This window comes from Serratia sp. CY29653, assembly GCF_052169255.1.
GTDB classification, from domain to species: Bacteria; Pseudomonadota; Gammaproteobacteria; order Enterobacterales; family Enterobacteriaceae; genus Serratia; species Serratia sarumanii.
This window is the reverse complement of sequence record NZ_JBJNLC010000001.1, coordinates 1799067-1853441: the sequence shown is the minus strand read 5'-3', so window position 1 is coordinate 1853441 and position 54375 is coordinate 1799067. Positions and strand designations below refer to the sequence as shown.

Genomic DNA, 54375 nt, shown 5'->3' with positions numbered 1-54375 from the left:
TGGCGGTAAAGCAAAAACCGACTTTCGCCAGGGTCTTTATCGGCGAGGTTTCTCTCCCCAGCAGTTTGAACGCTTTCCTTATTTCACTGACGGCTACATTGAGGCTGATCGATGAGCCTGAAAAACCATACTCTTCCCATACCTTTTTTATCAATACCTCACGTTTCAATGGGATATTCGGATGAGTCAGCATTTCAATTAACAGGCGCGAGGCCGGATTGGATATCCGTATCGATGACTCATCGTTATCAATGAGTTGGAGACGACACGCATTTGCGTCATAGATCACGCAGAGGTCGATAATATATTTCATGTATTCAGGTTTTTATAATGGTATAGGCTTCCAGGTCGCGGCTAGTATTTAGTGAAACGTCGGTCAGGTCAAGGTTCTGGGTGGGAAACATAAATAATTCAGGGGGATTTTTATTTCTTCGACGAACAGAATGCATGGTGCATTGCTCGTTTTTTTGTGATAAATGGCATTAAATTCTGAAGATATCTAATTTATTAGATTATAATAATTAAAATTTACGTTAATAAAAATAATGTTCCTGTTGTTAATGATTTGATGCAGAATTATCTTAGTGTTTTACGGCGCCTGCTTATGTGCCGGGCGCTTATTGATGGCTCCCAAACGGCAATGCGATTTTTCCAAGAAAACGGCAGGTGTTTAGTGCAAGGCATCGCCGTTGTCTTTAGCCATGGATGGAGGAAGTATGCTCAGTATCGGTATCGTATCTGAAAACATCTTTTTCAGAGAGGCGATAAAAAGGATATTGGCGCCAAGGATTTTTCATAAGGATCACGTTATTGCTTACTACGACGATCTGCCTTTGGCCATGGGGCGAAATTGCCACGATATTCTGATCGTCGATGATGCGATCAAAAGCCTGTTGCGTTTCAGCATGGCGGCAGCGTTATTGTCTGCTATTCATGGCGTGAAAATTTTTTTGACGACAGAAGAGAAGCGTCGTCTGTTATTTCGTTCTGTCACGCGTGATGTGGTGGTGCTCGATAAAAGAGTGCGAGTTCCCGACATGAATAAGGAATTGTCTTTGCTGCTGGCTAATATTGCGCAGCATTCTGCATTAAATGGAAACGTTGAGGGTGGGGCGGCCCGCAATACGAAAAGTTGCCTGACTGAAAGTGAAGTGGAAACGCTTCATTTGCTTTCTTTCGGCTATACGGTGACCCAGGTATCCCGAATGCTTGATAAAAGCGTAAAAACGGTCAGCACGCAGAAATGCAGTGCATTACGCAAAATGGGATTGAAGAATCGGGTGCACAATTTATTGGGAATTTCATCCGGTTTCTCAGCGGTTATCTAGGAGTTCGTTATTTTGTCACTTTAATTATCGGCTGATGAATAACGCTATGGCTTGATTTTATAAAAACAGGAATGTGTTCACCCTTTTGCCTCTGTATTACGGGGAGGGATTGTTTCATCCCGCCAGCAGCGGCTGCTTTTTATTTATTCTCTCAAACCAAACTGTTATGGAGTTTTATCTCATGATGAAGAAAATGCTTTCTGTTGCAATCATGGCGGCCGCGGTCGCTGCGCCGGTGGCTTTTGCTGAAGACAATTCCGCCGGTGGCGTGATTAACTTTACCGGCGCCATTACCGACACCACCTGTACGATTAACGGCGGCAAGAGCGCGGATTTCACCGTAGCACTGAGCCCGATCTCGGTGACCGATGCGGGTAACACCGTCGGGCCAATCACCAAGAACAAGAAGTCCTTCTCGTTGACCTTCTCCGGCTGTTCGCCGGCGGCCGGTACCGCGGGCACCCCGCTGAAAATCTACTTCTCCTCCGCGGATAACATCTCCACCGACGGCAAATATTTGCTGAACAACTCGGTCAACGAGAACGACGCTTCCGTCGCGAAAAACGTAGGCTTCTCTCTGGCGGAAACCGGTTCTTCCACCCCGATCCAACTGAACGTGCCTTATGTCACCGACATCATGGGCGACAAAGAGGCGCCGGATTCAGAAACCCTGACGCTGGACGCGTACTACTACAAAACCAACGCCGAAGCGGCAAAAGTGGGCGCTCTGAGCTCCAACGTGACTTACACCATTTCTTACCTGTAATCGCGCTGACAGCCAGGCCCTTGATAGGGCCTGGCCACCCGGGGGAACGATGAAAAAATACATGATGATAGCGGCGCTGTTGCTGGGTTCCGTTGGTGCGCAGGCCAATGTGGTGGTTAACGGCACGCGGGTGATCTACCCGGCAAACAACAAGGACGTGATTGTCCAATTGCTGAATAACGGTACCGACCCCTCGCTGGTTCAGGCCTGGATCGACGACGGCGATATCAATTCCACCCCGGAAACCGCCAATGTGCCGTTTTTGCTGTCGCCGCCGGTGGTGAAAGTGAACGGCAACAGCGGGCAGCAGCTGCGTATTCAGAAAGTTGGCGCCGCGTTGGCGGCGGATCGTGAATCGGTGTTCTACCTCAACGTGCTGGATATCCCGCCGACGCCGGAAAACCTGCAGGGCACCAATACGCTGCAGCTGGCGATCAAGTCGCGCATCAAACTGTTCTACCGCCCGCAGGCGTTAACCCGCGGCGTGGAAAATGCGTTGGAAGAACTGACGCTGCAAGCCAATGGCAAAGGCTTCAACGTCATCAATAAAAGCCCGTATTTCATTACGGTAGCGAATATAGGCCAAGGTGCGGACAAGCATCTGCTGGTTGATTCGCTGATGGTCGCGCCGTTTTCCACCCAGTTTGCCGCCAGCAAACGAGCGGTCAGCAAAAACGCCCGTTATGACCTGATGTATATCGACGATCTGGGGGCTTACAAGTCTAAAGCCATCACCGCACACTAACCTGAAAGAACAACAATGAAGCTGAATAAAAAAGTCCTCTCGCTGCTGACCGCCTCTTCATTCTTGTTGCCGGATACGGCCTGGGCGGTGACGTTCGATACGTCGCTGTTGGCCGGCGAATCGCGCGATTCCGATCTCTCGCGTTTTTACCTCAATAATGACATGCCTGCCGGCCGGCAGGAGATCGATGTGTATGTCAACCATGACTGGAAAGGGCGCTATGCGCTGCTGTTTGGCACCCAACGCGACGATATCCAAATCGACTACCAGGATGCGCAGCGGCTGGGCATCGATCTGAGTCAATTGCCGACGCCTCAGGCGCCCCAGACGACGCTGTCGATCGCCACGCTGGTGCAGGGCGGCCGGTTCGATATGGACGTCGGCGCGCTGAGCCTGCGGCTGACGGTGCCGCAGGCGCGGGTCAACCGATCGGAGGCGGGATACGTGGATCCGGCCTTCTGGAATCGCGGCATCTCCGCATTGACGCTGGCCTACAACGCGACGTACTACCACGCCGAGGCGCGCGGCGACGGCAATCGCAGCAACAACGACGATTTTTATACCGGGCTGGAATCCGGGATCAATCTGGCCGGTTGGCAATTTCGCGACAGCAGCAGCTTTCGCCACGGCAGCGGGCGGGGGAGCCACTGGCAGAACAACACGCGCTATCTGCAGCGCGGCTTCGCCGACATCAAATCCAACCTGACCGCCGGCGATTTTTATTCGCCGGGGGATCTGTTCGACTCGGTGCGCATCCGCGGGGTGGCGCTGGCGTCGGACATCAGCATGCGCCCCAACTCGCAGCAGGGCTTTTCACCGATCGTGCGGGGCGTGGCGCAAACCAACGCCCTGGTGAAAGTGGTGCAGAACGGCAACGTGATCTACCAGGAAAACGTGCCGCCGGGCGCCTTTACCCTCGACAGTATTCAGCCGACCGGCTCGGCGGGCGATCTGTGGGTGACGGTCAAAGAGGCGGATGGGCGTGAACAGTCGTTCAGCGTGCCGTTTTCCGCCGTACCCAACATGTTGAAACAGGGCGTCAGCCAATACAGCGTGCTGGCCGGCAAGGTGAACGAAAGCAATACCGATTACGATCCCGGCTTTGTGCAGGGCACCCTGCAGTACGGTTTCAACAACCTGGTAACCGGCTATGCCGGCAGCATTTTGAGCGACGACTATCAGGCCTGGCTGCTCGGCAGCGGCTGGAACCTGCCGATAGGGGCGGTGTCCATCGACCTGACGCATGCCGATACCCGCCTGAAAAACCGCCGTGAAAGCGGGCAGAGCTTCCGTATTGCCTACAGTAAATTTCTCGATGCCACCGCGACCAACTTCACGCTGGCGGCCTACCGTTACTCCACCCGCGGTTACTACAGCTTTACCGACGCCATTTACTCTAATGACGGTTACCGCCAGCTGGAACGGCAGTTTGAACGCTGGCGCGACGAGGAGGGTTTGTCCGAACTGGATATGAACACCTGGGATGCGCTGCGGTCCGCCCGGCCGAAAAATACCTTTACGCTTAACCTGAACCAGCGTCTTAACGAAGGGTGGGGCACGCTGTTCTTCTCCGGCTCCCAGCGCGATTACTGGACGGCCAACGCGAAAAGCCGCGAATACCAGTTGGGGTACTCCAACAATCTGGGGCGCGTCAGCTACTCCGTTTCCGCCAGCCGGGTGCGCAACAGCCAGCGTGAGGAAGAGACGCGTTATTACCTGTCGTTCAGCCTGCCGCTGTCGGTGTTCGACAACAACGCCTACCTCAGCACCGGCCTGTCGGCGACGGACTCTCACTATCAGCAAAGCACGGTCAGCCTGAGCGGCAACGCGCTGGAGTCCAACCGTCTGAGCTACTCGCTGAACGGCAGCAATCGCAGCGGCGGCGACAACATGGCCGGCGTCAATGCGGCCTACCGTACCCGTGTCTCGACGCTTGGCGTCTCCTACAGCGAAGGCAACGATTATCGCCAGAGCGGCCTCAGCGCGCGCGGCAGCCTGGTGGCGATCCCCTGGCATGTGCTGGCGTCGAACGAAATCGGCAACACCATGACGGTGGTCGAGGCGCCGCAGGCCGAAGGGCTGATGGTCAACGGCGACGAAAGCATCGTGACCAACGCCCAGGGCCTGGCGCTGGTGCCCTATGCCACGCCATACCGGCAAAACTCGGTCACGCTGTCGGATACCGGCCACAGCAGCGGGGCGGAAATCAGCGGCAACGTCGCCAACCACGTGCCTTACTACGGCGCGGTCAGCTACCTGAAATTCGAAACCGATCAACGTCAGCCATTCCAGCTGCGGGCGCAGCGCGCCGATGGTGCACCGCTGCCGTTCGGCGCCGAAGTGCTGGATGAAAACGGCCGGTCGATAGGCTTTGTCGGCCAGGCCAGCGTGCTGTACCTGCGCGTCGAACAGCCGCCAACGGCGTTGACGGTGCAACTGCGCGACGGCCGTTGCCGTATCGCCAAACCGACTCTGGCGCTCGACGCGTCGCCCGGCGTTTGCCGCTAATACAGGATAACCGAACCTATGATCAGGCTGATTTTTTTGCTGCTGCTGTCCGGGTTGTTCAGCGGCTATAGTTATGCCACCTGTTTTGGCAAAGGGATCTCATTTGCACCGGCTTTGAATGTCGATCTCTCCGATAAGCTGAATGCCAACACCCCGGTGTGGGAGGAGCAATACAGCACCCAATATGTCGGCACTTTTGACTGCAGTTCTTCAAAGAGCAAATTTACCTATACGCTCAAGCTGTCGCCCGATAATAAGAATGCGGCTATTTTTGGTTTTAACAACGGCACGCGGTGGATACGCGCGCAAATCGTCAATAAGATTGGCGATCGTGAACTGTCAAAGCGCGGCGAACATTCCGCCGCCGAGTTAAATACGCCGATGACCGTGCGCTACTCATTAGAATCGAAGCCCAAAAATGGCCGTGTGGTGCCGGGGGATACGTTGATGCTGGATGACGCGCTGATGGTCTCGGACATTACCGGCATAAAGATATGGGAATTGCCGATTTGGCTGTTGCAGCAAGTAGGGAAAATACTCAGTTGGCTCCTGACCGGCAACTGGCCTTATGACGAACGCGATATGTACGGCCAGCCGATGAACATCAAATACGCGCCCAAAACCACCACCTGCCGTTTCGACAACGCCGGCCTGACGGTCAGATTGCCGAAAATGGGCGTGGCGCAGGTGCTGAATAACAACCAACCCGGCTACACGCCGTTCTCGCTGAACATCAGCTGCCAGAACATGCAGCAGGAAGGCATCGCCGATCGCGCCGTCGAGATGTTCCTGTCCAGCAATAACCTGCTGGCCTCCGACGCCAGCGTGCTGACCAATGCCAACGCGGGCGGCACGCAAGGGGTGGGGCTGCGCTTGGTCAAACGCGATATGCCGAGCTCGCCGGTGGTACTGTCGCCCTCCAATGTCGATCGCGGCAGCGCCACCTCATTGTTTCACGTCGCCGCCGGCGGCAGCCTGAACAGTCACTTTATCATCGGCATGGGCGCTTATTATTATCCTTATCAGCGCGATGGCGTGACGCAGGGTGAAATCAACACCTCGGCCACGCTGAACATTATTTATCCCTGATGAATGGGCGGGTGCAAAAAAACCGGCAGCCGCCGCTGCCGGGGTTGGTTATTGATAAGTCATCGCGCTGGCGTGCAGCTTGTTATTGCCTACGATCGCGATGATTTTGTAGTAACGGGCGCCAGCCTTGGCGGTTTTGTCCGCCAACATCTTTTCCGCATCGCTCAGATTCGCGGCACCGCTAACGGTAATCACCTGGCGCGGCGTCAGGGCGTCCGCCTGTTGACTATTGATTTGCGTTGCCGCGACTGTTGCGCCTGAAAAGACAAAAGCCCCTAGCAGCATCGTTTTCAACATGAAGTTCTTCATGATGTTCTCCCCAAGCGCAATACGCTTGTTCTTTGCTATGGTTGAATCTTTTTGTTTCGTTATGCTAAAGGATAAGCAGCGAGGTGCCGGCGCGGTAGTGCCTGAAAGCGTAATGCATCGTTTCCAAACTGGAAACGATAAGGAGGGGGCATGCAGGATTTGAACGATCTTCAACTGTTTGCTTTGGTGGTGCGACATGGTGGTTTCGCCGCAGCCGAGCGGGCGAGCGGCGAAGCCAAATCCAAACTCAGCAAACGCGTGGCTCGTCTGGAGGCGAGTTACGGTGCGCGGTTAATCGAACGTTCGACGCGCAGTTTCCGCGTCACGGATATTGGCCGCGATGTGTATCGGCAGTGTGAGGCGATTATCGAGCGGTTGGAGGCGACCGATGCCATTGTCGCCCGTGCGCGCGACGAAGTGAGCGGCTGCCTGCGCATCAGTTCGCCGCCCGGTTTGATGCAGTATTATAATTCCCATCTGCTGTTGGGGTTTATGGCGCGTTACCCGGACGTGCGCGTACAACTGTTGATCCATGAGCGCCATGTGGATCTGATCAACGAAAAGATCGATGTGGCGTTTCGCATTACGAGTCATTTCGACCAGGATCAATCATTGATAAAGCGCGATCTTGGCGTACGGCAACGCATTTTGGTCGCCGGCGCGCAGCTGGTGGAGAAAGCCGGCGGCTTGCCGCAGTCGTTCGAACAGCTGGCCAGCTTGCCGACGTTGTCGATGGGGGAGTGGCTGGACCGCGATCGATGGGAGTTCGAGGATATTGCAGGCAATCAACGTACTTTCGTACACGTCCCCCGGCTGTGTTGCGGGGATTACAGCACGTTGCATAGTGCGGCGATTGCCGGGATGGGCGTCGCGTTTTTGCCGATCCATTTGTGTGCCAACGAATTGCGAACGGGTCAACTGCTGCGTCTGCTGCCACAGTGGCGTGCGCCGAGCAGCATTGTGCATCTGGTGTTCACCAGCGGCAAAGGCCTGTTGCCGCCGGTGCGGGCGTTTATCGATCACAGCGTCGCGGTATTCGCCGAAGCCAATCGCCGCCTCTCGATGATGCCGGTTGCCTAGTCGCCTGTCACTGCCCATCCGGGTGTTCGAAAATATGCGCGCCGGCTCCTTGCCGGCCCAATATATCGTTCGGGTTGCGCAGCGGGCAGTCGGCGAGCGACAGGCAGCCGCAGCCGATGCAGCTATCGAGATGGTCGCGCAGCACCGTCAGCCGTTGAATACGCTCATCCAGTGTTTTGCGCCAGGCGGAGGACAGCACTCCCCATTGTTCTGAGGTCAGCTTGCTGCCGATGGGGAAACGGCTCAGCGCGGCGCGGATCTCTTCCAGCGGAATGCCCGCGCGCTGTGCGATCTTGATCACCGCGATATAGCGCAATACCACCGACGGATAACGCCGCTGATTGCCGGCGTTGCGCGTCGCCTGAATCAGCCCTTTACTCTCGTAGAAGTGCAGCGCGGATATCGCCACGCCGCTGCGTTTCGCCACTTCCCCGACGGTCAATAGCCGATTGGCGTCAATCGGTTCATTTCTTGCCATTTTATCTTCCTCAACTTGACCTCAAGTTAACCTGAGGTTTTATAGTTCAGCCTGCCGGGCTTGGCAACCGGCATCTCTCGAGACCTGCCCCCGTCTTATTGGGGAGAAGGATGGCTTTGGCTGTAAAATCAGGAAGAAACCGTTATGCAACGCTTTATCAACACCGCTCTGGACAGTTATTGGCTTTGGCTGCTCGCACGTCTGTGCTTGATGGTGATTTTCATCTCGTCGGGGCTCGCCAAGCTGTTCGACATCGAAGGGAGCCTGGCGGAGATGCGCGCCGCCGGTTTGCATCCGGCCTGGCTGTTCAACCTGGCGTCGGCGGCGGTGCTGCTGACAGGTTCGGTATTGATCCTGCTGAACCGGTGGGTGTGGCTGGGCGCCGGCATGCTGTCGGTGTTTCTGATCCTGACTATCGCGATCGTCCACACCTTCTGGAATATGTCCGCTCCCAATATGCAGATTTCTCTCTACTTCGCGCTGGAACACATCACGGTGATCGGCGGGCTGTGGGTGACGGCCATCGCCAGCCGTTTGCGTCAACGTCTGGCCAACACGCGTGAGGCTGCATGATGAAACGATATCTCATTATCGCGGCGCTGCTGGCGGTACTCGTCGTCGCTGCGGTAGCGATGCGTTCCACCGCGCGGCAAAGCGAAGGCGCACCGGCCTATCCGCCGGTGAAAGTGGCGCTGGCGCCCGCACTGCGTGAACAGGCGGCGCGCAGCTACGCCGGCGTGGGCGAGCTGGAGGCGGCCAGCCAGGTGGAGGTGGCGGCGGAAACCAGCGGCCGCATCACGCGCATCCTGTTCGAATCCGGCCAAACGGTGCGGCAGGGGCAGTTGCTGGTGCAGCTCAACGATGCGGTCGAACAGGCTGAGCTGGTGCGTCTGCAGGCGCAATTGCGCAACGCCGATCTGCTGCTGGGGCGCATGCGAAAACTGATGAACCTCAACGCCACTGCGCGGCAACAGTTGGACGATGCGCTGGCCGAGCGGGATATGGCGCTTGGCGCGGTGCGGGAAACGCAGGCCAAAATTGCGCAGAAGGCGATCCGCGCGCCGTTTTCCGGCGTCATCGGCATTCGCCGCGTGCATGAAGGGCAATATCTTAACGCCGCCGAGGCGGTGGCGAACCTGGTGGACGCCGATACGCTGCGCGTCAACTTTTCGCTGGACGAACAAAGCAGCGCCGGGTTGGCGCCAGGCCAGGCGGTGTCGGTGCAGGTTGGGGCGTATCCCGATCGCGCTTTCCCCGCTGTCATTACCGCTATCGACCCGATGATCGGCAAATCCCGCACCGTGCAGGTGCAGGCGACGTTGACCAACCGTGAGGGATTGCTGAAGGCCGGCATGTACGCCGGCATTCGCGTCACGCAGCAGCAGCGCGTGGCGGTGTTGACGGTGCCGGAAACGGCGCTGACTTATACCGCGTACGGCGATACCGTGTTTCTGGCCCAGCAGGGTGAAAAGGGCATGACGGTCAAGCGCGTTTCGGTCACCGTGGGTGAGCGCAACGACGGGCGCGTCGAGATCGTCAATGGCCTGCAGGAAGGCGATCGGGTGGTGACTTCGGGCCAGCTCAAGCTGAGCGACGGCATGGCGGCCGAGCCGGTGGCGCAGGATACCCTGAACGCCGCCCAGGCCGGTTCCTGAGGAGAGACCGATGACATTTACCGATCTGTTCGTGCGCCGGCCGGTGCTGGCGCTGGTGGTCAGCACCCTGATCCTGCTGTTCGGCGCGCTGGCGCTCAGCAAGTTGCCGATCCGCCAATACCCCCTGCTGGAAAACTCGACCATCACCATCAGCACTGAATATCCCGGCGCGTCGTCCGAGCTGATGCAGGGCTTTGTCACGCAGCCGATCGCCCAGGCGGTGTCCTCCGTCGAGGGCGTTGACTACCTTTCTTCCTCTTCGGTGCAGGGGCGCAGCGTGGTGACGGTGCGCATGGCGCTGAACCGCGATTCGACCCAGGCGTTGACCGAAGTGATGGCCAAGGTCAATCAGGTGCGCTACAAGCTGCCGGAGCAGGCTTACGATCCGGTGATTGAACGTTCCGCCGGTGAGGCTACCGCCGTGGCCTATGTCGGCTTTTCCAGTAAAACGCTGTCCACGCCGGCGCTGAGCGAATACCTGACGCGGGTGGTGGAGCCGATGTTCACCACCATCGACGGCGTCGCCAAGGTGGAAGTGTTCGGCGGGCAAAAAATGGCGATGCGCCTGTGGCTGGACAGCGATCGGCTGGCCGGCCGCGGCCTGACCGCCGCCGACGTGGCCGACGCGGTGCGGCGCAACAACTACCAGGCGGCGCCGGGCAAGGTGAAAGGGCAGTATGTGGTTGCCAACGTGCGGGTGAATACCGATCTCACCAGCGTTGAGGAATTTCGCAATCTGGTGGTGCGCAACGACGGCAATGGCCTGGTGCGCTTAAAAGACGTCGGCACCGTGGAGCTGGGCGCCGCGGCCACGGAAACCAGCGCCCTGATGGATGGCGAACCGGCGGTGTTCCTCGGCGTCTTCCCTACGCCGACCGGCAACCCGCTGGTGATTGTCGACGGCATTCGTCACCTGATGCCGGCGATCGACAAGATGCAGCCGCCGGGCGTGAAGATGGCGCTGGCGTTCGAAACCGCGCGCTTTATTCAGGCCTCGATCGATGAAGTGGTGCATACCCTGCTCGAAGCGCTGGTGATCGTGGTGGCGGTGATCTACCTGTGTCTGGGGTCGCTGCGCACCGTGTTGATCCCGGTGGTGACCATTCCGCTGTCGATCCTTGGCGCTGCCGGGCTGATGTTGGCCTTCGGCTTCAGCGTCAATTTGCTGACGCTGCTGGCGATGGTCCTGGCGATCGGCCTGGTGGTGGACGACGCCATCGTGGTGGTGGAGAACGTGCATCGTCATATCGAAGAGGGGAAAACGCCGCTGGCGGCGGCGATGATCGGCGCGCGCGAGGTGGCGGGGCCGGTGATCGCCATGACCCTGACGCTGGCGGCGGTCTATGCGCCGATCGGCCTGATGGGCGGGCTGACCGGCGCGCTGTTTCGCGAGTTTGCGTTGACGCTGGCCGGGGCGGTAGTGGTGTCCGGCGTGGTGGCGCTGACGCTGTCGCCGGTGATGAGCTCGCTCCTGCTGCCGGCCAAACAGAGCGAAGGGCGCGTGGCGCACGCCGCCGAGTGGTTCTTCGGCGGTCTGACGCGGCGCTATGCGCGCGCGCTGGATTTTTCGCTGCGCCACCGTTGGTTGACCGGCGCGCTGGCGTTGCTGGTGATGATCAGCCTGCCGCTATTGTACCTGATGCCGCAGCGCGAGCTGGCGCCGACCGAGGATCAGGCCATCGTACTGACCGCCATCAAGGCACCGCAGCACGCCAACCTGAACTATGTCGAACGCTTTGCCTACAAGCTGGACGAGGTTTACAACCGCATGCCGGAAACCGAAAGCCGCTGGATCATCAACGGCAGCGACGGCACGGCGTCCGGCATCGGCGGCATCAACCTGACGCTGTGGCAGGCGCGTCAGCGCTCGGCGTCGGCGGTGCAGGCCGATCTGCAGCGGGCGGTGAACGACGTCGAAGGCACCAGCATTTTCGCCTTCCAGCTGCCCGCCTTGCCGGGCTCCACCGGCGGGCTGCCGGTGCAGATGGTGCTGCGCACGCCGCAGGACTACCCGCAGCTGTATCGCACCCTGGAAGAGGTGAAGCAGAACGCCAGAAACAGCGGCCTGTTTATGGTGGTGGACAGCGATCTGGACTACAACAACCCGCTGGCGGAGGTGCATATCGATCGCGCCAAGGCCAACAGTCTGGGGATCCGCATGAGCGACATCGGCGAATCGCTGGCGGTGCTGGTGGGGGAAAACTACCTCAACCGCTTCGGCATGGACGGCCGCGCCTATGACGTGATCCCGCAGAGCCTGCGCGAACAGCGGCTGACGCCGCAGGCGCTGGCGCGACAGTACGTCCGCACGCAGGACAATACGCTGGTGCCGCTCTCCACCGTGGTGTCGGTGGCCGTTAAGGTCGAGCCGAACAAGCTGACCCAGTTCAACCAGCAGAACGCCGCCACCCTGCAGGCCATTCCCGCGCCCGGCGTTTCGATGGGTGAAGCGGTGGCCTTCCTCGAACGGCAGGCCAATGCGCTGCCGGCCGAGTTTAGCCACGACTGGCAGGGGGATTCGCGCCAATATACCCAGGAAGGCAGCGCGCTGGCATTCGCGTTCCTGGCGGCGTTGGTGATCATCTATCTGGTGCTGGCGGCGCAGTACGAGAGCCTGAAAGATCCGCTGATCATCCTCATCACCGTGCCGCTGTCGATCTGCGGCGCCTTGCTGCCGCTGGCGCTGGGCTACGCCACGATGAACATCTATACCCAGGTCGGGCTGGTGACCCTGATCGGGCTGATCAGCAAGCACGGCATTTTGATGGTGGAGTTCGCCAACGAGTTGCAGATGCATCAGGGGCTGACGCGCCGCGCCGCGATTTTGCAGGCGGCGCAAATTCGCCTGCGGCCGGTGTTGATGACCACCGGGGCGATGGTGTTCGGCTTGATTCCGCTGCTGTTCGCCAGCGGCGCCGGCGCCGCCAGCCGCTTCGGCCTGGGGCTGGTGATCGTATCCGGCATGCTGGTGGGCACGCTGTTCACCCTGTTTGTGTTGCCGACGGTGTATACGCTGCTGGCGCGCGATCACGCGGTGGCGTCGCCCCGGCAGCGTGAACTGGCCGCGGCGCAAAAGGCGCTGATGGAATAAACCGCCGGCGCCCGTATGAAAAATAAACCCGCCGCGGCGGGTTTTTTCGTCAGTTTTTGCAGCCCATCAATTCCGGCAGGACGCCGGGCTTGCTCTTCAGCGAGGCCTGTACGTCGTCCGGCAGACCGGCCCAGATGATCAGACCGGTGCGTTTCTCGATCTCGTCCACCGTCACGCGGAATTGGCAAAAATCGGCGCCCTTCGGCGTATTCTGATCGAACAGGAAAGCGGCATAGTGGTTCACCGCCGGGCTGTTGTTGATGAAAATCACTTTCCAGTAGGCGCTGGGGATGGTGTGCGCTTTCTGGGTGCCCGGCAGTTTGCCCATATTGCGCTCATACAGCGGCCCGGTCACGGTATAGACCGAGGATATATCGGCGCGATCGATCAGCTTGCGTTCCTGATCTTCCAGCCGCGCCCAGGCGCCCTGGTTCAGATCGGACTTTTGCGGCGTGATGTTGGACAGGTAGTTCAGCGACTCCCAATCGGAAACGCCCGCCAGCGAGGCCAGCGGCGCCTGATGACCGCGATCGACCTTCAACGCCGCATTGGCGCCGGTGTAATCGGCGGGCGCCAAAGTGTCCGCCGGGTTGAGCGCCGGATCGGTTTTCCAGTTGCGCGTCTTGCCGCTGGCCGGCGTGTCTTTGGTGATGTGATAGGCCACCCAGTTGGCGAACTTGGTGGTGCTGTTGTTGTTCAACGTATAAGCGTGACGCACGATCGATACGTTGCTGCTGCCGCCGGTCGGGCAGCCGACCGCGCAGTTGTCGATGGATTCGAGCGTGTCGGCCGACGCCTGCGCGGCGAACAGCAGGGCGGCCAGGGCCAACATCTTGTTGTTAAAACGCATATTCATATCCTCAATAAGTTAAAAAGCACTGTATATATTTACAATGAATTAAACTTATCGCAGTGAAACGAATACAACAATGCAATACATTCATGTTGTGAATGTGTCGGCGTTGGCAGAGCGGAACGGCGCCCTGTACGCCGCTCGGACTATCAAAAACGCCAAAACGCGCGTGAACAGAGGATCAACATCGGATAGATCTCGAGGCGGCCGAGCAGCATGGCGGCGCACATCAGCCATTTCGCCGCGTCGTTCAGCGTGCCGAAACCGGCGGCGGTTTCTCCGTACCCCAGCCCCATATTGTTGATGCAGGCGGCGACGGTGGCGAAAGCGGTGACCAGATCATAGCCCATCAAGTTCAGCAGCCAGATAAACAGACAGGTGAACAGCACGTAAAGGAAGAAGAAGCTCCAGACGGAGCGCAGCGTCCGATCCTGGATCGGCGCATTGCCGACCTTGATGGTGTACATGGCGTTGGGATGCACCAGCTGGTTGATCTCGAGCCGGCTTTGTTTGTACATGATCAGAAAGCGCAGCGCTTTAATGCCGCCGCAGGTGGAGCCGACGCAGCCGCCGAAGAAACTCGCCGCCAGCAGCAGCATGATGGTGTGGGACGGGATCCGTGTGTAATCGGCGATGGCCAGACCGTTGTCGGTCATCATCGAACTGGTGAGGAAAAAGCCGTGCACGAAGGCGTCTTTGACGCCGTACATGCCCGAGCGGTACAGCTCGATACACACGATCGCCACGACGATGGCCAGAATCAACAGGAAAAAGCGCAGCTCGGGGCTGCGGTATAGCGGTTTCAGGCTGCGACGGCCGACGGCAATGAAATAGAGCGTGAAGTTCACCGCCGCCAGAATAGAGAAAATGCCGCCGACCATTTCCACCGCCGAACTGTCGTAGTACCCCAGGCTTTCGTTACGGGTGGAAAATCCGCCGAGCGACACGGTGGAAATGCCGTGGCACAGCGCATCGAACCACGGCATGCCCGCCAGACGAAAGGCGACGGTACAGGCCAACCCCAGCCCAAGGTAGATCAACCACAGGTTTTTCGAGGTATCGGCCAGGCGTGGCGTCAGGCGTTCCTCCTTGAACGGGCCGGGCATTTCCGACTGGTAAAGTTTGGCTCCGCCGATGCCCAGCAGCGGCAGCACGGCTACGGCCAACACGATAACCCCGAGGCCGCCGATAAAATTGAGCTGGGAGCGGTAATAGAGGAACGATTTGGGCACGTTCGAGACGTCATTCAGCACCGAGGCGCCGGTGGTGGTGATGCCGGAGACTCCCTCAAACATCGCGTCGACCAGCCGGACGTTCAGCGTGTCATCCAGCCACAGCGGCAGGGCGCTGATCGCGGAAAACAGCAGCCAAAACATCACGATGATCAGAAAGCCGTCCTGGGTGCGCAGCTGTACTTTCGACTGCCGGGTGCTGAACCAGCCCAATCCGCCTAGCGTGGCGGCCACCACCAGGGTATAGAAAAATGAGAAGGCGCTTTTTTCTTTATACAACAGCCCCATCAGCAGGGGCGGGATCATTGAAAGGCTGTAAAGAAGGACCAAAAAGCTGCAAAGATGAATAACGACCAGGATCTGTTTGGTTCTGACCATACTGTTGCTCGGAATGCCTGCCGACAATGCGTCAATTTATTGAAGTGTATCAAGCATAAAGCAGGCGATATAAAAATAACGTAAAAATTCATATCGCCTAATAAGTATGGCGGGGCGTTATTCCAGCAGGTTGTTGACCGTACGGCGCACATAGTGCGTCATCTGCGCCAGATCGTCCGGCGACACCGGGCCGCCGCCGGCGCGCACCACCTGCTGTTCGATCTGGGTAATCTCCTGCTCGACCTTGTTGGCGATCTGCACTTTGACTATTTTGTCCACCGAAGACAGCAGCACCTTCAAGACCACTTTCAGCGCGATGTTCTCGCAGAACGAGTCGTAGTGATGAACCGGCGGCGGCGGGGCCGGAGCCGGCTCGGGCGCGCGCGGAGCCAGAGCCTTGAAGCTGTCTACATTTTCAATAATAAGATCCATGTCTCTTATTAGTTCATCAAAATCTTTAGACACTGACTTATTCCCTTCGCTGTGCGCAAAAAACAGAACGCCCGTCCTCGGGCTGAAAGCGGATGAGCGACGGGCAGAACGAATTCGGGCCTGGCCTTCAGACGCTGAATGGCCGGGGGAGGGGCATTCTAACCTTGCGGCGGGTCGGCAACAAGATGGGGCCGTGCGAATGCGCGGCCCTTTGAATCACAGGCGCAGGAGGGGGCTTAACTTTTCAGCTTGGCGGTGATTTTTGCCACGTGCTCGCCCTGATAGCGGGCAATGGTCAGCTCTTCGTTGCTCGGCTGCCGCGAGCCGTCGGCGCCGGCGATGGTGGTGGCGCCATACGGGGTGCCGCCGCGCACCTGCGAAACGTCAAACAGCTCTGGCATCGCATAGCCGATCGGCACGATGATGAAACCGTGGTGCGCCAGCGTGGTCCAGGTGGAACTGATGGTGTGTTCCTGGCCGCCGCCGGTGCCGGTGGAGGAGAAGACGCTGCCTACCTTGCCGTACAGCGCGCCGGAAGCCCACAGACCGCCGGTCTGATCGAGGAAGGTGCGCATCTGCCCGGCCATATTGCCGAAGCGGGTCGGCGTGCCGAAGATAATGCCGTCATAGTCCGCCAGCTCTTGCGGGGTGGCGACCGGCGCCTGTTGATGTTGTTTGCCCCCGGCTTTGGCGAAGGCCTCCGGCGTCATGGTTTCCGGCACGCGTTTAATCGTCACGTCCACGCCGTTAACCCGATTCGCGCCTTCGGCCACCGCCTGCGCCAGGCTTTCGATATGGCCGTACATTGAGTAATAAAGCACCAACACTTTCGTCATGTTCCGTACTCCCGCTCAGATGATTAACAAAAACCCTTGATAAGCATAGAAGCGAATGACGAACTTGGTTTTGTCGGATGGCGGATTCAGGGCAAGCGCCGCAGCTTGTGCGCCAGCCGCTGTTCCTGCCAGCGTGCCGGCGGGCGGTCAGAAGGCGACGTTGCGGATAAAGCGCAGGGGCAGGTTGCCGTGGTTGGCGTAAGCGTAGCGTTGATCGCTGTTGAAGGTTTGTGCGGCGCCGGCGCTGAGCGTCAGCGTGCCTTGTTCCAGCTCCAGCGTCAGGGTACCGGCAATCACGTAGATCATTTCGCTCCAGCCTTCGGCGTCCGGGGCAGAGTCATAGCGCTCGCCCGGCATCAGCGTCCATTCCCACAGCTCGGCCCGTTGCCGCGCCGGCACGCTGGCGGCGAACAGCGCCTGGCTGCCCGGCTGCGCGCCTTGCCAGGCCAACTCGCCCACCAGATGGCTGCCGCGCGCCTCCGGCGCCTGGATCAGATCGGTGAAAGAAATCGCCAGGGCGGCGGCGATCTTGTCGAGCACCGCCAGGCTGACGTTGCGATCGCCGGCCTCGATGCCCGCCAGCATGCGGCGGCTGACGCCGGAAAGCTCGGCCAGCGCCATCTGGCTCAGGCCCGCCCGTTGGCGGTAGCCGCGCAGATTGCTGCTCAGGTATTGCAGCACCTTGGGAGGATCGGTTTTTGCGTTATGCGCCGTATTGCTCATCGCCGGACTTTATCTCATACTGGCAGGATCTGTGCATTATATTGCACTCAGCAGGAAGGGCAAGTCGGTGTCAGCAGCAAAAAAATCCTTTATTTCCGCCGTGGTTCCGCAAATCAGGTTGCCGGAAGCGGTGTTGATTTTCATCACCATGATCTGGGGCGGCACCTTTTTGGCGGTGCATCACGCGATGCAGGTCAGCGGGCCGTTCTTTTTCGTCGGCCTGCGTTTCGCCACCGCCACGCTGGCGCTGACGCTGTTTTCGCTGCGCGTGCTGCGCGGCCTGACCCGGTATGAACTGAAGGCGGGCGTGCTGATCGGGCTGGCGATCATGTTCGGTTACAGCATGCAAACCGTCGGCCTGCAGACCATCACCAGCAGCCAATCGGCGTTTATCACCGCCATGTACGTGCCGATCGTGCCTCTGTTGCAATGGCTGGTGCTGGGGCGCTTCCCCGGCATCATGTCGTGGATCGGCATTCTGCTGGCCTTCACCGGCCTGATGCTGCTGGCGGCGCCGAGCAGCACCGACATGACGCTGAGCCTCGGTGAAATTCTGACGCTGGCCGGCACCCTGGGCATGGCGGCAGAGATCATTCTGATCGGCGCCTTCGCCGGCAAGGTCAATATCCGCCGAGTGACCATTGTGCAGCTGGCGACCGCCTCGCTGGCCTCCTTTTTGATGATGGCGCCGACCGGCGAGTCGCCGCCGCCGTATTCGGATTACCTGCTGTACAGCGCCATTGGGCTGGGGCTGGCCAGCGCCTTGATTCAGCTGACCATGAACTGGGCGCAGCGCAGCGTTTCGCCGACGCGCGCCACGGTGATTTACGCCGGCGAACCGGTCTGGGCGGGCATCGTCGGGCGGTTGGCCGGCGAGCGTTTACCGGGCGTGGCGTTATTGGGGGGCGCGTTGATTGTAATCGGGGTGGTGGTCAGCGAGCTGCGCGTGCGGCGCAGGGATAAAGCGGCGGTGGCGACGGAAGCGGATTAGCGCAGAGACATAGAAATCAGGAAGGGGCGGAGATATCCGCCCCTTTTGCATCATGCGGTTTTCTTCTTGCGCAGGAACACGTAAGACAGGCCGAGCACGATGAACCACAGCGGGGTGACGATCAGCGCCTGGCGGGTGTCTTCGCGCAGCGACAGCAGCACCAGCACGAATACGAAGAACGCCATGCACACCCAGCACATCAGTTTGCCGGCCGGCATCTTGTAGATCGATTTCTGGTGCAGCGCCGGGCGCTGTTTACGGTAGACCAGGTACGAGCACAGGATGATGGTCCAGACGAACATGAACAGAATCGCCGATACGGTGGTCACCAGGGTGAAGACCGTCATCACGTTCGGGATCAGGTAAATCAGCACCACGCCGCCCAGCAGGCAGATGCAGGAGAAGGTAAGGCCGTTGGCCGGCACCGCGCGCTTGGACAGGTTGGCGAACGATTTCGGCGCGTCGCCTTCCTGCGCCAGCCCGAACAGCATGCGGCTGGTGGAGAATACGCCGCTGTTGGCGGAAGAGGCGGCTGAGGTCAGCACCACAAAGTTGATCACGCTGGCCGCGGCCGGCAGGCCGATCAGCACGAACAGCTCAACGAACGGGCTCTTGTCCGGCACCACGGAGCTCCACGGCGTCACCGACATGATGACGATCAGGGCGAACACGTAGAACATGATGATGCGGATCGGAATCGAGTTGATGGCGCGCGGCAGCGATTTCTCCGGATCCTTGGTTTCCGCGGCGGTGGTGCCCACCAGCTCAATGCCGACGAAGGCGAATACCGCAATCTGGAAGCCGGCGAAGAAGCCGCTGATGCCTTTCGGGAACATGCCGCCGTCATTCCACAAATGGGTGAATGAGGCCACGGTGCCGGTCGGCGATTGGAACTGCATGGCGATCATCACCAGCCCGGCGACGATCAGCCCGACGATGGCGACGATTTTGATCATCGCAAACCAGAACTCCATTTCACCGAACATTTTCACCGTCGCCAGATTAAGGCCGAGCAGCAACAGCACGCACAGCAGCGAAGCGATCCACTGCGACAGCTCGGGGAACCAGAACTGGGCGTAGGCGGTGATCGCCACGACGTCGGCGATGCCGGTGACCACCCAGCAGAACCAGTAGGTCCAGCCGGTGAAGAAACCGGCCCACGGGCCGAGCAGATCCGCGGCGAAATCGCTGAACGATTTGTATTCCAGGTTGGACAGCAGCAGCTCGCCCATGGCGCGCATCACGAAGAACAGCATAAAGCCGATGATCATGTACACGAAGATGATCGAAGGGCCGGCCAGACTGATGGTTTTACCGGAGCCCATAAACAGACCGGTGCCGATGGCGCCGCCGATGGCGATCAGTTGAATATGTCGGTTAGTGAGGTTTCGCCGTAGATGATCTTCTGAAGCGGGCGTCGCGTCAGTCGCTATTTTAGAGTGATCTACCATCTGATGATGTCCTGTTTTACCTGTCATTAGTGAAGTCGCGAGCTCTGAAGTGGCTCTTTTTTATACATTTATCCGGTTGGTCCGGCTTTAGTAAGGTAGTGCAATAACGCCACCTTTGTGCAACATGTTTACAACATTTATACGCGGGATAAAAGTCGATCAATCTTTACACGGAGGAGGCAAATCGGACGTTCAGGGAGCGGAAGATTACTCTTCAAAACGTGGGATTAACAGACCTTATGCGGCTTATCTCGTTGATTAAACAAAGGGTTGTAAAATTCGCATGAGAAAAAGTAATGGGTGTAAGCGTTCGACAGCGGCGCCGGCGAGTAAGACAGTTTAGCGCGTTGAGTTGTTCGATCAGTCGCTAGAGCCGTTGACTTTTAATCAATGGGTCACAGGTTCGAACTCTGTACGACCCGCCAACCAAATCAGCGTGTTACGCTCGGACTTTTCTCTGTTTGTTTCCTCATTGCGCCGTTTTAAGCGCGCATTCTGCAAAAAAATTCGCATTTTTCGACTGATGTTCAGAAAGGTGATCTGGCGCAAACTGCGATGTTGCACCGCAGTTTATACGGCAAGAGAGGCTGTGCGCTGGCGCAACGTCGGCGCATGGGCCGAACATTTGCCCAAGAATCTTTCAGGTCAAGGTACGGGGAATATATGCGCAGCCGACATCAAGATCAGCGCCCAGACGGCAGCCGAGAGCGCGGCGGTGGCATAGACGCGCCCCAGCGGCAGTTTCAGCATGCCGGCCATCAGCGGTACGGTATAGCGCATCACCGCCAAAAAACGCGAGGCGAACAGCAGCGGTAGCCCTCTCTTTTGCAAGGCGCGCTGGGCTTTGCGCAGCGGCGCGTGAAAGCGTGCCGGCAGCCGGCGGCCAAGATCGCGGCGGCATAGCAGCGCGCCACAGTGGAACGACAAGATCGATCCCAGCGCGGCGCCGAGGGCGATGGCCGCCCAAACGGCGCCGAGGGGCAGCGCGTGCTTGCCCGCAACGATGCCCATCAGCAGCGTGACCGAAGCGGGCGGCAGGATGGAGGAAACGAAGATCACGGATTTACCCAGCGCAAACAGGAAAATCAGCAGCAGCAACATCTCCGGCTCCGGACTGTATTTGGCGATAATGTGCGTCAATTCATCCATTTAACACCTGCGGGCGAGGGGACTGAGTGCCAGTGTCCCATCCGCAGGTTCAATAAGGGTTAAATAACGCGCCGCTATCCGGCAATCTCTGCGTCTTGCTTGCTCACCTCGGCGCGCCGGTTTCTGAGCGCCCACAACAGCGCGGCGCACAGCAGCGAGAAAGCGGCCAGCACCAGCGGCCCGGCATGCGGGCTGTGAAAACGCTGTTCCGCCTCGGTGCGGATCAGCGGGGCTAAAAAGCTGAACGCGGCGCCGAGCGTAGTGCAAAAGCCGATGCCGGCCGCCAGCGCCGGGCCGGTGAGCACCTGAGCGGGAAACGTCCAGAAAATCGGCTGTACCGCCAGGAAACTGACTGCACAACAGCTCAGGGCGACGATAGCGAGCAAAGGGCCGGCATAGGAAGAGACCACCAACCCCAGCGCCGCCGCGATCATGCAGCCGACGGCGATCGGTAATCTTCTGGCGGTGTTTCTGTCGGCAAAGCGCGGCAGGAAATAGACGCCCAGCGCAGAGAACGCCCAAGGAATGGCGGCCACCAGCGAGGCCTTGAAGCCGAGATGGGTGCCCATCAGCGAGGCGACCTGCGACGGCAGGAAAAACATCAGGCCGTACACGCCAATTTGCAGGGTGCCGTAGATCAGCGCCAGATGCCAAACTTTGCCGCTTCTCATCGCCGCTTTGACGCTGCTGGTTTCGGTCTGCTGCTGTTCGGCGGCCAACTGTGCCACCAGCGCCGCACGCTCTTCCTCGGTCAGAAAGCGGGCCTGCTGCGGGCTATCGTCGAGATAGAAAAAGGCGAAGACGCCGAGGGCGACGGCCGGCAGCCCCTCCAGCACGAACATCCAGAACCAGCCGGGTTTGCCCAGCACGCCGTGCATCTCCAGCAAGGCTCCCGACAGCGGCGAGCCGAGCGTCAGGGCCGCCGGCACGCCGAGCACGAAAATGCCAATGACCGAGGCGCGCACCTTATTGGGAAAATAGATCGACGCGAGCAGCAGGATGCCGGGGTAAAAGCCGGCTTCCGCGATCCCCAGCAGAAAGCGCAAGACGATAAACTGCTGTTCGTTGGTCACCAGCCCGGTACAGGCCGACAGCGCCCCCCACAGCGCGGTGGTGGCGCTGAGCCAGCGTTTGGCGCCCCAGCGGTTCATCAGCAGGTTGGCCGGGATGCCGAACAGCGCATAGGCGGCAAAAAATATCCCGGCGCCCAGGGCAAAGGCGGATTGCGACAGCGCGATATCGATGGCCATCGCGTCCTTGGCAAAGCCGACGTTAACCCTGTCGATAAAGGCGATGAAGTACATGGCGAACATCAAGGGCACCAGTCTGCGCCAGGTTTTGCGGATGGCGGCGTTGAGCGCTGGAGCGGCATAGGTGGCGTGATTCACTGGCGATAACCTCTCTTCTGAGAATGACAAACGTCGGTCACAGGACCGTCCTGATGCCGTTGCCCGCAACACGGCGGTAACCACGGATTTTTTCGTGAGCCTTAAAGGTCTAAAGGACTAATGGTCAGGCCTTTAGGGCGAAAAAAACGCCGCGTATCGAGTCGGCAGGTTGGTGCAGACATCACCACGGTGAATGGTGTGTTGCTTTCTTGTTAATTAAAAGTTCACACAGGGCTATGGCGCGTTCAAGCGCTTTGATCGCGATCTGTGTGCGCTATCACCGAATTGGCAACCCGGTGGTAGACCCGGAGAAAGGCGCTTTCATCTCGTGAGGGGGGGATATAAGGTGAAACGCGGCAAAACAAAATACAGGAGCGCTACATGCTGAAGGTCATCGCTGAAGATTTTATCCACCCGGAACACATTGCAACCGTTATGCCATGGTATCGCGAGCTGGTGGAGAAAACCCGGCAGGAACCTTTGTGCATCAGTTATGAGCTGTGTATCGACCAGCAGGATCCCGGGCATTTTATTTTTATCGAAAGCTGGCCGGATCGCGCCGCCCTGGATGCGCATTGCCAGACCGAGCATTTCACCCGGCTGGTGCCGCAGATCAACCAGCATCAGCGCAAGCCTTGCACCTTCCTGTTTATGCAGGTATTTCCTGAAACAGGTGATAAATAGGCGAAAAAATCCCCGCAGGGGGCGGGGTCAATGGCTTCTCACTACTATCTTGTTGTGATTAAAAAATAGGCTGATAATGATTTTCATTCTCTAAGAATGCTCTTAAATAAATCAGCCTGGTGAATGATTCACCGCCGGCTTTTCGCTGACTGTTTTAATGGCGCGCAACATACGGCGGCGTATCAGCCCGCTGACCAGGCGAATCGCATACCAATAGGGGGTAAACCGCCGCCGGCTGGCGTCGTCGGGGCAGAAGATGCGCGTTTCCGTCACCAGGCGGCAGCGGCCGTCCGGCAGAGGGCTCACGACATAACCCAGCGCCAGTTTGGCGACGCCGGGCTTAACGAAGGCCAGAAAGCCCGCCCCGTCAGCGACCTGCTCCAGACCGTATTCAGCCTGCCAAAAGCGGCCGATCAGGCCATAGACCAACGCGCTGTCATCTTGCTCAAGCAGGCAAAAGTTATGCAGGCCAAACGGCGGCGGGCTGGGTTTATTGCGTGGCATCAGCCGCGCGGGCAATTCGCGCAGCGCTATCATGCTGCGGAAAAAACGGTCGTGCTTGGGATCGTAAGCGGCCACGGCCGCCAGGATCCGTGCCTGTGGCGCGGCGATGGCGATCGCATGCCGCTCCGAGAACTGGTATTGCCCAAGGTATTTATTCAGCAGCGTCATGCTTTGCATTCTCCCGCCATTCGCTTTGCAGCAGAGCGAAACCGAATTCGTCGCCCCACGCGCCTTTGAAAAACACGTTTTGCCGCCAATGGGCCTCGCGCCGAAAACCCAGTTTGCCGAACAGCGTGGCGGCGGCAAGATTACGCGCGTCCACCACCGCAGTAATACGGTGCTTCGCCAGCGGCCCGAACAGCAGGGCGATGACGGCGTTCAGCGCCTCGCGCGCCAGCCCTTGACGCTGGTGGCTGGGCGCGAAGGTCACGCCCAGTTCAGCCTGGCGCCCCTCATCGAAGAAATGCACCGCGATATCGCCGAGCAACGCGCCGTCCTCGCGGCGTTCGACCGCCAGTTGAAACCAGCTGTCGTCACGGTTGAATTCGAGCCGCCGTTGCTGTGCGAAAAAGGCCTGCGCATCGGCGGCGCTGTAGTCGCTCCAGCTTTGATAGCGCGCCACGTCCGGGTGGCTGCGGTAGGCGGTAAAGTCGGGCAGATCGTCGGCGGTGAACGGGCGCAGGCGAAGTCTGGGGGTCAGCAGAGGCAAATGGCGCATTGTTTTTCCTTATCAGCGCATTAGGGCTACCGCAGTGTAACCCGGCGCCGAGAGGCGGGCTGCGTAAAATGAGCGGTGGCGAAAAAGCGGGAAATGCCGGTTCAGGCGAACCGGCGGGAGAATTATCGGCGGGCGGCAGCCTGGCGCAGGCGCTCGACCGGGCCTTGTTGAAAAGCGAATGAGGGGGCTTCTTGCCGTGCCAGCCCCTGGCGCACGATGGCCTTCACCGTTTGGCTGGCGGCAAGATCTTTTGCGGCGATCTGTTCGGCGATGCGCAGCGCCTCTTCTCGGGCCGCCCCCTCGCTGATACGGGAAATGGCGCCGTGTGACAGCGCCTCCCGTGCGCCGACGGTTCTGCCGGTCAGCAGCCAGTCGAGTGCGACATAGGGGGAAATGCGCGCCGGCAAGCGCGCGCATCCACCTTGTGCGGCGACTAACCCGAGCCCGGTTTCGGGGAAACTGAAGCGCGCGTTCTGGCCGGCGACGATCAGATCGCACGCCAGCGCCAGCTCAAAGCCGCCTCCGTACGCGATGCCGTCAACGGCGGCGATGATCACCTTGGCGATCTGCGCATGGATCAGCCCGCCAAACCCCTCCGGCGTGACGATGGGCAGTTCGCCCTGACGGAAGGCGTCGACATCCATGCCGGCGGAAAATACCGCCGGTTGACCGGCCAGAACGATCGCGCGCACCGAGTCATCGTTATCCGCCTGCCGCAGGTAAGTGCGGATCAGCTCGGCCATCTGCAGGTTGATGGCGTTCTTTTTTTCCGGCCGATTGAGGGTGATGACCGCAACCTGTTCGCCATGGCGCTCATAAAGCACCGGAAGGGCTTTACTCATTGCCGGTCTCTCCCCGGAAAAACAGCAGTGTCAGCAGCAGGGCGATGGCGCCGAGCGGCAGCGAAAACAGAGGCAGGTAATGGGCCGGCAGCGCGTAGAGCGTCAGGCCGCCCAGCATGCCGCCCGCCGCGATGCCGGCGTACAGCACCGAGCTGTTGAGCGACACGGTCAGCGCGCCAAAGCGTTTCGACAGCGACAACAGGTGATGCTGGATCGGCACCAGGTACATCCAGCCGGTGATGCCCCAGACCAGAAAGATGGCCAGCACCCACCAGGCGGAAGTGACATAAAAGGCCAGCAGGAACAGGGACAGCGTCTGGATCGCCACGGAAAACAGCAGCACGAACTTGCTGCCGAGGGCATCGGTTAACGCGCCGGAGGCAAAGTTGCCGATCACCGCGCCAATGCCGAACACCAGCAGCGCGAGGGGCAGGATCGCCTGCGGGCCGAACTGGGTGTTTTTCAGCAATACGCTGACGTAGCTATAGACGATGTGTTCCGAGCAAACGGCGAAAAAGGTGATCAGCAGCGTGGTCAGCACCGCCTTTTGCCGCAGCGGGGCGAGCCGCTCTTTCAGCGAATGCTTGCCCGGCGGCGCGATGGCGCGCAGCGCCAACGACAGGCCCAGCAGCGCAATCGCCCCCAGCAGGGCGATGAACAGGAAGATTTCACGCCAGCCGATCAGTTTGGCGAGAAAGGTACCGAACGGAATGCCGAGCGCAATAGCCAACGTCATGCCGCCATAGACGATGGAAATGGCCAGGCCGCGGCGTTTTTCCGCCACCAGCCCCACCGCGGCGGCGGCGGCCTGCGGCGTGTAACAGGCTGCTCCCAATGCGGCCAGCACTCTGCCGAGCGAGATCTGCAGGTAGCTGGTGGCCCAGGCGCAGGCCAGGTTGCCGGCGATGAACAGCACCAGCGCCAGCTGCAGGATATGCTTGCGGTTGACGTTGCCCAGCAGCCAGGCGGTCAGCGGCGCGAACAGCATATAAGCCAGTGCGAATACCGATATCAACTGCCCCGCTTGCGCAGGGCTGACGGCAAAGGTATCGGAAATGTCGCTGAGCACGCCGGCGACGATAAAGGCGTCGGTGCCGATGGCGAACGTGCCGGTCGCCATCAGACAGAGCGTGACCAGATGGCCGTTATAATCCGCTAACGTCATCCCGCCCTCCGCAGATCGTTCGCCGCCCAGACCCGCCCCAGCGCGGCCAGGAACGTCTCCACGTCGGCATGGGAGTGCGCCGAGGTCGGCGTCACCCGCAGCCGCTCGCTGCCTGCGGGCACCGTCGGCGCATTGACCGGTTGCACGTAAATATCATGCTCATCGAGCAGCACTTTGCTGATGTGTTTGTTGCGGTGCGGATCGCCGACCCTCAGCGGCAGGATATGGCTGTCGGCCGACACCAGCGGGATGCCGGCGGAGCGCAGGCCGGTTTTCAGGTGATCGACGATCGCCAGCAGGTGCTTGCGCTGGGTGTCATGCTCGAGGTTGTATTTAAAACTGGCCAGCGCGGCGGCCACCACCGGCGCCGGCGACGAGGTGCTGAAGACGAATGCCGGAGCCCAGCTGCGCACCGCCTCCACCACCGAGCGGGGCGCGGCGATATAACCGCCCGCCGCGCCGTAAGATTTGCCGAACCCGCCCTGAATAATGGTGATTTTATCCAGCAGGCCCAGCTGTTCGGCGTAGCCCAGCCCCCGTTCGCCATAGACGCCGGCGGAGTGGATCTCGTCGAGATAGGTCAGCGCCTGATATTGCTCCGCCAGCGCCACGATCTGCGCCAGCGGGGCGAAGTCACCGTCCATGGAATACAGCGACTCGAAGGCGATCAGCTTTGGCCGCGCCGGATCGGCGGCCTGCAGCAGTTCGGCAAGGTGTGCCACGTCGTTGTGGCGGAAGATCTTTTTCTCCGCTTTGCTGTAGCGGATACCGTAAATCATCGAGGCGTGATTCAGCTCGTCGGAGAACACGATCAGATCGGGAATGGCGTCGCACAGGGTGGACAAGGTGGCGTCGTTGGCGCCGAAACCGGTGGTGAACAGCAGCGCCGACTCTTTGCCGTAGGCGCTGGCTAACAGCGTTTCCAGCTCACTGTGGTAGACCGAGGTGCCGGAAATGCTGCGGGCGCCGCAGGTGCCCAGCCCGACCCGGTTAACCGCTTCGGTGGTGGCTAGCAGCACTTTGGGGTGGTGGCTCATCGCCAGATAGTCGTTCGAGCACCAGACGTTGAGGCGGCGCTCACCGTGGTGCCCGTGGCTGGTGGCCCAGGGTTTGTCCTGCACGCCGCGTTCAAGGTTGAGGAACTCGCGAAAACGCCCCTGTTTTTTGGTTTCCGCCAGCTTTTCTTCAAGAATGTTCAGTACGCTCATCGTATGTTCCTTGTGTTAAACGGCTTTAAGGTTTAATGACAGACCCTGACCGACGCCGACGCACATCGTCACCAATGCGTTGCCGGCCTGCCGATCGCGTAGTTCCAGCGCCGCCGACAGCACCAGGCGCGCGCCGGACATCCCCAGCGGGTGACCGAGCGCGATGGCGCCGCCATTCGGGTTGACCCGCGCGTCGTGGGCGTCGATGCGCCAGTGTTTCAGCGCCGCCAGAACCTGTGAGGCGAAGGCTTCGTTAATCTCGATGATGTCGAAGTCGTTCAAGGTGAACCCGCCGCGCTGCAGCAAGCGCTCGGTGGAGGCGATCGGCCCCAGCCCCATCAGCGCCGGTTCAACGCCGGCGGCCGCGCTGTCGCCGATCTCCGCCAGCGGTTGCCACCCTTGGCGTTTCACGTAGCGCCCGGAAGCCAGCAGCAGCGCGGCGGCGCCGTCGTTGATGCCGGAAGCGTTGCCCGCGGTGACCGAACCGCCGGCGGAGAACGCCGGTTTCAGCGCCTGCAGCTGCTGCAGCGTGCTGAGGCGCGGGAACTCATCCTGCGCGAATGTACGCGTGGTCTTGCGATCCGCCGGCACGTCCACGGGCGTGATTTCCCGCGCCAGCCGGCCGCTGTCGATCGCCCGGCGGGCCTTTTGCTGCGAGGCCAGTGCGAACAGATCCTGCTCCTCGCGCGAGATGTGCTGCCGTTGAGCCACGTTTTCCGCCGTGATGCCGAGCGGATCGCTGCCGTAGCGCTCCGCCAGCCGCGGGTTAACAAAGCGCCATCCCAGCGTGGTGTCGTACAGCTTCACCCCCTTGTCGAACGGCGTGTCGCCCTTGCTCAGCACATAGGGCGCGCGGCTCATGCTTTCCACGCCGCCGGCCAGAATCAGTTCGCTAAGGCCGCTGCGGATTTTCGCCGCGGCGTAGATCACCGCATCCAACCCAGAGGCGCAAAGGCGGTTGAGGGTGATGGCCGGCACCGACGGATCCAGCCCGGAAAGCAGCGCCGCCATGCGGGCGACGTTGCGGTTGTCCTCGCCGGCCTGGTTGGCGCAGCCCAGCACCACTTCGTCCAGCTTCGCTTCCGCCGCCGGATGGCGCTGCAGCAGACTGCGAATGATCGTTGCCGCCATGTCGTCGGGGCGGGTATGCGCCAGGCTGCCGCCATAGGCGCCAATCGCCGTGCGCGTGCCGTCGATCAGATAAACGCCGTCATCGTTAATGCTCATCATGGATCCTTAAGGCGTGGTCGTCAGCGCCGGTTGCGCGGCGTGCAGAAGGGTGTAATGCGGCGCATAGCGTGCTGCGTGCAGCAGCTGCGCCAGGTTGCTCAGCGTCGTCCTGACGTTTTTCTCCCCCAGGCTATCGAGCCAGCCGAAAATGCCGTCGGCGTAGTTAACGCCGGCGACGGCGGCGACATCGATGTCTTCCCGGCTGCAGACGCCGCTTTCCACCATGATCACCGACTCGTTGATCAGGCTGCTGAGGACGCGGGCGACGATCAGCGCCGGGGAGTCCTTGATAAATTCAACCTGCGGGATTGCCGTGTGCAGCAGGCGTAAAAACAGCGCCTTATTGGCCGCAGAGGCGTGGCGGTTGTGCGCTGCCACCAGATACGCCGTGTCGGCGTAGTTCAGGGCGACATCGACCACAAAGGCATCCGCCGCCGTCAGCTCCGCCAACTGGCTCGCCGTGCGGCCATCGGTGACGCTGACGGTGAAAGCCTCATTGATCTGGACGGCCGGCCCCAGGCCCGGTAAGGCCGGCCGTTGCTCCACGCGCAGCCGTGGCCACTGAAGCGCGGCCCGCTGTTGCAACAGGGTAAAAAAAGGGTGTTCGCCGTAAACGCGCAGCGTCTCGACGTCTGCATCGGTGGCGGCCGTTACCGGTAAGGCGTTTTCTTCGGCGGCAAAATAGGAGCGGCCGTTCTTTTTCCCCAACAGACCGGCATCGACCAGCGAACGCTGCAGATGGCCGGGGGTATAGCGCGGATCGTATTGCATGTCCTGCCAGATTTGCCGGCTGACCTGATAGTTGATGTCCTGGCCGATAAAATCGGTCAGCTCGAGCGGCCCCATGCGAAAGTGCCCGCCGGCCTTGAGGGCGCGGTCGATCTGCGGCGCGCGCGCCACGTGTTCTTCCAACAGGCGGAACCCTTCCAGGTAGTAGGGGCGGGCCATGCGGTTGACGATAAACCCCGGCGTGGCCTGGCAGACGACATCGCGTTTCCCCAACGCGGCTACCAGCTGACGGCAACGTTCGGTGGTGGCGCGTGCGGTAAAGTAGGCCGGGATGATTTCAATCAGTTTCATCAGCGGCGCGGGATTGAAAAAGTGCAAACCGATAAACCGCTCGCTGTGCGTCACCGCGGTTGCCAGCTTGTTAAGCGACAGTGAGGAGGTATTGGTGGCGATCAGCGTGTCGGGCTTGACCGCCGCGGCGATGGCCGCCAGCACCTCAAGTTTGGTTTGCTCTTGCTCGGCGATGGTTTCTATCACCAGATCGCTGTCGGCGATAGTCTCAAACACCGAGGTGAACACCAGATTGGCCAGCACCGCGCCTTTATCCTGCAGCGCGATCTTGCCCTGTTCGACTTTCTTGTTCAGGTCTTGCGCGATATATTCGCGAGCCTGATTGAGGGTATTGCCGTTGCGATTATAAAGCACCGTGCGAATACCTTTTTGCGCGAAAAGATAAGCGATGCCTCTGCCCATCGTTCCCGCGCCGATAATCGCAGCCGATTGAATTGCCGCATTACTTTCTGCCATAGAAAATCCCCGTCACTGTATGCCATGCGAAATTCGCAAATGCTTATTATCTCTTTGGATTTACGGCGGCACCGGGTGCCTGTCTGGAAAGTAATTGGCGGTGCCCTGGCTGTCTAACGGTAGAAATGACAGGTTTACGCGCCGAGGATATTATGCTATTCGCGTAGTTTTCCTGTGCGGCGCAATAAAAAGGCTTATTTTAAGGGGAATAGCTTTTTTCGTTATAGCGTTGGTATTTTTTATTATATGAAACGGCTACTGACGCCGGACGGCGATATTCTATAGTGAGTCTGACCTATCGATAAATCGGCATCGCTATCTGGAGAACCTGCGTTATGGATACCCGCACTCAACGGCTCATGGCGGAGGTGATTGGCAGCCTGGCCGATCGCGAACGTTTTCTGACGCAGCTGGGGCCCTGCGCTGAGGCGTTGGGGTTTGATTATTTCTCCTACATCGTGTTTTCCTGTTATCCGGCCAGCCGCCCCAAAATGCTGATCGAAGGGAATTTTTCAGCGAACTATCTCGAAGATTATCGGCGGCAGCGGGTGTATTTGCAGGATCCGGTTATTGAGCGCGCTCACCATTCCACGCTGCAGTTTCAGTGGGACGAAAGCTTTTATCACGAGCGGCCGCTGCTTTGGCGGCATATGGCGCAGTTCGGCCTGTGCGCCGGTTGGTCGCAGTCAGTCAAGGATTGCTATGGCCGGCTGGGGATCCTGACGTTTGCCGGCAAAGCGCTACCCGAGCAAACGCCGCAAGCGCGGGCGGCAAATGAAACCTTCTTCCTTTGGCTGGCGCAAACCGCCCATAAAACGCTGCGTGAAGCCTTGATCTCGGTGAACGACGATGCGATAAAATATGTGCTGACGCTGCGCGAAAAAGACATCCTACGCTGGTGCAGCGAAGGGAAAACGGCGGAAGAGATCGCGCTGTTGATGGGGGTGAGCGAGCGCACGGTCAATTTCCATATCGGTAACTCGATTAAAAAACTTTCTGTCGCTAATAAGACCGCCGCCACCGCCAAAGCGGTTTATTTGCAGCTGATTTAATCTTGAGTAATAAATAATTAAGTCCCTATCCGTTATCGGCGTGATGTTTATATTTTGTTAAATTAAGAACTGTCCTTATTCAGTATTTACCCCCCGATCACAAAAGCGTGATAAAGCGATTCACCGCGGCCGTGCGCGGCAGTATTCTGTAGGCACCCGGTTTACATAGAAAGGACGTGATATGTACAAGACTATTTTAGTGCCGATCGATATTGAAGAGGATCTGTTGACTGAGCATGCGCTGAAGCATGTGGAATATTTGGCGAAGCTGTCCGGCGCTAAAGTGCATTTCTTCCATGCGCTACCGGATGCCTCGGCTTTTGTTACTGCCTATTCGTTCGGTCTCAAGGAGTTTGAGAATCAGGCGGAAGTGAAGGCGGTGGATAAACTGAAGAAAATCATGTCGGAAATCGATCTGCCGTTGGATCGCCTCAATTACACCGTCAGCTTCGGCTCTGCACGCGATCAGGTGTTGGAACTGGCGGAAGAGATCGACGCCGATCTGATCATCATCGGTTCGCGTCGCCCGAGCGTGAAAACCTATCTGCTGGGATCTAACGCCGCCGCTATCGTTCGCCATGCCAATATTTCGGTAATGGTGGTCAGATAATCCGTCTTAAGCCCACCGTTTTCGGGCGCGTTCTGCGGTTGCCGGCCGGCAGCAGAGCGTGCCTGGCGCTTTATTGCCATCTCAGCCTGAGCTGCTACGATTTTAGCTGACGTTTTTATGCCAACCGGGCCACCGGCTTTGCGCATATTCTTCATTTCAGCCAGAAAAGGGGCAGCTATGCCATTAGAAGTCGATGGGATTATCAGAGGCGATCGGGGCAGTGAACCGAGCCGTTGGCAGCATGCGTCAACCAAGCCGCTTATTACGCTGACCTGGCATCACACCATTCCCTGGAACTGTTTGCGTAATGTCTGGAATGGTCTGGTGGCGGGGCAGCATTGGGACGCGCTGGACGAGTTTATGAACCTGATCGGTGTGCCAAGCCGCGCCGAGGTGCTCAAACAGATCAAGAATAGAAATCTGCAGGATCGCGATGGATTACACACTCTGGTGACCTGGCAAGGATGGAATATCGTCGAGGGGCCAGGTAACGAATATCGCGCGCAGGGGGACGATCCCGGCGAAAACTTCGACGGTTGGTCGGGTAAGGGAATGAGCAATAATCAGCAAGCGACGCTGCAGCAGGTCAACGTGTTGTATCAGGTGATGGCGCCGTTGGGAAGCCGGGCGCTGGATGCCGCCAGACAGGCGCCGCCCATTACCGCTGAGGAAGCGGGCGTCTTGCAACGGACGATTAAACAGACCCGCCCAACGTTGCGAGGAAAGGAACCGATCCGGTGGCAAGAAGATATGTGGCATCAGGTGCAGCCGGGTAAAGAGGCGAAACACTTTGCCCGCTGGGACACCAAACCGGTGTGGCGCAAGCGCCTGCACAGCGATCTGGCTCAGGCAGGATAAGCCTTTCCCCGCGCCGGGTTGCCGGCGCGGGGCATTAACCCGGCGCTAATCGCACAGCGCCACGATTTCGTCGTACAACGTCCTGGGGATTTCCACGCCGTATTGCTCGCTCTGGCGCCGCTGCCGATAACGGCGTTCGCCGGGAATGCGTGCGCCTTGCGCCTGCATATCGGCAAACATCGCCTCTGCTCCGGCGAAATATTTCGCCTTATCCGCACCGAGAAAACGCTCGGGATCCAACGCGATGATCAGCTCACCGCCGTAAGGCGACGAACCGGTGCCGTCGTCATAGGCCAGCGATTCCTTGCTGGTCATATCGCCGATCAGCGGCCCGGCCAACAATTCCACCATCGCTGCCAGCGCCGAGCCCTTATGCCCGCCGAAGGTCAGCATTGCCCCCTCCAGCACGCTGGCGGCATCGGTGGACGGATTGCCCGCCTTATCAATGCCCCAGCCTTCAGGCAGCGGGGTGCCGGCGCGGCGATGCAGTTCGATTTCGCCGCGCGCCGCCGCGCTGGTGGCCATGTCGAACAAAAACGGCGGCCGATCCGCACGCGGCCAGCCGAAAGCGATGGGGTTGGTGCCGAACAGCGGTCGCGAACCGCCGGCCGGCGTCACCCACGCGTGGCTGGGTGTGCAGGCCAAGGCCACCAACCCCTGTTCGGTCAGCGGTTCGATGTCGGCCCACAGCGCGGAGAAATGCACGCAGCGGTTGATCGCCAGCGCGGCGATGCCATTGGCGCGCACCTTCTCGATAAAGACCGGCAGAGCGGTGCGGTAGGCCAGCAGGGAAAACGCGCCGCCGGCGTCGGCGCGCAAGATGGCCGGCGCCTGGTCGAACAACCTGGGCATCGCATCGGCAGAGACCTTGCCTGCCCGCAGCGATCGCATGCAGCCCAACAGCCGGTATAGCCCGTGAGAAGCGCAGCCGTCGCGTTCGCCCTGGGTGACATTTTGCGCCACCGCCTCGGCATGCGCCGGATTGAAACCGTTGCTGCGCAGCGTACGCAACGCCAGTTGATAAGCCTGTTCCAGCGACAGCACGTGCATGGATGTCATTTCGATGTCCTCCCCGAGTTCATTCTTCTTCATCGCCGATAAAATTGGCCTGGGGTAAACAGGTATAGGCGCCCCAGTAGTAAATCGCCAGCGAAATCACCGCCATGGTGAGGGTGTCCCACGGGTGGGCAATAGCGCCGATGCCGCCGAAGCTGCTGAGATAGGAAAGCCCGATCACCAGCGCATAGAAGACGATCAGCCACAGCGAGGACCAAATTTGCTGCCGGAGGCTAACGGCATGGGTCGGCACCTGATTCTTGAACAGGATGTAGATGAAGAACATCAGGATCTGCAAGCCGAGCAGCCAGGAGACGGTGTCCCAGCCGGACCAGAAGACGATCAGCGCCGAAATGATAAACGACAGCGGGCCGAGCACGCAGAAACCGCGCACCCGGAACGGACGCGGCATATCGGGCGCATTGCGCCGCAGCCCGGCGGCGGTGACCGGGGCGATGGCGTAGCTCAGCACCAGGGCGGCGGACACCACGCCGATCAGCTTTTCCCACGACGGGAACGGCAGCGTCCAGAATACCGAGAGAGCGAAGGTCAACCACAGCGCCGGGCGGGGGATGCCGGAGTCGCCATCCACCCGGGTGAACAGTTTGAAGAAGGTGCCGGCGCGCGCCCAACCGTAGATCACGCGAGGCGTGGCGTTCATATAGATGTTGCCGGTGCCGCTCGGCGAAACGATCGCGTCGCTGACCACCAGAAACGCCAGCCATCCCATGCCGAGCGTGATGGCGATGTCGCGGAACGGCAGGGAGAACTGTTGGCTGATGCCGGCCCAGCCGCCGCTCAGCATCTCGCTGGGGATACTGCCGAGAAACGCTATCTGCAGCAGCACATAGATGATGGTGGACAGCACCACCGACAGGATCAGCGCGATGGGAATGGTGCGCTGCGGCCGTTGCACCTCGCTGGCGACCGAAATGATCGGCGTCAGGCCGAGGTAGGCAAAGATGATGCCGCCGGCGGAAATGGCGGCCTCAACGCCGGCGGAACCGAAGGGGGCAAAGCCCTGGCTGTGCAGGTTTTCCGGTTTGAAAAAGCTGAACAACACCACGATCACCAGCAGCGGCACCAGAAACTTCAGCACGCTAATCAGGTTATTGGATTTGGCGAAGGTTTTGACGCTGTAATAGTTGAGCGCGAAGAAAAAGCACAGCAGCGCCAACTGCACCAGCCAGCCGACCGGGGTCGGGTCGCCGGAACCCGGCTGGCTGAGGAACGGGAACCAGGCGGCGGCGTACTGCCGGGCGGCGACGACTTCGATGGCGATCAGGCTGGAGAAGGCGATCAGCGTGATAAATCCCAGCAGATAACCCATCAGTTCGCCGTGTGAGAATACCGGATAGCGAATGATGCCGCCGGCGCGCGGCAGGGCGGCGCCCAGCTCGCAGTAGACGATGCCGAGCAGCAGCACCGCCAGGCCGCCGATCAGCCAGGAATAGATGCCGGCCGGGCCGGCGATGGAGGAGACATGGCTGGCGGCGAACAGCCAACCGGAGCCGAAGATGGCGCCCAGACCGATGAACGTCAGATCGGTGAGCGTAAGCTGCTTCTTGAATTTGCCTTGGGTTGTCATGGTATTACCCTTTTGTTATTGAGTGGCAGGCAGATGCGGCCGGGCTAATTTTGGGCAGGTGAAACCAGGGGATCTCGGGTGTAAACGCCGTTCACCAGCCGTAGCAGGTTGAGCGGGTTGGCGTCCTGCAGCGCCGGCGGCAACAGCGCTGCGGGGGGGTTTTGCAAACAGACCGGCCGCAGGAAACGCTCGATGGCCAGCGTGCCTACCGAGGTGCCGCGCGCGTCGCTGGTGGCCGGATAAGGGCCGCCGTGCACCATGGCGTCGCACACCTCCACCCCGGTCGGATACCCGTTGAACAGCACCCGACCGGCTTTGCGCGCCAACAGGGTTGTCAGCCCGGCGGCCATCGCGAGATCGTCGTCGTCCGCCAGCAGCGTGGCGGTCAACTGGCCTTGCAATGCCGCCAGCGCCGCATGCAGCTGCGCTTCGTCATCCATCGCCACCAGGATGCTGACCGGGCCGAAGACCTCTTGTTGCAGCAGCGGGTCGGCCTGCAGCAGCAGCGCCCCCTCCGCCTGATAAAGCTGCGCCGCCGCGCGAAGAGCGGGCGTTTCGCTGCGGCCTGCCAGACGCCGCATACCCGGGTGGGCATCGAGGGCCGCCAGCCCGTGACGGTAGTGCTCCAGCGTGCCGGCATTCAGCATCGGCTGCGGCTCGGCGGCGTTGACCAGGGCGCTCATCGTTTCGGCCAGCCGATCGAAGGCGGCGCCGCGCAGCGCGACTATCACGCCGGGCTTGGTGCAGAACTGACCGCAGCCGAGCGTGAAGGAAGAGACCAGTTCCTGCGCGATGCGCTGCTCGCGCCGCGCCAGCGCCTTGGGCAGGATCACTACCGGGTTGATGCTCGACATTTCGGCGAAGACCGGGATAGGTTGAGGGCGTTGCGTCGCCAGATCGAAGAGCGCCCGGCCACCTTGCAGCGAGCCGGTGAATCCCACCGCCTGAATCGCCGGATGTTGGACCAAATCGGCCCCCACGCGGTTGCCGAAGATCATGTTGAAGACGCCGGCGGGCATCCCGGTGCGTTCGCGTGCGCGCTCGATCGCCTGAGCGGTCAGCTCCGCGGTGATCATATGGCCGCTGTGCGCCTTGAACACGATCGGGCAGCCGGCGGCGAGCGCGGCGGCGGTGTCGCCGCCCGCGGTGGAAAACGCCAGCGGGAAGTTGCTGGCGCCGAAGACCGCCACCGGGCCGAGCGCCGTGCGGTATTGACGCAGATCGGGGCGCGGCAGGGGGGAACGCTGCGGCAGCGCGCAGTCGATGCGCACGCCCTCGACGTCGCCGCGCCGCAGCAGCGTGGCGAACAGCCGCATCTGGCCGCTGGTTCTGGCGCGTTCGCCGCTCAACCGCGCCTGGGGCAAGGCCGTTTCCTGCATGGCGAAGGCGAAGAAAACATCATCCAACGCGTCTATCTCCTCGGCGATGGCGTCGAGAAAGTTAGCGCGTTGTTCCGCGCTGAGCTGCGAATAGGGCGCAAAAGCCGCGGCGGCGGCTTCGGCGGCGGCGGCGGTTTCTGCCGCCGTGGCCTGGTGGAAGCGGTAGCCGGTCGGCTGACCGTCGTCGGCGCGCAGGCTGAGCAGCGCCGCTTCCCCTTCGGCGCGGCGCTGGCCGCCGATAAATTGTTGGCCGCTGATGGCGGCATAGCGAGCGTTGGGCATCGGTTCCCCCGGTAGAGAAAGCATGACGCCCGGCATGGCCGGGCGGTGAAGGCGTTACAGGCCGACGTTCGGCAGCGCCGGGCGAGTGGCCAGCGCTTTATCGATCATGGCGTTGATCTCGCTGAGCGTTTCCCCCTGCAGCGCCAGGCGCGGCGGACGAGTGACGGCGCTGCCGCGGCCGACTCGCTGCTCGCAAAGCTTGATGCACTGCACCAGGTCAGGGCGGGCATCGAGGTGCAGCAGCGGCATGAACCAGCGGTACAGCGCCAATGCTTCCTCATAGCGTTTTTCCTTCGCCAGCTGGAACAGGGTTTCCCCTTCGCGCGGGAAGGCATTGGACATGCCGGAGATCCAACCTTGCGCGCCGACGGCGATGCTTTCCAGCACCACATCGTCCAACCCGGCGAACAGCACGAAGCGATCGCCGACTTCGTTGCGCAGATCGATAAAGCGGCGGGTGTCGCCCGACGAGTCTTTGAAGCACACGATGTTCTCGCAGTCGACCAGCGAGGTCAGGATGTCGGGCGTGACGTCATTTTTGTAAATGGGAGGGTTGTTGTAGACCATGATCGGCAGATCGGTCGCGCCGGCGACGCTGCGGAAATGCGCGGCGGTTTCGTGCGGCTTGGCGGAGTAGACCAGCGCCGGCATCACCATAATCCCGTCGACGCCGGCCTTTTGCGCTTCACGCGCCATATTCTGCGCGAAGGCGGTGGTGAACTCGGCGATGCCGGCGATCACCGGCACTTTACCGTCGGCGGCGTCTCTCGCCACTTCGATCACCGCCAGCTTTTCCTGCACCGTCATTGAGGTATTTTCACCGACGGTGCCGCACACCACCAGGCCGGAGACGCCGTCGCGCACCAGGTTTTTGATCACCGTATGAGTGGCGTCGAGATCCAGAGAGAAATCGTTGCGGAACTGGGTCGTCACCGCCGGGAATACGCCGCTCCAGCTTATGGCTTTATGGCTCATCGTGTTTGTCCTGTCATCCGTAAGTGTTAATGAAAAGTGAATCTTTGGTAAGGCTCACCGACAGATTGACCGGTATTGCGCAGGGAGGCTTGACGCTTTTCGCCGATTGCCGCGACGAAATTGGCACAATGCCGGCGGAACGCGGGCGTGAAAAATCTGGGCGCCGGCGCACCGTGAAAAGAGGGGGGTAACCAGATAAATCAGCGCGTTAAGCGGAAAGCGTCAGGCGGAAATCGCGCGGCGTGGAGCCGGTCATCGCTTTGAACTGACGGCTGAAGGCGCTGTGATCGGTGTAGCCGCACTGCAGCGCGATGTCGGTGATCGGCAGATCGCCGGCCAGCAGTTCCGTGGCCTTTTCCAGCCGCACTTTATGGATCATCTGGCGCGGGGTGAGGTGGAAGATACGTTTGCAGTAGCGTTCGATCTGCGCCACCGACAACCCGGTCAGTGCCGTCAGCTCCTCAAGCGCGATCGGCCGGGCATAGTGGCGGCGGATGTGCACGTCGATCGCCGCCAGCCGTTGGTAGGCCGGGTGATTGGCCCTGGCCTCCTGCAGATCGTGAGAAATACCCGCCATACCGATGATTTTTCCCTGCGCATCATACAGCGCCAGCTTTTGCGTCAGGCACCAGCCGGTTTCTCGGCCGTTGTACAGGTGCATTTCCAGCTGATCCTGGATCAGCACGCCGTGGCGCAATACCCGCAGATCCTGCTCGGTATAGCCGGATCCGAGCTGAGCGGGAAAAACGTCGGCGGAGGTCTTGCCCAGCAGCGGCGTGACGGTTTTGAAACCGCAGCGCCTGGCCAGCGTGAGGTTGGCCAGCAGGTAGCGGGCCTGGGCGTCTTTGATAAAGAACACCACGTTGGGGATCGCGTTCAGCAACGGCGCGATCAGCGCCAGCGTATTCAGCAGATCGCGCAGGTTGTTCGGGCGCTGCTGCGCCAGCCCGTCGCACAGGCGTGACAGATGTTCGACGGCAAAAACGTCCTCCTGCTCCGGCAGCCCCACGAGTGAAGGCGGCGAGAGAGAAACCGGAGGCTGATAGTCTGAAGTGGATCTCATAGCAGTCCCTTTTCGGTCGTTAGCCGGGAAAACAGGCGGGTCAGGTTGATGTCTTCGCATCAATATTAACTTTTCTGTAACGAATCAAGCGCTATTTCCGGCCACCTGCCAAATATGCGGATTGCCGCATACTTTTGCCGGACGGCGCGTGGCGGTTGCTTGAAAACTGCGGCGTTTCTCGTCATGCGGAGATTTAGCATGAAAGTAACGCCATGATAAATAAGTTATTGTTATGGCATTCGTTAATATCATGCCCGCAACGCGTCAGGCCTGACTTTTGTCACTATGCTGATTTCTTCATTCGCCGCGCCGAAACGCATCAAGCCGTTAAGCCCACATTCGTTCAGGCTAACGCTATTGGTAACATCTCATTAACTCAGGAGACGCCGATGGCACTTTCTGCGCATATCACCGCTTTGCGGGCGATCGATTCTCATACCGGCGGAGAGCCGACCCGCCTGATCGTGGAAGGTTTTCCCGATCTCGGCGCGGGCAGCATGGCGGAACGGCGGGCGCGCTTCGCGCAACATTATGATGATTGGCGCTGCGCGGTGATGCTCGAACCGCGCGGCAATGACGTGCTGGTGGGGGCGTTGCTGTGCCGACCCTGCTCGCCACAGGCCACCGCCGGGGTGATCTTCTTTAACAACAGCGGCTATCTGGGCATGTGCGGGCACGGCACTATCGGGCTGATCGCTTCGCTGGCGCACCTGGGGCGCATCCACGCCGGGCGTCACCTGATAGAGACCCCGGTCGGCCCGGTAAACGCCACGCTGCACGAGGACGGCAGCGTCACGGTAGAGAACGTGGCGGCTTATCGTTACCGCCGCCAGGTGCGGCTTGAGGTGGCGGGTTACGGGCCGGTGACGGGTGACATCGCCTGGGGCGGCAACTGGTTCTTCCTGATCGGCGAGTCGCCGTTGTCCATCGATAAACAAAATCTGGAGGCGTTGACCGCGTTCACCTGGGCGGTGCGGCAGACGTTGGAACAGGCGGGCATTCACGGTGAAGACGGCGGAGCGATAGACCATATCGAACTGTTCGGTGACGATCCGCAGGCCGACAGCCGCAGCTTCGTGCTGTGCCCCGGTAAAGCCTATGATCGTTCCCCGTGCGGCACCGGCACCAGCGCCAAACTGGCGTGTCTGGCGGCGGACGGCAAACTGCCGCCGGACACGCAGTGGCGGCAGGCCAGCGTGATCGGCAGCGAATTCCAGGCCTATTATCGTTGGAACGGCGATCGCATCGCCCCCTTTATTCGCGGGCAGGCCTACGTGTGCGCCGATAGCCAGCTGCTGCTCGACGAACGCGATCCCTTCGTCTGGGGAATACGCTGATGGGCGCCGAGCGGGGAGCCGATGTCATCGTGGTCGGCGCCGGCATCATCGGCGCCGCCTGCGCCTGGCGGTTGGCGCGGGAAGGTTATCGCGTCTCGGTGGTGGACGATCGCCGCGCCGGCGCCACCGCCGCCGGCATGGGGCATCTGGTGTGCATGGACGATAATCCGGCCGAGCTGGCGTTGAGCGCTTATTCACTGCGGTTATGGCGTGAAGTGACGGGGCGCATGCCGCAAGCGTGTGCCTGGCGCGGCTGCGGAACGCTATGGCTGGCGGATAAATCGGATGAAATGGCCGTCGCCGAGCAAAAGCGGGTGCGGCTGGCGGAGCAGGGCGTGGCCGCGGAATTGCTGACGGCGGAACAGATCGCCGCCATGGAGCCGATGCTGCGGCACGGCCTGGCCGGCGGACTGCGGGTGCCGGGCGACGGCATTCTGTATGCGCCGCTCGCGGCTCGCTGGCTGTTGGCCGACGGTGGTGCGGCAATCAACGTGGTGCACGGCGAAGCGGCAGCGCTGGAGGAGGGAGCCGTGCGGCTGGCGGACGGCAGGCGCCTGGCCGCGCCGGTGGTGCTCCTGGCCTGCGGCCTTGGGGCCAATGGCCTATTGCCGCAGACTTTGCTGCACGCCAAAAAGGGCCATCTGGCGATCACCGATCGCTACCCACCGCGGGTGCGGCATCAACTGGTTGAGTTGGGGTATGGGGCCAGCGCGCATGCCAGCGACGGCACGTCGGTGGCATTCAATGTGCAGGCACGGCCCACCGGGCAATGGCTGATCGGTTCTTCTCGCCAGTTCGGCGCCGTCGATTCGGCGTTGGACATGCCGCTGTTGGCGACGATGCTTGCGCGTGCGCAGCATTTCTTGCCCGCACTGGCGCAGATGAACATCATTCGCTGCTGGACCGGGCTGCGCGCCGCCTCCGCCGACGGGCTGCCGCTGTTGGGCGCGCATCCACGGCATTCCTGGCTGTGGCTGGCACTGGGGCACGAGGGATTGGGCGTCACGACCGCCCTCGGCAGCGCTGCGCTGATCGCTGCGCAGATCGGCCGGCAAACGCCGGAGATTGACGATTCCCCGTATTTGGCGGCGCGGGCGTTTGCCGCCGAGGAGCTGCCTGTATGAATGAAAGACAAAACACGATCACGTTGAGCATCGATGGCGAGCACCGGCGGGTGCCGGTTGGTCTCAGCGTTGCTGCGGCGCTCAGCCTGTGCGGCGACGATCGTTGTCGGTTGTCTGTTTCACATCAACCGCGCGCTCCCTTTTGCGGCATGGGCGTTTGTCAGGAATGCCGTGTGACCATTAACGGTCTGCGTCGCCTGGCGTGCCAAACGCTGTGCCAAGCCGGCATGCGCATTGAGAGGAGCGATGATGAGTAACTTAGACTGTGAGGTGCTGATCGTCGGTGCCGGGCCGGCCGGCATGGCGGCGGCGCTGGCCGCGGCGGAAAGCGGTGGCCAGGTGCGAATGATTGATGATAATCCGCATCCCGGCGGGCAAATTTGGCGCGATGGGCCACAGGTGGTTTTGCCTGAAACGGCGAACCGCTATCGGCAGGCGGTGGCGACGAAGGAAAATATTGCGCTGCAGCACGGTTGCAAGCTGGTGGCGCAGTGTGGCGCTAACCGATTGGCATATGAAGACGCCGAAGGCTGCGGCGTGATTCGCTATCAAAAGCTGATTCTGTGCAATGGCGCGCGTGAACTTCTGCTGCCGTTCCCCGGCTGGACGCTGCCGGGGGTGACCGGCGCCGGTGGTCTACAGGCGCAAATCAAGCAAGGGCTGGCTATCCGCGGCGAACGAGTGGCGATAGCCGGCAGCGGGCCGCTGCTGTTGGCGGTGGCGAACAGCGTGAAACAGGCCGGAGGCGAGGTGGTGCTGGTGGCTGAGCAGGCGCCGCTTTGGCGGTTGGCGGCGTTCGCCGGCGGCCTGTGGCGTTGGCCAGGCAAGCTGCGTCAGGCGCTTTCTCTGATGCCGCATCGTTACCGTGCCGGTAGCCGGGTGCAGGCGGCGTTGGGGCAAGAACGTTTAACCGCGGTGCGCGTCAATAACGGCGGGCGGGAAAGAACGATCGCCTGCGACAGGTTGGCCTGCGGTTTTGGTCTGGTGGCGAACATTGAGTTGGCGATGCTGCTGGGGTGTCGGATAGAACACGACGCCGTAGCGGTGGATCATTGGCAGCAAACCAGCCAGGTGCAAATTTTTGCTGCCGGGGAATGTACCGGCATCGGCGGCAGTGAATTGGCGCTCACCGAGGGCGCCATTGCCGGTTATGCTGCCACCGGGCAACGGGAAAAGGCGGATCGCCTGGCGGCGCAGCGGCGGCGATGGCAGCGTTTCGCCACGGCGGCGGCCAGTGCCTTCGCTCTCGATGAGCGCTTGGATTCGCTGGCCAAACCACAAACGCTGCTGTGCCGCTGTGAAGACGTCATGCTGGAACAGGTTCGTCATCAGCCGGATTGGCACACGGCCAAGCTGGGCAGCCGCTGTGGCATGGGGGCATGTCAGGGTAAAGTCTGTGCGACGGCGGCGAGGCAGCTTTTTGGCTGGCCTTTGCCGCCGCCGCGTGTGCCTTTAACGCCGGTCAGAGCGGAAACGTTGGTTGCGCTGGGGCTGCTTGGCGATGACGACGACGGCTGAATGGGTTAGCGGGCATTCCGCACCCGGCAAACGCCGCTATATCACCATTGCGGCCAATAGTAGGTTTTCTCTCGCCAGCCTTTGCCGTACATGCAGGCTTCGATGGTGGCGTCTCGTGCGGACTGATTGCGATCGGTTTGCACTGTTTTAATCGACGGTTCCTTGTCATAGCGGTATCCCGATGGACAGTCTTTCTTATTTTTCTCGCAAGGAATGTATTTGTTTTCGTAGCTGAACTCCACGTCCCGCACCACGTCCGGCGGAAAACGTTCGTAGCCGCGACTGCGGCATTCGGCATATTCGGCATTTCGGGTACTCTCAACCGCGCCGGGCCTTTCCCATTGGGTGCAGGCGGTCAACATCAATAACGGTAAGGCAATCAAACAACGGCAATTCTTCATGGTGTCCCTAACTCTTTCTCTATCCTGAGGCTCGCTGACTAGGAATGTTCCTAACCGGTGAGGTAGGGCAGTGTAATAAACTGGCGCAATAATTGGAAATGATAATGGTTATTGTTTAGGTATGATTGAGGAAGTGCCGCGTTGAGAGAGGATGTGGCGCATTGAGTGAAGTCTGTAGGAAGCGGCGACCTCATGGCGAGGGCAGGTCGATGTGGCGCTGGTTTTATTCATTCTCTTTTTGCCGCAAGGATCCGAGCATCATTGCATCGTTATGAGTAGAGAAATAATATGCAGGCTAAGTATGTTCTTGGCTGGTTTGAATATTATCTTTATTTAGGATATTTACCCATGCCAAGAATTTAATTCTCGGTATTAATACCCTATTTTTTTATTTCTGTTTTTTTAATGGGGTTTTATTTTCGGATTTTATCCAGAAGAGAATTTTTAGTTACAGGGAATTCATTTGCATTTTAATTTTGGATTTTTTAAATTCAGTTCAGAGGAAGGATAACCGTTCGCGACAGCTACAAAAAAGGAGTTTATTTTGTCAGGGATAAAGAAAACGCCTGAAAGTCATGACGGTTTACCTGCACCATCAGAGGATTATGATACTTTTAAGCACCTCTCCGATGTTGGCTCCGTGTTGGGATATGGGCGAACTCGCTTTTATCAGTGGTGCCGTAGCCGCGGATTTCTAACTCCGATGAACGTTCCGTCTCATGAAATGATCGCCCTGGGATATATGGTGGCGGTGTTATCAGAGACCGGCCATACCCGGGTTTACGTTACGCAGGATGGTTTCAGTTACGTCAGTGGCGCTTTTGCTGCAGATATCCAACGTGGCATGATCAAGTTTTAAATCTGCAAGAATCGCCTTTATTTCAATGGCTTTAATGCAGAATCTTCTTATCCCTGCAGGTTCGTGGGAGGAGTGGGAAGTTATCCGATTTTTCGTCTCTGCGGTATGAATGCTACTGGAGACAGCTATTCTCTTGTTACGATAAGCATTATTTTCTTCAGGAGCCAAGGATGAAGCATTACGCCGCGTTGTTATTTGCCTCTGCACTGTTGACGGGATGTGCGACCCAAGCCGTGCCGCCGCAACAGGCTGAGTTGCCCCCCCCAAGCCGTCTGATGCTCTATCAGAATATCCCGGATACGCCTTACGCCACGGTGGTCGTGGTGCGCGACAGCGGAATGCTGGCGGGCAGCTGCCGCACCGGCGTCTATGTGAATGGGGAGTTTGCCGCTTCGCTGGAGGCGAAAGAAAAAGCAGAGTTTCGCGTGCCGCCAGGCAATGTTTCGGTCAGTATCGGGCAAGATATGATCGAGAATCACCTGTGTATTTGGCGTGAGACCGGCGGCAGTATACCGATGACGCTGCGCGCCGGTGAAAGCCGCTATCTGCGTATCGCCGGCGATCGGCAGCGTGGCTTCGTTTTGCAGGCGGGGCGACCGTAATCTGCCCTGGCAAGGGCGTTAACGCCCTTGCCACCATCCCCACAGCGTAATGAGTAGCCACGCTGCCGCAATCCAGCACAGTACCGCCGCCCCCAGAGCCAACGACAGCCGCAGACTGTTGATCAGGAAGTACAGCGAGATCAAATACACCAGGTAGGGCAGCACCGCCCACATGCCAAAAATCAGCGTGGTTTTCAGCGCCGCAATGGAACGCTCGTTGCCGACAATGTAATGCGCAATCAGGGCGAAAGTGGGAAAGAGCGGGACTAAACCGGCGATATAATAGTTGCGCGTTTTGGCCAACAGGCCGATCAGAACCACGACCAGCGCGCCGATCAGCGCTTTGACAAGGATGGCCATAACGGTCTCGGGTGTGGGGGAAAGTCAACACACTGCCCGAAAGCACGTGCAAGATCAATGGGGTGTGGCGTAGCGTGGTGAAAAGCAGACCCACAAGAAGTGCGGGTCTGGGGCGCAACGCTTACTGACGGTAAGCGTGCTTGATTTGCTGAATGCTGTTCTTGAAGATTTCTGCCTGGGTCGGATCTTCAATCTGCGCGATGAAACGTTCCATGTTGATGATGACTTTCCCGGCGTCAGCCTGGCCGATCGACTTCAAGATCAGCGTCAGCGTAGCTTTGAGGCACGCAACCTCGGTCGCCAAGATTTCCGGGTTTGCAGACGTAGTGAAATCAACGTTGCTCATTTTCTCTCCTGATTTTTTGAGGCCGTAGCCTGATACAAGCTGCTTTGGCACGCTGCGCGCGGGCTAAACGTTGCCCCGCGCGCAGCGGCGAATTTAACTGGGCGCGGAGTATAGCATAGCATGCGTCCGTCATCTGCACCGGGCTTGCTCCGGTCATGCGGGTGGGCAACGTTCGCTCATTGCCATGCTGAATCATCGGCTGTCGGCCAGTTATTTCGAGGTGGTTAACAAGTATTTGTCCGGCACGTTATTGTTGAACAATGGGGGGGATTATAATTATTTGGGCGGGGAACACCGATTTTACCGGCGTTTGCCGGGAATAATAGTTTCGAACGCGGGTTGCCAAACCCACGTTGGCGGCGGATTTTGTTACGCCTTTAAATATCAAATGATTACAAACAGCCAATGGCCGTGTTAATATTATGCATGTCGCGATTGCTTACACAGATTTCTCACGCGCAACATGATTGTCGCGCTATCCTGTGTTTGGTGCAGCGTCGCGCAATTATTTTCGTCGTCCGATCTTTTCCAACGTGACGATTTATCGGCGGCATAGACGGCTAAAATTGAAAAATCAGCTCTGCTCCGCAAAGTTATTCGAAAGTATGTATTAATCTGTGTTCATTCTTGTCTGAAAAACAAGTAATATCTCTGGCGAAAACAGAGGCCGATTGCGTTACTCCCTTTTTTTGGAGATTTTTCCTTGATTAGCGTTCTTCTTGTTGATGACCACGAACTGGTGCGCGCAGGGATACGACGCATTCTTGAAGATATCAAAGGTATAAAAGTTGTCGGTGAGGCTCAGTGCGGTGAAGACGCCGTAAAATGGTGCCGTGGCAACGCTGTCGATATCGTGCTGATGGACATGAATATGCCGGGCATTGGCGGGCTGGAAGCCACGCGCAAGATTGTGCGTTATGCACCCGACGTCAAAGTCATCATGTTGACCATCCATACTGAAAATCCTTTGCCCGCGAAGGTGATGCAGGCGGGTGCCGCCGGTTACCTGAGCAAGGGCGCCGCGCCGCAGGAAGTGATTAACGCCTTGCGTTCCGTGCATGCGGGGCAGCGCTATATCGCGTCTGATATCGCCCAGCAGATGGCCCTGAGTCAGCTGGAGCCGCAGGCTGAAACGCCGTTCAGCTGCCTGTCTGAACGCGAGTTACAGATCATGTTGATGATCACCAAAGGCAAAAAGGTGAATGAGATCTCGGAGCAACTGAGTCTCAGCCCGAAAACGGTGAACAGCTACCGTTACCGCATGTTCAGCAAACTGAATATCAGCGGCGACGTCGAATTGACTCACCTGGCCATCCGACATGGATTGTTCAATGCGGAGACGTTGTTAAGCAGTGAATGACCGTTTTGATGCCAAAGCCTTCCTGAGTACCGTCACCAGCCAGCCCGGCGTCTACCGTATGTACGACGCCACGGGTACGGTGATCTACGTCGGTAAAGCCAAAGACCTGAAAAAGCGTCTCGCCAGCTATTTTCGGCAGCAGGTCAGCAGCCGTAAAACCGAGACGCTGGTTAAAAATATCGCGCAAATAGACGTAACGGTTACCCATACCGAAACAGAAGCGCTGCTGTTGGAACATAACTACATTAAATTGTACCAACCGCGATATAATGTTCTTTTGCGAGACGATAAATCTTACCCACTGATTTTTCTCAGTGCGGATACCCATCCCCGTTTGGCGGTGCACCGCGGCGCCAAACACGCCAAGGGCGAATATTTCGGGCCTTTTCCCAACTCTTACGTCGTACGCGAAACGCTGGCGCTGCTGCAGAAGCTGTTCCCGATCCGCCAGTGCGAAAACAGCGTATATCGCAACCGGTCGCGCCCGTGCCTGCAGTATCAGATCGGCCGCTGTCTGGGGCCTTGTGTTGCCGGCCTGGTGAGCGAAGAAGAATACCGGCAGCAGGTGGACTACGTACGGCTGTTTCTTTCGGGCAAAGATCAGCAGGTATTGCACCAGCTGATTGCGCGTATGGAAGAAGCCAGCAAACTGCTTAATTTCGAAGAGGCGGCGCGCATTCGCGATCAAATTCAGGCCGTGCGCCGCGTCACTGAGCGGCAGTTCGTGTCGGGCGACAGCGACGATCTGGACGTGATCGGCGTGGCGTTCGATGCCGGTATGGCGTGCCTGCACGTGCTGTTCATCCGTCAGGGCAAGGTGCTGGGCAGCCGCAGCTATTTCCCTAAAGTGCCGGGCGGCACGGATATGGGCGAAGTGGTGCAGACCTTTGTCGGTCAGTTCTATCTGCAGGGCAGCCAGGCGCGCACGCTGCCCGGCGAGATCCTGCTGGATTTCAGCCTGCCGGAAAAAGACCTGCTCGCGGAGTCGCTCTCCGAGTTGGCGGGGCGCAAGATCCAAATTCAAAGCAAACCGCGCGGCGACCGCGCCCGTTATCTGAAGCTGGCGCGTACCAACGCGGCAACGGCGTTGACCACCAAGCTTTCGCAACAGTCGACTATTCATCAGCGGCTGGCGGAATTGGCCAAGGTGCTGAACCTGACGGAAATCAACCGCATGGAGTGCTTCGATATCAGCCACACTATGGGCGAGCAGACCGTGGCTTCGTGCGTGGTGTTCGACGGTAACGGCCCGGTGCGCGCGGAGTATCGGCGCTACAATATCAGCGGCATCACTCCCGGCGATGACTACGCGGCGATGACGCAGGTGCTGAAGCGCCGCTACGGCAAGGCGCTGGAAGAGAAAAAGATCCCGGATGTCATCTTCATCGACGGCGGTAAAGGGCAGCTCGGCATGGCGATCGACGTATTCAAATCGCTGAACGTTACCTGGGACAAGAATAAGCCGCTGCTGATTGGCATCGCCAAAGGCGCCGATCGCAAGGCCGGATTGGAAACGTTGTTCTTCGTGCCGGAAGGCGAGGGGATTTCGCTGCCGCCGGATTCGCCGGCGCTGCATGTGATCCAACACATCCGCGACGATTCGCACAATCATGCGATTACCGGCCACCGGCAGAGAAGGGCGAAAGTCAGAAATACCAGCGCATTGGAGCTGATTGAAGGCGTTGGGCCGAAACGGCGCCAGGTGCTGTTGAAGTATATGGGCGGACTGCAACCTTTGTTGAACGCCAGCGTGGAGGAAATTGCAAAAGTGCCGGGTATTTCACAAGCATTGGCAGAAAAGATCTACAATGCATTGAAACACTGAGGGCAATGTAGCAACATACTCTTAATTTCCACTCTAGCCAGATAGTTACCGTAGCATTATGCAATTGAATATACCGACTTGGCTTACCCTGTTTCGCGTAGTTCTGATCCCATTCTTTGTGCTGGCGTTTTATCTGCCGTTCAACTGGGCTCCGATGGTTTGCGCCGTTATCTTTGTGTTCGCCGCCGTCACCGACTGGTTTGACGGCTTTCTGGCACGCCGCTGGAAACAAACGACGCGCTTCGGGGCGTTTTTGGATCCGGTCGCGGACAAAGTGATGGTGGCGGTGGCGCTGGTGCTGGTGGCGGAGCACTACCACAGCTGGTGGATCACGCTGCCGGCGGCCACCATGATCGCCCGTGAAATCATCATTTCGTCGCTGCGCGAGTGGATGGCGGAAATTGGCAAGCGCAGCAGCGTGGCGGTATCCTGGATCGGCAAAGTGAAAACCATGGCGCAGATGATGTCGCTGGTGGGTTTGCTGTGGCGGCCGGATCGCTCCGTAGAGTATGTGGCGATTGGCTTGCTGTATATCGCGGCGGTGCTGACTTTCTGGTCGATGTTCCAATATTTGAAAGCGGCGCGCAACGATCTGCTGGAACCGTGATCGATACGCTGCAAAAATCGGCAAACGATCGTGATGAGCCAACAATTTTATTGACTCATCACGTCAGGCAAGTAGAATGCATCGCATCAGACGACAACGATGAATTGCCGAAAGATAGCAAATAAATCAGTCAGTTCTGGTAATGCGGGAATAGCTCAGTTGGTAGAGCGCAACCTTGCCAAGGTTGAGGTCGCGAGTTCGAGCCTCGTTTCCCGCTCCAAACATTATCCTGTTGAATCCCCGTGATTCGGCAGGTAAGCGAAAAGGGGCTTCGGCCCCTTTTTCGTTTTCTATTCCTTTGCCGTCCGGTGAAACCCTTCTTCATCCTGCTAGCTCGATTATTGCCACTATATCTGCTGTCGTTTTCATACCCCAGGATGCATCCGTTGCATGGTGCAATCAGGCACATTTGATTGGGCGCCGTACGGTGCACAATCTGACGTCAGTCTCCAGCCTTGCAGTTGCGTTGGCCGTTCGGGGCAGCGGCACCGGAGATTCATGATAATGTTATGCCTGATATCCCATCACCATAAGCAAGTGAAAAGCCGCAGAGGGCGCGGGTAAGCGATTCCTGCCGAGAAAAAAGATCCGATTTGCCCGTGAATCCCTGAATCGATGCATATAAAATCAACATTTCGCTTGCCTTTCCGTTGGCATTGTGAACAGTGCGCCCACAAAATAAGCAGTTGAAAGCGTTAGAGAACTTTTTGCTATTTCGGGGGGTTGCCAAGGTGGGGGGTTTAGTCCATAATGCAGTCCATCGATTCGGCGGTAACGAAATAAATTACTTAAGAATCAGATGATTAAGATAAGCGATTTCAACATCGCCGATCAAAAGAACAAAACGAAGTGGGTGAATCACCGGCTTTGGCCTGAAAAGGCAAACAGAATAAAGGCGCGTTAACAAAGCGGTTATGTAGCGGATTGCAAATCCGTCCAGTCCGGTTCGACTCCGGAACGCGCCTCCAACTTTCCCGAGCCCGGGTGGTGAAATCGGTAGACACAAGGGATTTAAAATCCCTCGGCTTATGGCTGTGCGGGTTCAAGTCCCGCCCCGGGTACCAGGGAACGAAAATACCGAATAATCAAAGCAATAAGTAGTAATGTCGTAGACCGCCGAGAGGCGGTTTTTTTGTGCCTGAAATTCGCGTTACACCTGTATTCTTCCTTTTTTGTCATACCCCATGCCCATGGATTGTCATCCTGCTTGCAGGGAGCCCCGCAGGGCTCCGCAGTACCAATCATAAGAAACCGAACGCCGCAGCGAGGATCCAGCCGAAGACGCAGGAGACGCTAACGCCGATCAGGCCGGGCAGAATAAAGCTGTGGTTGATCACGAAGCGGCCGATGCGGGTGGTGCCGGAGCGGTCGAACTGGATTGCCGCCAGATCGCTGGGATAGGTTGGCAGAATGTAATAGCCGTAGCAGGCCGGCGCCGAAGCGACGATATAGGCCGGGTTGACGCCGATCGCCAGCGCCACCGGCACCAGTGCCGCCAGCGCGGCGGCCTGCGAGTTGACGAATTTCGACACCAGCAGCAGGATCAGCGCATAGGCCCAGGGGTACTCTTTCACCAGCACGCCCAGCGTGGCTTCGATCTGCGCCAGGTGCGCGCCGAACATGGTTTCCGCCATCCAGGCGACGCCATACACCGCCACAATGGCGATCATGCCGGAGCGGAACACTTCGTTTTTAGAGATAGACGCCGGGTTGGTGCGGGTGATGATGACGATCAGCGCCCCGGCCATCAACATGCACATCTGGATCACCAGGACCATGGAGAGCGGCTTGCCGCCGAAGCTGGGCCGCAGCTCGGAAAATGCCCCCAGCACCGCCACCAGGGCGATGGTAGCGAGGAAAATCCACATGGCGATCCAGTTGCTGCGCGGCAGCACCCGGTCCAGCAAGGTGGCGGCATCGCCATAGACGTAGCGATGGTTCTCCGGCACCGAGATGAACGTCTGGAACTCCGGGTCTTTGTCCAGATCTTTGCCGCGGAACCAGCTGAAGATGCCGATCGCCAGAATGCCGCACAGGGTAGAAGGAATGGTGATCGACAGCAGATCGAGGAATTCCAGATGGCGGCCATTGAAGGTATAGCTGCTGAGCATCGCCACCAGTGAAACGACCGCTACCGAAACCGGGCTGGCGATAATGCCCATCTGCGCGCCGATCGAACTGGCCGCCATCGGCCGTTCCGGGCGGATGTTATTTTTGATCGCCACGTCATAAATGATCGGCAAGATGGTGTACACCACGTGCCCGGTGCCGCACAGAATAGTGAGAATGCAGGTCACGAACGGTGCGATGATCGAGACGTAACGTGGGTTGCGCCGCAGCATCCGTTCGGCGATTTGCAGCATCACGTCCAGCCCGCCCGAGGCCTGCAGGGTGGCGGAGGCCGCCACCACCGCGATGATCACCAGCATTACGTCTACCGGTGGTTTGCCGGGCTGCAGGTGAAAGCCGAACACCAGGATCATCAACCCGATACCGCCCAGTAACCCCAGCGCAATGCCGCCCTTGCGCGCCCCATACAGCAGGCATGCCAATATAACCGCTAATTGCAGAAAGAAATCCATGATAGATACGCCTTAATAATGTTGAACTTAACTGCGTTCAGTTTCCGGCGGCGGTTACAACAGAAAATTGTTTTAAATCTAAAGGCGCTAAAAAATTGTGGTTATTAACGCTAAAGAGTGATGGTGCTCACACTCAGTGAATCAAGGGGGAAGGAGCCACCAGCACGAAAAAGCAAGCCAACAGGTCAGACCTCTACTATATGAGAGGTTTACTGATCCGAGGAGAAAACCATGGACCCGACAAAAATGACCGGGCTGGCGCTGTTACAGGCTGCAATGGCCGGCAAGATCCCAGCGGCCTCGATCGCTGAAACCGTGCCCATGAAGCCGGTTGCGGTGGAAGAAGGGTATATCCGCATCGTGGCGCGGGCAGACGGGCGCCATCTGAATCCGCTGGGTGGCGTACATGGCGGCTTTGCCGCCACGGTATTGGACTCGGTGACCGGTTGCGCGGTGCACAGTACGCTGGGCGCAGGCGTAGGTTACGGCACCGTCGATCTGCAGGTAAAAATGCTGCGCCCTGTGCCGAAGGAGAGTGACCTGATCGCCGAGGGGCGTCTGGTCTATGCGGCGAAGCACGTCGCTTTCGCTGAAGGCACGCTCAAAACGGCGGAAGGGAAGCTGCTGGCTTCGGCAACCGCCACTTGTTTTATCATTCGCCCCACCGAACAAGCACCGCAATAACCTGCTCGTTATCGGGCTTCGGGCTATCAACCCGGGGCCCGATGCATTTCTCTTCGGCTGCATAGATTGCTACGCTACGATGACAGGCGCGATACGCCATTGTGGTCTAGTATTCTTGGGTAAAAATTTATCGGAGTGATTATGCAGCCGTATAAAGAGGTTGAGTTTGATCATGAGCTTTGTCTGGCGATCGGCAAAGCCGTATTAGACGTGGTGGCGCAGGGGGAGGAAACCAGCGCTCCGGCGGTGATGAACGCGATTGAGCGGTCGGTGGAACAGGGGTTGAATGACGACGAAACGGCCATCGCCGACGACGCCCTGGATTTGATGGCTCGTCTCGTTCACGGCTTCAGCTTCATAAATCTAGCGGATGAAGAGGATACTTCCCATGCATTGGTTGAATTTCAAACGCTACAAGAGTGACGTTGCCAAACAGGCCGTGCCGCCGCATTTGAATGCGGCTGAATTTGCGCGGCATTACGCCGACAAGCCGCAAGCCGATACGGAAGAGTATCTTTCGCTGAGCGGGGAGATGTGCTGGGATGCGGTGGTGCTGTGCGCCCACCGTTCAGGCGCGCTTAGCAAGGCGAAATACAAGCAGCTGTGGCAGACGGTGTTCGATAAGCAATACAAACATTTCGTCAGCCCTGACGATACCGAGATCCGCACCATGGCCGATATGTTGCGCGCGCCGCAGGGATGTTTTATCGGCATATTTTCCCTGCGTGACGCGACGGCGCCCCGTTTGCTGCATGCCATGATCGGCACCGGTGCAGGCTTTGCCGCCGGCAATAAAAATCTTTGCATCGGCGTGGGGGGCGCGGTCGGCTGGGAAAATCTCAATCTGGCGCGCGATCTGCGCTGGCAGCCGGAAGGCGGTTTTTTACGCCAGGGCGACAACGAAGTGCTGCGCATTTTTTACCGGCCTTTCCCCGCCTGAGCCGGTTCGCCCGCTTTTAGAGTAAAAAAAACCGCCGTCTGGCGGTTTTTTGTTGGCGGGTATCCCCCTTATTTGAACCCGCCGTTGCGAATGAACTCGAGACCGGCGGCGGTGATCCGCGTTTGATGCGGGTCGACATCATAGTTGTTCTCGTCGATGTCGCTCATCACATAGGCCTGTATCAGGCCCTTGGTTTTGAGATAGGCGAAGGGATCGGCGAAGGCGTGCGGGCTGGTGGCGTCTTGTTTCCACAGTTCATAGGTTTTTTCATCCAGCGTGCCGGGGTGATTGGCGGCCAGCCGGGTCAGGATCTGATTGTAGAACGCATAGTCGGTCATGATGCGGTCCTCTTTATCGCGAGCGACAGTCTCGGAAAATGGCGGTAAGGTCTTTCAATCATAGCCGATGTTTTCCGCCGTCGGCATGGGGTTAGCCGCGTTGGCTTTCAATCCAGTGGAACAGACGTGAAATGCTCAAGATGATATCACCGATGTTGAAGAGTGCGCCAAGCCACAGGGCGAGCATAACCAGGATGCCGATGATGATGGAAAGGTCTATCGTGCTCATGATTATGTTCTTCATTAAAAAGGTGTGCGGC

General features: G+C 59.1%; 55 protein-coding genes and 4 tRNA genes (1 of these 59 cut by a window edge). 30 read left to right on the top strand and 29 right to left on the bottom strand.

The window, feature by feature from the left end:
* Positions 1-313: the 5' end (the start) of a winged helix-turn-helix domain-containing protein gene (locus ACJ8HN_RS09005; protein ID WP_442523279.1), read on the bottom strand. The gene continues 485 nt to the left of window position 1, outside the view; the window shows 313 of its 798 coding nt (coding positions 1-313); it begins with the start codon at positions 311-313; its stop codon lies beyond the left edge, outside the window.
* Between the two features lie 403 nt (positions 314-716).
* On the opposite strand from ACJ8HN_RS09005, the gene ACJ8HN_RS09000 reads away from it, so the two are divergent.
* The 5 genes from ACJ8HN_RS09000 (at position 717) to ACJ8HN_RS08980 (ending at position 6436) form a co-directional block, all read left to right on the top strand.
* Positions 717-1328, top strand: coding sequence for a response regulator transcription factor (locus ACJ8HN_RS09000; protein WP_442523278.1), 612 nt, complete (start codon positions 717-719; stop codon positions 1326-1328).
* A gap of 181 nt (positions 1329-1509) precedes the next feature.
* Positions 1510-2094 carry a fimbrial protein gene (locus tag ACJ8HN_RS08995; RefSeq protein ID WP_033637910.1) on the top strand — a complete coding sequence of 195 codons (585 nt, stop codon included), beginning with the start codon at positions 1510-1512 and terminating at the stop codon, positions 2092-2094.
* Between the two features lie 49 nt (positions 2095-2143).
* Positions 2144-2839, top strand: coding sequence for a fimbrial biogenesis chaperone (locus ACJ8HN_RS08990; RefSeq protein ID WP_033637911.1), 696 nt, complete (start codon positions 2144-2146; stop codon positions 2837-2839).
* Between the two features lie 15 nt (positions 2840-2854).
* The gene (locus tag ACJ8HN_RS08985) at positions 2855-5347 is read left to right on the top strand and encodes a fimbria/pilus outer membrane usher protein (RefSeq protein ID WP_041034562.1); all 2493 of its coding nucleotides are present in this window, start codon (positions 2855-2857) and stop codon (positions 5345-5347) included.
* A gap of 18 nt (positions 5348-5365) precedes the next feature.
* Entirely contained in the window at positions 5366-6436 is a 1071-nt protein-coding gene (locus ACJ8HN_RS08980) for a fimbrial protein (RefSeq protein ID WP_442523277.1), read from the top strand.
* Positions 6437-6484: 48 nt separating this feature from the next.
* Here ACJ8HN_RS08980 and ACJ8HN_RS08975 read toward each other — a convergent pair whose 3' ends face one another.
* Positions 6485-6745 carry a DUF1471 domain-containing protein gene (locus ACJ8HN_RS08975; RefSeq protein WP_442523276.1) on the bottom strand — a complete coding sequence of 87 codons (261 nt, stop codon included), beginning with the start codon at positions 6743-6745 and terminating at the stop codon, positions 6485-6487.
* A gap of 150 nt (positions 6746-6895) precedes the next feature.
* Between ACJ8HN_RS08975 and ACJ8HN_RS08970 the strand changes: the two genes are divergently transcribed.
* Positions 6896-7825, top strand: a complete 930-nt coding sequence (locus tag ACJ8HN_RS08970) for a LysR substrate-binding domain-containing protein (protein WP_049195819.1) — start codon at positions 6896-6898, stop codon at positions 7823-7825.
* A gap of 7 nt (positions 7826-7832) precedes the next feature.
* Here the strand turns inward: ACJ8HN_RS08970 and soxR are convergent, their stop codons facing one another.
* A complete protein-coding gene (gene soxR, locus ACJ8HN_RS08965; protein WP_033637918.1) occupies positions 7833-8303 on the bottom strand; it encodes a redox-sensitive transcriptional activator SoxR in 471 nt (156 codons plus the stop codon).
* A 144-nt stretch (positions 8304-8447) separates the two neighbouring features.
* Between soxR and ACJ8HN_RS08960 the strand changes: the two genes are divergently transcribed.
* Genes ACJ8HN_RS08960 through ACJ8HN_RS08950 form a run of 3 tightly spaced genes read left to right on the top strand, consistent with a single transcriptional unit; the run spans position 8448 to position 13049 of the window.
* Positions 8448-8876: a DoxX family protein gene (locus tag ACJ8HN_RS08960; RefSeq protein WP_033654208.1), complete on the top strand. Its 429-nt coding sequence runs from the start codon at positions 8448-8450 to the stop codon at positions 8874-8876.
* Positions 8873-9958 (top strand): efflux RND transporter periplasmic adaptor subunit, encoded by a 1086-nt coding sequence (locus ACJ8HN_RS08955; RefSeq protein WP_033646555.1) that lies wholly within the window; start codon positions 8873-8875, stop codon positions 9956-9958. Before ACJ8HN_RS08960 ends, ACJ8HN_RS08955 begins: the two co-directional genes overlap by 4 nt.
* Positions 9959-9968: 10 nt before the next feature.
* Entirely contained in the window at positions 9969-13049 is a 3081-nt protein-coding gene (locus ACJ8HN_RS08950; RefSeq protein ID WP_369949088.1) for a MexW/MexI family multidrug efflux RND transporter permease subunit, read from the top strand.
* A gap of 49 nt (positions 13050-13098) precedes the next feature.
* Here the strand turns inward: ACJ8HN_RS08950 and ACJ8HN_RS08945 are convergent, their stop codons facing one another.
* The 5 genes from ACJ8HN_RS08945 to ACJ8HN_RS08925 all read right to left on the bottom strand — a co-directional run bounded on the left by ACJ8HN_RS08945 (position 13099) and on the right by ACJ8HN_RS08925 (position 17503).
* Complete coding sequence (locus ACJ8HN_RS08945; protein ID WP_369783758.1) at positions 13099-13899, bottom strand: DNA/RNA non-specific endonuclease; 801 nt, start codon at positions 13897-13899, stop codon at positions 13099-13101.
* 152 nt (positions 13900-14051) lie between these two features.
* Positions 14052-15512: a TrkH family potassium uptake protein gene (locus ACJ8HN_RS08940; protein WP_033654205.1), complete on the bottom strand. Its 1461-nt coding sequence runs from the start codon at positions 15510-15512 to the stop codon at positions 14052-14054.
* Between the two features lie 117 nt (positions 15513-15629).
* A complete protein-coding gene (locus ACJ8HN_RS08935; RefSeq protein WP_033646551.1) occupies positions 15630-15944 on the bottom strand; it encodes a hypothetical protein in 315 nt (104 codons plus the stop codon).
* 236 nt (positions 15945-16180) lie between these two features.
* Positions 16181-16780, bottom strand: a complete 600-nt coding sequence (wrbA, locus tag ACJ8HN_RS08930; RefSeq protein WP_164104773.1) for an NAD(P)H:quinone oxidoreductase — start codon at positions 16778-16780, stop codon at positions 16181-16183.
* A gap of 147 nt (positions 16781-16927) precedes the next feature.
* Positions 16928-17503 (bottom strand): helix-turn-helix domain-containing protein, encoded by a 576-nt coding sequence (locus tag ACJ8HN_RS08925; protein WP_033654204.1) that lies wholly within the window; start codon positions 17501-17503, stop codon positions 16928-16930.
* Positions 17504-17570: 67 nt separating this feature from the next.
* Between ACJ8HN_RS08925 and ACJ8HN_RS08920 the strand changes: the two genes are divergently transcribed.
* Positions 17571-18494 (top strand): DMT family transporter, encoded by a 924-nt coding sequence (locus ACJ8HN_RS08920; protein WP_033637926.1) that lies wholly within the window; start codon positions 17571-17573, stop codon positions 18492-18494.
* Positions 18495-18544: 50 nt separating this feature from the next.
* Here ACJ8HN_RS08920 and cycA read toward each other — a convergent pair whose 3' ends face one another.
* The gene (cycA, locus tag ACJ8HN_RS08915) at positions 18545-19945 is read right to left on the bottom strand and encodes a D-serine/D-alanine/glycine transporter (RefSeq protein WP_033637927.1); all 1401 of its coding nucleotides are present in this window, start codon (positions 19943-19945) and stop codon (positions 18545-18547) included.
* A gap of 349 nt (positions 19946-20294) precedes the next feature.
* Here cycA and ACJ8HN_RS08910 point away from each other — a divergent pair.
* Positions 20295-20370, top strand: a tRNA-Lys gene (locus tag ACJ8HN_RS08910).
* 220 nt (positions 20371-20590) lie between these two features.
* Here ACJ8HN_RS08910 and ACJ8HN_RS08905 read toward each other — a convergent pair.
* Positions 20591-21094 (bottom strand): DedA family protein, encoded by a 504-nt coding sequence (locus ACJ8HN_RS08905; protein ID WP_308343902.1) that lies wholly within the window; start codon positions 21092-21094, stop codon positions 20591-20593.
* Between the two features lie 74 nt (positions 21095-21168).
* Positions 21169-22482: an MFS transporter gene (locus ACJ8HN_RS08900; protein WP_033646546.1), complete on the bottom strand. Its 1314-nt coding sequence runs from the start codon at positions 22480-22482 to the stop codon at positions 21169-21171.
* 381 nt (positions 22483-22863) lie between these two features.
* On the opposite strand from ACJ8HN_RS08900, the gene ACJ8HN_RS08895 reads away from it, so the two are divergent.
* Positions 22864-23166, top strand: coding sequence for a putative quinol monooxygenase (locus ACJ8HN_RS08895; protein WP_033637930.1), 303 nt, complete (start codon positions 22864-22866; stop codon positions 23164-23166).
* A gap of 111 nt (positions 23167-23277) precedes the next feature.
* Here ACJ8HN_RS08895 and ACJ8HN_RS08890 read toward each other — a convergent pair whose 3' ends face one another.
* The 7 genes from ACJ8HN_RS08890 to ACJ8HN_RS08860 form a co-directional block, all read right to left on the bottom strand.
* Entirely contained in the window at positions 23278-23838 is a 561-nt protein-coding gene (locus tag ACJ8HN_RS08890; RefSeq protein WP_033654200.1) for a hypothetical protein, read from the bottom strand.
* Entirely contained in the window at positions 23822-24388 is a 567-nt protein-coding gene (locus ACJ8HN_RS08885) for a GNAT family N-acetyltransferase (RefSeq protein ID WP_060420529.1), read from the bottom strand. Before ACJ8HN_RS08885 ends, ACJ8HN_RS08890 begins: the two co-directional genes overlap by 17 nt.
* 122 nt (positions 24389-24510) lie before the next feature.
* Positions 24511-25230: an enoyl-CoA hydratase-related protein gene (locus ACJ8HN_RS08880; RefSeq protein ID WP_047568144.1), complete on the bottom strand. Its 720-nt coding sequence runs from the start codon at positions 25228-25230 to the stop codon at positions 24511-24513.
* Positions 25223-26395, bottom strand: coding sequence for an MFS transporter (locus ACJ8HN_RS08875; RefSeq protein ID WP_130042905.1), 1173 nt, complete (start codon positions 26393-26395; stop codon positions 25223-25225). The genes ACJ8HN_RS08880 and ACJ8HN_RS08875 overlap by 8 nt, the downstream gene beginning before the upstream one ends.
* On the bottom strand, positions 26392-27603 hold the full coding sequence (gene hemA / locus ACJ8HN_RS08870) for a 5-aminolevulinate synthase (protein ID WP_033646541.1): 1212 nt from the start codon (positions 27601-27603) through the stop codon (positions 26392-26394). Before hemA ends, ACJ8HN_RS08875 begins: the two co-directional genes overlap by 4 nt.
* Before the next feature lie 15 nt (positions 27604-27618).
* The gene (locus ACJ8HN_RS08865) at positions 27619-28830 is read right to left on the bottom strand and encodes an acetyl-CoA C-acyltransferase (protein WP_047568137.1); all 1212 of its coding nucleotides are present in this window, start codon (positions 28828-28830) and stop codon (positions 27619-27621) included.
* Positions 28831-28839: 9 nt separating this feature from the next.
* Positions 28840-30369 (bottom strand): 3-hydroxyacyl-CoA dehydrogenase NAD-binding domain-containing protein, encoded by a 1530-nt coding sequence (locus tag ACJ8HN_RS08860; RefSeq protein WP_033637938.1) that lies wholly within the window; start codon positions 30367-30369, stop codon positions 28840-28842.
* A 335-nt stretch (positions 30370-30704) separates the two neighbouring features.
* Between ACJ8HN_RS08860 and ACJ8HN_RS08855 the strand changes: the two genes are divergently transcribed.
* The 3 genes from ACJ8HN_RS08855 to ACJ8HN_RS08845 all read left to right on the top strand — a co-directional run bounded on the left by ACJ8HN_RS08855 (position 30705) and on the right by ACJ8HN_RS08845 (position 32889).
* A complete protein-coding gene (locus ACJ8HN_RS08855; protein WP_060438850.1) occupies positions 30705-31421 on the top strand; it encodes an autoinducer binding domain-containing protein in 717 nt (238 codons plus the stop codon).
* 181 nt (positions 31422-31602) lie between these two features.
* Entirely contained in the window at positions 31603-32031 is a 429-nt protein-coding gene (locus tag ACJ8HN_RS08850; protein WP_033637941.1) for a universal stress protein, read from the top strand.
* A gap of 177 nt (positions 32032-32208) precedes the next feature.
* Positions 32209-32889, top strand: coding sequence for a hypothetical protein (locus ACJ8HN_RS08845; RefSeq protein ID WP_442523275.1), 681 nt, complete (start codon positions 32209-32211; stop codon positions 32887-32889).
* Between the two features lie 45 nt (positions 32890-32934).
* Here the strand turns inward: ACJ8HN_RS08845 and ACJ8HN_RS08840 are convergent, their stop codons facing one another.
* From ACJ8HN_RS08840 to ACJ8HN_RS08820, 5 genes are all read right to left on the bottom strand, one after another.
* Positions 32935-33948 carry an Ldh family oxidoreductase gene (locus ACJ8HN_RS08840; RefSeq protein ID WP_442523274.1) on the bottom strand — a complete coding sequence of 338 codons (1014 nt, stop codon included), beginning with the start codon at positions 33946-33948 and terminating at the stop codon, positions 32935-32937.
* Between the two features lie 19 nt (positions 33949-33967).
* Entirely contained in the window at positions 33968-35533 is a 1566-nt protein-coding gene (locus tag ACJ8HN_RS08835) for an APC family permease (RefSeq protein ID WP_442523273.1), read from the bottom strand.
* A gap of 44 nt (positions 35534-35577) precedes the next feature.
* Positions 35578-37194: an aldehyde dehydrogenase (NADP(+)) gene (locus ACJ8HN_RS08830; protein ID WP_442523272.1), complete on the bottom strand. Its 1617-nt coding sequence runs from the start codon at positions 37192-37194 to the stop codon at positions 35578-35580.
* Between the two features lie 54 nt (positions 37195-37248).
* Positions 37249-38169, bottom strand: coding sequence for a dihydrodipicolinate synthase family protein (locus ACJ8HN_RS08825; protein ID WP_442523271.1), 921 nt, complete (start codon positions 38167-38169; stop codon positions 37249-37251).
* 208 nt (positions 38170-38377) lie between these two features.
* Positions 38378-39232 carry an AraC family transcriptional regulator gene (locus tag ACJ8HN_RS08820; protein WP_033637947.1) on the bottom strand — a complete coding sequence of 285 codons (855 nt, stop codon included), beginning with the start codon at positions 39230-39232 and terminating at the stop codon, positions 38378-38380.
* Positions 39233-39621: 389 nt separating this feature from the next.
* Between ACJ8HN_RS08820 and ACJ8HN_RS08815 the strand changes: the two genes are divergently transcribed.
* Genes ACJ8HN_RS08815 through ACJ8HN_RS08800 form a run of 4 tightly spaced genes read left to right on the top strand, consistent with a single transcriptional unit; the run spans position 39622 to position 43211 of the window.
* Positions 39622-40569 carry a 4-hydroxyproline epimerase gene (locus ACJ8HN_RS08815; RefSeq protein WP_033654191.1) on the top strand — a complete coding sequence of 316 codons (948 nt, stop codon included), beginning with the start codon at positions 39622-39624 and terminating at the stop codon, positions 40567-40569.
* Entirely contained in the window at positions 40569-41693 is a 1125-nt protein-coding gene (locus tag ACJ8HN_RS08810; protein ID WP_442523270.1) for an NAD(P)/FAD-dependent oxidoreductase, read from the top strand. Before ACJ8HN_RS08815 ends, ACJ8HN_RS08810 begins: the two co-directional genes overlap by 1 nt.
* Complete coding sequence (locus tag ACJ8HN_RS08805) at positions 41690-41950, top strand: (2Fe-2S)-binding protein (protein ID WP_033637952.1); 261 nt, start codon at positions 41690-41692, stop codon at positions 41948-41950. Before ACJ8HN_RS08810 ends, ACJ8HN_RS08805 begins: the two co-directional genes overlap by 4 nt.
* Positions 41943-43211 carry an FAD/NAD(P)-binding oxidoreductase gene (locus ACJ8HN_RS08800; protein WP_308325589.1) on the top strand — a complete coding sequence of 423 codons (1269 nt, stop codon included), beginning with the start codon at positions 41943-41945 and terminating at the stop codon, positions 43209-43211. The genes ACJ8HN_RS08805 and ACJ8HN_RS08800 overlap by 8 nt, the downstream gene beginning before the upstream one ends.
* 41 nt (positions 43212-43252) lie before the next feature.
* On the opposite strand, the gene ACJ8HN_RS08795 is transcribed toward ACJ8HN_RS08800, so the two are convergent.
* Positions 43253-43612, bottom strand: coding sequence for a hypothetical protein (locus tag ACJ8HN_RS08795; RefSeq protein WP_033637955.1), 360 nt, complete (start codon positions 43610-43612; stop codon positions 43253-43255).
* 544 nt (positions 43613-44156) lie between these two features.
* Here ACJ8HN_RS08795 and ACJ8HN_RS08790 point away from each other — a divergent pair.
* Both ACJ8HN_RS08790 and ACJ8HN_RS08785 read left to right on the top strand, forming a co-directional pair.
* A complete protein-coding gene (locus ACJ8HN_RS08790) occupies positions 44157-44471 on the top strand; it encodes a hypothetical protein (RefSeq protein WP_033637956.1) in 315 nt (104 codons plus the stop codon).
* A 170-nt stretch (positions 44472-44641) separates the two neighbouring features.
* On the top strand, positions 44642-45073 hold the full coding sequence (locus ACJ8HN_RS08785; protein ID WP_047568120.1) for a hypothetical protein: 432 nt from the start codon (positions 44642-44644) through the stop codon (positions 45071-45073).
* Between the two features lie 18 nt (positions 45074-45091).
* On the opposite strand, the gene ACJ8HN_RS08780 is transcribed toward ACJ8HN_RS08785, so the two are convergent.
* Positions 45092-45433: a GlpM family protein gene (locus ACJ8HN_RS08780; RefSeq protein ID WP_033637958.1), complete on the bottom strand. Its 342-nt coding sequence runs from the start codon at positions 45431-45433 to the stop codon at positions 45092-45094.
* Between the two features lie 121 nt (positions 45434-45554).
* Entirely contained in the window at positions 45555-45779 is a 225-nt protein-coding gene (locus ACJ8HN_RS08775) for a DUF2594 family protein (protein ID WP_004927950.1), read from the bottom strand.
* 703 nt (positions 45780-46482) lie between these two features.
* Here ACJ8HN_RS08775 and uvrY point away from each other — a divergent pair.
* The 6 genes from uvrY to ACJ8HN_RS08745 all read left to right on the top strand — a co-directional run bounded on the left by uvrY (position 46483) and on the right by ACJ8HN_RS08745 (position 50635).
* Positions 46483-47139, top strand: a complete 657-nt coding sequence (gene uvrY, locus ACJ8HN_RS08770) for a UvrY/SirA/GacA family response regulator transcription factor (RefSeq protein ID WP_004927947.1) — start codon at positions 46483-46485, stop codon at positions 47137-47139.
* Entirely contained in the window at positions 47132-48964 is a 1833-nt protein-coding gene (gene uvrC, locus ACJ8HN_RS08765) for an excinuclease ABC subunit UvrC (RefSeq protein ID WP_442523269.1), read from the top strand. Before uvrY ends, uvrC begins: the two co-directional genes overlap by 8 nt.
* A 58-nt stretch (positions 48965-49022) precedes the next feature.
* Complete coding sequence (gene pgsA, locus ACJ8HN_RS08760) at positions 49023-49571, top strand: CDP-diacylglycerol--glycerol-3-phosphate 3-phosphatidyltransferase (protein ID WP_033637960.1); 549 nt, start codon at positions 49023-49025, stop codon at positions 49569-49571.
* Between the two features lie 144 nt (positions 49572-49715).
* Positions 49716-49791: transfer RNA gene (locus ACJ8HN_RS08755), tRNA-Gly, on the top strand.
* A 674-nt stretch (positions 49792-50465) separates the two neighbouring features.
* Positions 50466-50539 (top strand) — tRNA-Cys (locus ACJ8HN_RS08750).
* A gap of 10 nt (positions 50540-50549) precedes the next feature.
* Positions 50550-50635 (top strand) — tRNA-Leu (locus ACJ8HN_RS08745).
* Between the two features lie 177 nt (positions 50636-50812).
* On the opposite strand, the gene ACJ8HN_RS08740 is transcribed toward ACJ8HN_RS08745, so the two are convergent.
* Positions 50813-52153, bottom strand: a complete 1341-nt coding sequence (locus tag ACJ8HN_RS08740) for an anaerobic C4-dicarboxylate transporter (RefSeq protein WP_060438846.1) — start codon at positions 52151-52153, stop codon at positions 50813-50815.
* A 231-nt stretch (positions 52154-52384) separates the two neighbouring features.
* Here ACJ8HN_RS08740 and ACJ8HN_RS08735 point away from each other — a divergent pair, with 231 nt between their 5' ends.
* From ACJ8HN_RS08735 to ACJ8HN_RS08725, 3 genes are all read left to right on the top strand, one after another.
* Positions 52385-52837 (top strand): PaaI family thioesterase, encoded by a 453-nt coding sequence (locus ACJ8HN_RS08735; RefSeq protein ID WP_074026547.1) that lies wholly within the window; start codon positions 52385-52387, stop codon positions 52835-52837.
* Between the two features lie 141 nt (positions 52838-52978).
* Complete coding sequence (locus ACJ8HN_RS08730) at positions 52979-53260, top strand: hypothetical protein (RefSeq protein WP_033638003.1); 282 nt, start codon at positions 52979-52981, stop codon at positions 53258-53260.
* The gene (locus tag ACJ8HN_RS08725) at positions 53226-53777 is read left to right on the top strand and encodes a hypothetical protein (protein ID WP_033638004.1); all 552 of its coding nucleotides are present in this window, start codon (positions 53226-53228) and stop codon (positions 53775-53777) included. Before ACJ8HN_RS08730 ends, ACJ8HN_RS08725 begins: the two co-directional genes overlap by 35 nt.
* Positions 53778-53845: 68 nt before the next feature.
* Here the strand turns inward: ACJ8HN_RS08725 and ACJ8HN_RS08720 are convergent, their stop codons facing one another.
* Together ACJ8HN_RS08720 and ACJ8HN_RS08715 are read right to left on the bottom strand one after the other, a co-directional pair.
* A complete protein-coding gene (locus tag ACJ8HN_RS08720) occupies positions 53846-54115 on the bottom strand; it encodes a hypothetical protein (protein ID WP_161726681.1) in 270 nt (89 codons plus the stop codon).
* 91 nt (positions 54116-54206) lie between these two features.
* A complete protein-coding gene (locus ACJ8HN_RS08715; RefSeq protein WP_308333165.1) occupies positions 54207-54344 on the bottom strand; it encodes a hypothetical protein in 138 nt (45 codons plus the stop codon).
* Positions 54345-54375 lie beyond the last annotated feature (31 nt).

Excerpts from the sequence above, each read along its gene's own strand:
- ACJ8HN_RS09000 (WP_442523278.1), top strand. The coding sequence starts at position 717 with ATGCTCAGTATCGGTATCGTATCTGAAAACATCTTTTTCAGAGAGGCG.
- ACJ8HN_RS08995 (WP_033637910.1), top strand. The coding sequence starts at position 1,510 with ATGATGAAGAAAATGCTTTCTGTTGCAATCATGGCGGCCGCGGTCGCT.
- ACJ8HN_RS08990 (WP_033637911.1), top strand. The coding sequence starts at position 2,144 with ATGAAAAAATACATGATGATAGCGGCGCTGTTGCTGGGTTCCGTTGGT.
- ACJ8HN_RS08985 (WP_041034562.1), top strand. The coding sequence starts at position 2,855 with ATGAAGCTGAATAAAAAAGTCCTCTCGCTGCTGACCGCCTCTTCATTC.
- ACJ8HN_RS08980 (WP_442523277.1), top strand. The coding sequence starts at position 5,366 with ATGATCAGGCTGATTTTTTTGCTGCTGCTGTCCGGGTTGTTCAGCGGC.
- ACJ8HN_RS08975 (WP_442523276.1), bottom strand. The coding sequence starts at position 6,745 with ATGAAGAACTTCATGTTGAAAACGATGCTGCTAGGGGCTTTTGTCTTT.
- ACJ8HN_RS08970 (WP_049195819.1), top strand. The coding sequence starts at position 6,896 with ATGCAGGATTTGAACGATCTTCAACTGTTTGCTTTGGTGGTGCGACAT.
- soxR (WP_033637918.1), bottom strand. The coding sequence starts at position 8,303 with ATGGCAAGAAATGAACCGATTGACGCCAATCGGCTATTGACCGTCGGG.
- ACJ8HN_RS08960 (WP_033654208.1), top strand. The coding sequence starts at position 8,448 with ATGCAACGCTTTATCAACACCGCTCTGGACAGTTATTGGCTTTGGCTG.
- ACJ8HN_RS08955 (WP_033646555.1), top strand. The coding sequence starts at position 8,873 with ATGATGAAACGATATCTCATTATCGCGGCGCTGCTGGCGGTACTCGTC.
- ACJ8HN_RS08950 (WP_369949088.1), top strand. The coding sequence starts at position 9,969 with ATGACATTTACCGATCTGTTCGTGCGCCGGCCGGTGCTGGCGCTGGTG.
- ACJ8HN_RS08945 (WP_369783758.1), bottom strand. The coding sequence starts at position 13,899 with ATGCGTTTTAACAACAAGATGTTGGCCCTGGCCGCCCTGCTGTTCGCC.
- ACJ8HN_RS08940 (WP_033654205.1), bottom strand. The coding sequence starts at position 15,512 with ATGGTCAGAACCAAACAGATCCTGGTCGTTATTCATCTTTGCAGCTTT.
- ACJ8HN_RS08935 (WP_033646551.1), bottom strand. The coding sequence starts at position 15,944 with ATGGATCTTATTATTGAAAATGTAGACAGCTTCAAGGCTCTGGCTCCG.
- wrbA (WP_164104773.1), bottom strand. The coding sequence starts at position 16,780 with ATGACGAAAGTGTTGGTGCTTTATTACTCAATGTACGGCCATATCGAA.
- ACJ8HN_RS08925 (WP_033654204.1), bottom strand. The coding sequence starts at position 17,503 with ATGAGCAATACGGCGCATAACGCAAAAACCGATCCTCCCAAGGTGCTG.
- cycA (WP_033637927.1), bottom strand. The coding sequence starts at position 19,945 with ATGGTAGATCACTCTAAAATAGCGACTGACGCGACGCCCGCTTCAGAA.
- ACJ8HN_RS08905 (WP_308343902.1), bottom strand. The coding sequence starts at position 21,094 with ATGGATGAATTGACGCACATTATCGCCAAATACAGTCCGGAGCCGGAG.
- ACJ8HN_RS08895 (WP_033637930.1), top strand. The coding sequence starts at position 22,864 with ATGCTGAAGGTCATCGCTGAAGATTTTATCCACCCGGAACACATTGCA.
- ACJ8HN_RS08890 (WP_033654200.1), bottom strand. The coding sequence starts at position 23,838 with ATGACGCTGCTGAATAAATACCTTGGGCAATACCAGTTCTCGGAGCGG.
- ACJ8HN_RS08885 (WP_060420529.1), bottom strand. The coding sequence starts at position 24,388 with ATGCGCCATTTGCCTCTGCTGACCCCCAGACTTCGCCTGCGCCCGTTC.
- ACJ8HN_RS08880 (WP_047568144.1), bottom strand. The coding sequence starts at position 25,230 with ATGAGTAAAGCCCTTCCGGTGCTTTATGAGCGCCATGGCGAACAGGTT.
- ACJ8HN_RS08875 (WP_130042905.1), bottom strand. The coding sequence starts at position 26,395 with ATGACGTTAGCGGATTATAACGGCCATCTGGTCACGCTCTGTCTGATG.
- hemA (WP_033646541.1), bottom strand. The coding sequence starts at position 27,603 with ATGAGCGTACTGAACATTCTTGAAGAAAAGCTGGCGGAAACCAAAAAA.
- ACJ8HN_RS08865 (WP_047568137.1), bottom strand. The coding sequence starts at position 28,830 with ATGAGCATTAACGATGACGGCGTTTATCTGATCGACGGCACGCGCACG.
- ACJ8HN_RS08860 (WP_033637938.1), bottom strand. The coding sequence starts at position 30,369 with ATGGCAGAAAGTAATGCGGCAATTCAATCGGCTGCGATTATCGGCGCG.
- ACJ8HN_RS08855 (WP_060438850.1), top strand. The coding sequence starts at position 30,705 with ATGGATACCCGCACTCAACGGCTCATGGCGGAGGTGATTGGCAGCCTG.
- ACJ8HN_RS08850 (WP_033637941.1), top strand. The coding sequence starts at position 31,603 with ATGTACAAGACTATTTTAGTGCCGATCGATATTGAAGAGGATCTGTTG.
- ACJ8HN_RS08845 (WP_442523275.1), top strand. The coding sequence starts at position 32,209 with ATGCCATTAGAAGTCGATGGGATTATCAGAGGCGATCGGGGCAGTGAA.
- ACJ8HN_RS08840 (WP_442523274.1), bottom strand. The coding sequence starts at position 33,948 with ATGACATCCATGCACGTGCTGTCGCTGGAACAGGCTTATCAACTGGCG.
- ACJ8HN_RS08835 (WP_442523273.1), bottom strand. The coding sequence starts at position 35,533 with ATGACAACCCAAGGCAAATTCAAGAAGCAGCTTACGCTCACCGATCTG.
- ACJ8HN_RS08830 (WP_442523272.1), bottom strand. The coding sequence starts at position 37,194 with ATGCCCAACGCTCGCTATGCCGCCATCAGCGGCCAACAATTTATCGGC.
- ACJ8HN_RS08825 (WP_442523271.1), bottom strand. The coding sequence starts at position 38,169 with ATGAGCCATAAAGCCATAAGCTGGAGCGGCGTATTCCCGGCGGTGACG.
- ACJ8HN_RS08820 (WP_033637947.1), bottom strand. The coding sequence starts at position 39,232 with ATGAGATCCACTTCAGACTATCAGCCTCCGGTTTCTCTCTCGCCGCCT.
- ACJ8HN_RS08815 (WP_033654191.1), top strand. The coding sequence starts at position 39,622 with ATGGCACTTTCTGCGCATATCACCGCTTTGCGGGCGATCGATTCTCAT.
- ACJ8HN_RS08810 (WP_442523270.1), top strand. The coding sequence starts at position 40,569 with ATGGGCGCCGAGCGGGGAGCCGATGTCATCGTGGTCGGCGCCGGCATC.
- ACJ8HN_RS08805 (WP_033637952.1), top strand. The coding sequence starts at position 41,690 with ATGAATGAAAGACAAAACACGATCACGTTGAGCATCGATGGCGAGCAC.
- ACJ8HN_RS08800 (WP_308325589.1), top strand. The coding sequence starts at position 41,943 with ATGAGTAACTTAGACTGTGAGGTGCTGATCGTCGGTGCCGGGCCGGCC.
- ACJ8HN_RS08795 (WP_033637955.1), bottom strand. The coding sequence starts at position 43,612 with ATGAAGAATTGCCGTTGTTTGATTGCCTTACCGTTATTGATGTTGACC.
- ACJ8HN_RS08785 (WP_047568120.1), top strand. The coding sequence starts at position 44,642 with ATGAAGCATTACGCCGCGTTGTTATTTGCCTCTGCACTGTTGACGGGA.
- ACJ8HN_RS08780 (WP_033637958.1), bottom strand. The coding sequence starts at position 45,433 with ATGGCCATCCTTGTCAAAGCGCTGATCGGCGCGCTGGTCGTGGTTCTG.
- ACJ8HN_RS08775 (WP_004927950.1), bottom strand. The coding sequence starts at position 45,779 with ATGAGCAACGTTGATTTCACTACGTCTGCAAACCCGGAAATCTTGGCG.
- pgsA (WP_033637960.1), top strand. The coding sequence starts at position 49,023 with ATGCAATTGAATATACCGACTTGGCTTACCCTGTTTCGCGTAGTTCTG.
- ACJ8HN_RS08740 (WP_060438846.1), bottom strand. The coding sequence starts at position 52,153 with ATGGATTTCTTTCTGCAATTAGCGGTTATATTGGCATGCCTGCTGTAT.
- ACJ8HN_RS08735 (WP_074026547.1), top strand. The coding sequence starts at position 52,385 with ATGGACCCGACAAAAATGACCGGGCTGGCGCTGTTACAGGCTGCAATG.
- ACJ8HN_RS08730 (WP_033638003.1), top strand. The coding sequence starts at position 52,979 with ATGCAGCCGTATAAAGAGGTTGAGTTTGATCATGAGCTTTGTCTGGCG.
- ACJ8HN_RS08725 (WP_033638004.1), top strand. The coding sequence starts at position 53,226 with ATGCATTGGTTGAATTTCAAACGCTACAAGAGTGACGTTGCCAAACAG.
- ACJ8HN_RS08720 (WP_161726681.1), bottom strand. The coding sequence starts at position 54,115 with ATGACCGACTATGCGTTCTACAATCAGATCCTGACCCGGCTGGCCGCC.
- ACJ8HN_RS08715 (WP_308333165.1), bottom strand. The coding sequence starts at position 54,344 with ATGAGCACGATAGACCTTTCCATCATCATCGGCATCCTGGTTATGCTC.